General features: G+C 61.4%; 52 protein-coding genes (2 of these 52 running past the window's edge). 24 read left to right on the forward strand and 28 right to left on the reverse strand.

From position 1 onward, the window contains the following. The 4 genes in view from H6F58_RS06320 to mutM are tightly spaced (at most 24 nt apart) and all read left to right on the forward strand, a layout consistent with a single transcriptional unit that may run on beyond the window. Positions 1 to 329, forward strand: the 3' portion of a protein-coding gene (locus tag H6F58_RS06320; protein ID WP_098945547.1) for a DUF177 domain-containing protein. The gene continues 193 nt to the left of window position 1, outside the view; the window shows 329 of its 522 coding nt (coding positions 194–522); the start codon falls outside the window, past its left edge; it ends in the stop codon at positions 327 to 329. Between the two features lie 2 nt (positions 330 to 331). Continuing rightward, entirely contained in the window at positions 332 to 535 is a 204-nt protein-coding gene (gene rpmF, locus H6F58_RS06325; RefSeq protein WP_060701450.1) for a 50S ribosomal protein L32, read from the forward strand. A 24-nt stretch (positions 536 to 559) separates the two neighbouring features. After that, the gene (rnc, locus tag H6F58_RS06330) at positions 560 to 1,237 is read left to right on the forward strand and encodes a ribonuclease III (RefSeq protein WP_060701451.1); all 678 of its coding nucleotides are present in this window, start codon (positions 560 to 562) and stop codon (positions 1,235 to 1,237) included. An 11-nt stretch (positions 1,238 to 1,248) separates the two neighbouring features. Further along, a complete protein-coding gene (gene mutM / locus H6F58_RS06335) occupies positions 1,249 to 2,169 on the forward strand; it encodes a bifunctional DNA-formamidopyrimidine glycosylase/DNA-(apurinic or apyrimidinic site) lyase (protein WP_195181362.1) in 921 nt (306 codons plus the stop codon). A 315-nt stretch (positions 2,170 to 2,484) separates the two neighbouring features. Here the strand turns inward: mutM and H6F58_RS06340 are convergent, their stop codons facing one another. The 8 genes from H6F58_RS06340 to H6F58_RS06375 form a co-directional block, all read right to left on the reverse strand. Continuing rightward, on the reverse strand, positions 2,485 to 2,709 hold the full coding sequence (locus H6F58_RS06340) for a hypothetical protein (protein ID WP_244652392.1): 225 nt from the start codon (positions 2,707 to 2,709) through the stop codon (positions 2,485 to 2,487). Positions 2,710 to 2,827: 118 nt separating this feature from the next. Beyond that, positions 2,828 to 3,289 carry a prevent-host-death protein gene (locus tag H6F58_RS06345; RefSeq protein WP_195181560.1) on the reverse strand — a complete coding sequence of 154 codons (462 nt, stop codon included), beginning with the start codon at positions 3,287 to 3,289 and terminating at the stop codon, positions 2,828 to 2,830. Positions 3,290 to 3,414: 125 nt separating this feature from the next. Continuing rightward, complete coding sequence (locus H6F58_RS06350) at positions 3,415 to 3,897, reverse strand: hypothetical protein (protein ID WP_195181363.1); 483 nt, start codon at positions 3,895 to 3,897, stop codon at positions 3,415 to 3,417. A gap of 317 nt (positions 3,898 to 4,214) precedes the next feature. Continuing rightward, positions 4,215 to 4,634 carry an Imm44 family immunity protein gene (locus tag H6F58_RS06355; RefSeq protein WP_195181364.1) on the reverse strand — a complete coding sequence of 140 codons (420 nt, stop codon included), beginning with the start codon at positions 4,632 to 4,634 and terminating at the stop codon, positions 4,215 to 4,217. Between the two features lie 33 nt (positions 4,635 to 4,667). Next, positions 4,668 to 5,024 (reverse strand): Abi family protein, encoded by a 357-nt coding sequence (locus H6F58_RS06360; RefSeq protein ID WP_348536384.1) that lies wholly within the window; start codon positions 5,022 to 5,024, stop codon positions 4,668 to 4,670. 229 nt (positions 5,025 to 5,253) lie between these two features. After that, positions 5,254 to 5,574, reverse strand: a complete 321-nt coding sequence (locus tag H6F58_RS06365) for a hypothetical protein (RefSeq protein WP_195181365.1) — start codon at positions 5,572 to 5,574, stop codon at positions 5,254 to 5,256. A 74-nt stretch (positions 5,575 to 5,648) separates the two neighbouring features. Continuing rightward, entirely contained in the window at positions 5,649 to 6,491 is an 843-nt protein-coding gene (locus H6F58_RS06370) for a sulfurtransferase (protein ID WP_195181366.1), read from the reverse strand. Between the two features lie 148 nt (positions 6,492 to 6,639). Then, positions 6,640 to 7,455, reverse strand: coding sequence for a serine hydrolase domain-containing protein (locus H6F58_RS06375; protein WP_195181367.1), 816 nt, complete (start codon positions 7,453 to 7,455; stop codon positions 6,640 to 6,642). Positions 7,456 to 7,604: 149 nt separating this feature from the next. On the opposite strand from H6F58_RS06375, the gene smc reads away from it, so the two are divergent. Next, positions 7,605 to 11,174, forward strand: coding sequence for a chromosome segregation protein SMC (gene smc / locus H6F58_RS06380; protein ID WP_195181368.1), 3,570 nt, complete (start codon positions 7,605 to 7,607; stop codon positions 11,172 to 11,174). A 100-nt stretch (positions 11,175 to 11,274) separates the two neighbouring features. Here the strand turns inward: smc and H6F58_RS18135 are convergent, their stop codons facing one another. Further along, entirely contained in the window at positions 11,275 to 12,876 is a 1,602-nt protein-coding gene (locus H6F58_RS18135; protein ID WP_195181369.1) for a tetratricopeptide repeat protein, read from the reverse strand. 346 nt (positions 12,877 to 13,222) lie between these two features. Here H6F58_RS18135 and H6F58_RS06390 point away from each other — a divergent pair, with 346 nt between their 5' ends. Next, the gene (locus H6F58_RS06390; RefSeq protein WP_060701460.1) at positions 13,223 to 14,683 is read left to right on the forward strand and encodes a glycosyltransferase; all 1,461 of its coding nucleotides are present in this window, start codon (positions 13,223 to 13,225) and stop codon (positions 14,681 to 14,683) included. A 101-nt stretch (positions 14,684 to 14,784) separates the two neighbouring features. On the opposite strand, the gene H6F58_RS06395 is transcribed toward H6F58_RS06390, so the two are convergent. Then, a complete protein-coding gene (locus tag H6F58_RS06395) occupies positions 14,785 to 16,053 on the reverse strand; it encodes an MFS transporter (RefSeq protein WP_171919662.1) in 1,269 nt (422 codons plus the stop codon). A gap of 329 nt (positions 16,054 to 16,382) precedes the next feature. Between H6F58_RS06395 and H6F58_RS06400 the strand changes: the two genes are divergently transcribed. After that, positions 16,383 to 17,606, forward strand: a complete 1,224-nt coding sequence (locus H6F58_RS06400; RefSeq protein ID WP_146275013.1) for a polysaccharide pyruvyl transferase family protein — start codon at positions 16,383 to 16,385, stop codon at positions 17,604 to 17,606. Positions 17,607 to 17,698: 92 nt separating this feature from the next. Here H6F58_RS06400 and H6F58_RS06405 read toward each other — a convergent pair whose 3' ends face one another. Then, positions 17,699 to 18,628 (reverse strand): GT-D fold domain-containing glycosyltransferase, encoded by a 930-nt coding sequence (locus tag H6F58_RS06405; RefSeq protein WP_186468052.1) that lies wholly within the window; start codon positions 18,626 to 18,628, stop codon positions 17,699 to 17,701. Positions 18,629 to 19,103: 475 nt separating this feature from the next. On the opposite strand from H6F58_RS06405, the gene ftsY reads away from it, so the two are divergent. Next, positions 19,104 to 20,285, forward strand: a complete 1,182-nt coding sequence (gene ftsY / locus H6F58_RS06410; protein ID WP_146275015.1) for a signal recognition particle-docking protein FtsY — start codon at positions 19,104 to 19,106, stop codon at positions 20,283 to 20,285. A gap of 361 nt (positions 20,286 to 20,646) precedes the next feature. Beyond that, on the forward strand, positions 20,647 to 22,785 hold the full coding sequence (locus H6F58_RS06415; protein ID WP_146275016.1) for an acyltransferase family protein: 2,139 nt from the start codon (positions 20,647 to 20,649) through the stop codon (positions 22,783 to 22,785). Positions 22,786 to 22,849: 64 nt separating this feature from the next. On the opposite strand, the gene H6F58_RS06420 is transcribed toward H6F58_RS06415, so the two are convergent. Then, entirely contained in the window at positions 22,850 to 23,518 is a 669-nt protein-coding gene (locus tag H6F58_RS06420) for a DNA-3-methyladenine glycosylase (protein WP_348536379.1), read from the reverse strand. Between the two features lie 277 nt (positions 23,519 to 23,795). On the opposite strand from H6F58_RS06420, the gene H6F58_RS06425 reads away from it, so the two are divergent. Together H6F58_RS06425 and H6F58_RS06430 are read left to right on the forward strand one after the other, a co-directional pair. Continuing rightward, complete coding sequence (locus tag H6F58_RS06425) at positions 23,796 to 25,016, forward strand: ammonium transporter (protein ID WP_060703365.1); 1,221 nt, start codon at positions 23,796 to 23,798, stop codon at positions 25,014 to 25,016. Between the two features lie 140 nt (positions 25,017 to 25,156). Beyond that, positions 25,157 to 27,349, forward strand: a complete 2,193-nt coding sequence (locus H6F58_RS06430; RefSeq protein WP_244652396.1) for a catalase — start codon at positions 25,157 to 25,159, stop codon at positions 27,347 to 27,349. Between the two features lie 214 nt (positions 27,350 to 27,563). Here H6F58_RS06430 and H6F58_RS06435 read toward each other — a convergent pair whose 3' ends face one another. From H6F58_RS06435 to H6F58_RS18150, 5 genes are all read right to left on the reverse strand, one after another. Then, on the reverse strand, positions 27,564 to 27,755 hold the full coding sequence (locus tag H6F58_RS06435) for a CsbD family protein (protein WP_060701468.1): 192 nt from the start codon (positions 27,753 to 27,755) through the stop codon (positions 27,564 to 27,566). A 536-nt stretch (positions 27,756 to 28,291) separates the two neighbouring features. Next, positions 28,292 to 28,822 (reverse strand): hypothetical protein, encoded by a 531-nt coding sequence (locus H6F58_RS06440; RefSeq protein ID WP_146275018.1) that lies wholly within the window; start codon positions 28,820 to 28,822, stop codon positions 28,292 to 28,294. Positions 28,823 to 29,229: 407 nt separating this feature from the next. Then, positions 29,230 to 29,625 carry a hypothetical protein gene (locus tag H6F58_RS18140; RefSeq protein WP_186468053.1) on the reverse strand — a complete coding sequence of 132 codons (396 nt, stop codon included), beginning with the start codon at positions 29,623 to 29,625 and terminating at the stop codon, positions 29,230 to 29,232. Positions 29,626 to 29,755: 130 nt separating this feature from the next. Then, on the reverse strand, positions 29,756 to 30,103 hold the full coding sequence (locus H6F58_RS18145) for a hypothetical protein (RefSeq protein WP_244652397.1): 348 nt from the start codon (positions 30,101 to 30,103) through the stop codon (positions 29,756 to 29,758). Positions 30,104 to 30,246: 143 nt separating this feature from the next. Next, entirely contained in the window at positions 30,247 to 30,867 is a 621-nt protein-coding gene (locus H6F58_RS18150; protein WP_244652398.1) for a hypothetical protein, read from the reverse strand. 16 nt (positions 30,868 to 30,883) lie between these two features. Here H6F58_RS18150 and H6F58_RS18155 point away from each other — a divergent pair, with 16 nt between their 5' ends. The 4 genes from H6F58_RS18155 (at position 30,884) to H6F58_RS06460 (ending at position 35,511) form a co-directional block, all read left to right on the forward strand. After that, positions 30,884 to 31,273, forward strand: a complete 390-nt coding sequence (locus tag H6F58_RS18155; RefSeq protein WP_244652399.1) for a hypothetical protein — start codon at positions 30,884 to 30,886, stop codon at positions 31,271 to 31,273. 170 nt (positions 31,274 to 31,443) lie between these two features. Next, positions 31,444 to 33,009, forward strand: a complete 1,566-nt coding sequence (gene ffh / locus H6F58_RS06450; protein ID WP_060701474.1) for a signal recognition particle protein — start codon at positions 31,444 to 31,446, stop codon at positions 33,007 to 33,009. Beyond that, complete coding sequence (locus H6F58_RS06455; RefSeq protein ID WP_146275021.1) at positions 32,996 to 34,225, forward strand: hypothetical protein; 1,230 nt, start codon at positions 32,996 to 32,998, stop codon at positions 34,223 to 34,225. Before ffh ends, H6F58_RS06455 begins: the two co-directional genes overlap by 14 nt. Positions 34,226 to 34,317: 92 nt before the next feature. After that, positions 34,318 to 35,511, forward strand: coding sequence for a hypothetical protein (locus H6F58_RS06460; RefSeq protein ID WP_146275022.1), 1,194 nt, complete (start codon positions 34,318 to 34,320; stop codon positions 35,509 to 35,511). A gap of 111 nt (positions 35,512 to 35,622) precedes the next feature. On the opposite strand, the gene H6F58_RS06465 is transcribed toward H6F58_RS06460, so the two are convergent. Beyond that, entirely contained in the window at positions 35,623 to 37,320 is a 1,698-nt protein-coding gene (locus H6F58_RS06465) for an AMP-binding protein (RefSeq protein WP_195181372.1), read from the reverse strand. Between the two features lie 231 nt (positions 37,321 to 37,551). Between H6F58_RS06465 and H6F58_RS06470 the strand changes: the two genes are divergently transcribed. Then, complete coding sequence (locus H6F58_RS06470; protein ID WP_195181373.1) at positions 37,552 to 38,352, forward strand: IclR family transcriptional regulator; 801 nt, start codon at positions 37,552 to 37,554, stop codon at positions 38,350 to 38,352. 32 nt (positions 38,353 to 38,384) lie between these two features. On the opposite strand, the gene H6F58_RS06475 is transcribed toward H6F58_RS06470, so the two are convergent. The 4 genes from H6F58_RS06475 to H6F58_RS06490 all read right to left on the reverse strand — a co-directional run bounded on the left by H6F58_RS06475 (position 38,385) and on the right by H6F58_RS06490 (position 43,954). Then, the gene (locus H6F58_RS06475) at positions 38,385 to 39,347 is read right to left on the reverse strand and encodes a hydroxymethylglutaryl-CoA lyase (RefSeq protein WP_195181374.1); all 963 of its coding nucleotides are present in this window, start codon (positions 39,345 to 39,347) and stop codon (positions 38,385 to 38,387) included. Then, entirely contained in the window at positions 39,344 to 40,603 is a 1,260-nt protein-coding gene (locus H6F58_RS06480) for a CaiB/BaiF CoA-transferase family protein (protein WP_195181375.1), read from the reverse strand. The genes H6F58_RS06475 and H6F58_RS06480 overlap by 4 nt, the downstream gene beginning before the upstream one ends. A 29-nt stretch (positions 40,604 to 40,632) precedes the next feature. After that, positions 40,633 to 42,051, reverse strand: a complete 1,419-nt coding sequence (locus H6F58_RS06485) for an SLC13 family permease (protein WP_195181376.1) — start codon at positions 42,049 to 42,051, stop codon at positions 40,633 to 40,635. A 196-nt stretch (positions 42,052 to 42,247) separates the two neighbouring features. After that, positions 42,248 to 43,954, reverse strand: a complete 1,707-nt coding sequence (locus H6F58_RS06490) for an AMP-binding protein (RefSeq protein WP_195181377.1) — start codon at positions 43,952 to 43,954, stop codon at positions 42,248 to 42,250. Between the two features lie 147 nt (positions 43,955 to 44,101). On the opposite strand from H6F58_RS06490, the gene H6F58_RS06495 reads away from it, so the two are divergent. Together H6F58_RS06495 and H6F58_RS06500 are read left to right on the forward strand one after the other, a co-directional pair. After that, entirely contained in the window at positions 44,102 to 44,962 is an 861-nt protein-coding gene (locus H6F58_RS06495) for a carbohydrate kinase family protein (protein WP_195181378.1), read from the forward strand. A 127-nt stretch (positions 44,963 to 45,089) separates the two neighbouring features. Continuing rightward, the gene (locus H6F58_RS06500) at positions 45,090 to 45,959 is read left to right on the forward strand and encodes a VOC family protein (RefSeq protein WP_195181379.1); all 870 of its coding nucleotides are present in this window, start codon (positions 45,090 to 45,092) and stop codon (positions 45,957 to 45,959) included. 184 nt (positions 45,960 to 46,143) lie between these two features. Here H6F58_RS06500 and H6F58_RS06505 read toward each other — a convergent pair whose 3' ends face one another. Continuing rightward, a complete protein-coding gene (locus H6F58_RS06505) occupies positions 46,144 to 46,281 on the reverse strand; it encodes a hypothetical protein (protein WP_195181380.1) in 138 nt (45 codons plus the stop codon). Here H6F58_RS06505 and H6F58_RS18160 point away from each other — a divergent pair. Next, positions 46,272 to 46,523 carry a hypothetical protein gene (locus H6F58_RS18160; protein ID WP_244652400.1) on the forward strand — a complete coding sequence of 84 codons (252 nt, stop codon included), beginning with the start codon at positions 46,272 to 46,274 and terminating at the stop codon, positions 46,521 to 46,523. The two genes, H6F58_RS06505 and H6F58_RS18160, sit on opposite strands and share 10 nt — an antisense overlap. 150 nt (positions 46,524 to 46,673) lie before the next feature. On the opposite strand, the gene H6F58_RS06515 is transcribed toward H6F58_RS18160, so the two are convergent. Further along, entirely contained in the window at positions 46,674 to 47,675 is a 1,002-nt protein-coding gene (locus H6F58_RS06515; protein ID WP_195181381.1) for an iron-siderophore ABC transporter substrate-binding protein, read from the reverse strand. Positions 47,676 to 47,777: 102 nt separating this feature from the next. Here H6F58_RS06515 and H6F58_RS06520 point away from each other — a divergent pair, with 102 nt between their 5' ends. The 5 genes from H6F58_RS06520 to H6F58_RS06540 all read left to right on the forward strand — a co-directional run bounded on the left by H6F58_RS06520 (position 47,778) and on the right by H6F58_RS06540 (position 52,675). After that, positions 47,778 to 48,851: an iron ABC transporter permease gene (locus tag H6F58_RS06520; RefSeq protein ID WP_195181382.1), complete on the forward strand. Its 1,074-nt coding sequence runs from the start codon at positions 47,778 to 47,780 to the stop codon at positions 48,849 to 48,851. Continuing rightward, positions 48,848 to 49,912 (forward strand): iron ABC transporter permease, encoded by a 1,065-nt coding sequence (locus H6F58_RS06525; RefSeq protein ID WP_244652402.1) that lies wholly within the window; start codon positions 48,848 to 48,850, stop codon positions 49,910 to 49,912. Before H6F58_RS06520 ends, H6F58_RS06525 begins: the two co-directional genes overlap by 4 nt. Before the next feature lie 78 nt (positions 49,913 to 49,990). Continuing rightward, positions 49,991 to 51,760, forward strand: coding sequence for a hypothetical protein (locus tag H6F58_RS06530; RefSeq protein ID WP_195181383.1), 1,770 nt, complete (start codon positions 49,991 to 49,993; stop codon positions 51,758 to 51,760). A gap of 339 nt (positions 51,761 to 52,099) precedes the next feature. Continuing rightward, positions 52,100 to 52,279, forward strand: coding sequence for a hypothetical protein (locus H6F58_RS06535; RefSeq protein ID WP_195181384.1), 180 nt, complete (start codon positions 52,100 to 52,102; stop codon positions 52,277 to 52,279). A 69-nt stretch (positions 52,280 to 52,348) separates the two neighbouring features. After that, positions 52,349 to 52,675, forward strand: a complete 327-nt coding sequence (locus tag H6F58_RS06540) for a hypothetical protein (RefSeq protein WP_060701489.1) — start codon at positions 52,349 to 52,351, stop codon at positions 52,673 to 52,675. Positions 52,676 to 53,288: 613 nt separating this feature from the next. Here H6F58_RS06540 and H6F58_RS06545 read toward each other — a convergent pair. From H6F58_RS06545 to efeU, 4 genes are all read right to left on the reverse strand, one after another. After that, positions 53,289 to 54,284: a nucleotide-binding protein gene (locus H6F58_RS06545; protein ID WP_195181385.1), complete on the reverse strand. Its 996-nt coding sequence runs from the start codon at positions 54,282 to 54,284 to the stop codon at positions 53,289 to 53,291. Positions 54,285 to 54,620: 336 nt separating this feature from the next. Beyond that, positions 54,621 to 55,946, reverse strand: a complete 1,326-nt coding sequence (efeB, locus tag H6F58_RS06550; RefSeq protein ID WP_075972447.1) for an iron uptake transporter deferrochelatase/peroxidase subunit — start codon at positions 55,944 to 55,946, stop codon at positions 54,621 to 54,623. Between the two features lie 38 nt (positions 55,947 to 55,984). Then, positions 55,985 to 57,136: an iron uptake system protein EfeO gene (efeO, locus tag H6F58_RS06555; RefSeq protein ID WP_195181386.1), complete on the reverse strand. Its 1,152-nt coding sequence runs from the start codon at positions 57,134 to 57,136 to the stop codon at positions 55,985 to 55,987. Positions 57,137 to 57,214: 78 nt separating this feature from the next. Then, positions 57,215 to 57,671, reverse strand: partial view of an iron uptake transporter permease EfeU gene (efeU, locus tag H6F58_RS06560; RefSeq protein ID WP_171919177.1) — the 3' portion only. Its footprint extends 383 nt past the window's final position; only the last 457 of its 840 coding nucleotides appear in the window; the start codon falls outside the window, past its right edge; the stop codon is at positions 57,215 to 57,217.

Raw genomic sequence — 57,671 nt, forward strand, 5'->3', positions numbered from 1 at the left:
ACGAGGCTGATATTCAGGAGCTCTTCTACTATGAAGAGAGCGAAGAATTCGAAGACGATGATGATGTGGATCAGTATTGGGTAATCGGTGACTTGATTGACATCGATCCGGTATTACGGAGCGCAGTGGTTACCGCCCTGCCGTTCCAGCCGGTTTGCCGGGAAGATTGCTTGGGGCTCTGCAATGAATGCGGAATCAACCTCAACGAAGACCCTGAGCATCACCATGAGATTCTGGATCCACGTTGGGCAGCGCTAGCGCAGCTGTCCGACAATGTCGCAGAGGATGCGGCAACAAATAAAACGTCAGACAAGAGAGAAGAGAAGTAGTCGTGGCTGTTCCAAAGCGGAAGATGTCCCGTGCGAATACTCGTGCCCGCCGTTCTCAGTGGAAGGCTACCGCACCGAGCTTGGTGAAGACCGTTGAAAACGGTCGCGTAACCTACAGCCTGCCTCACCAGGCTAAGGTTGTCACCGACTCGGCTGGTACCGAATTGTTCCTTGAGTACAAGGGTCGCAAGGTCGCAGACGTCTAAGACATGTCTTCTAAAGAAGAACTTATGAAACGTCTCGGAATCGATATTGATTCCGAGACGTTTCGTCTTGCATTCACCCATCGCTCGTATTCATACGAGAACGGTGGCATTCCAACGAACGAACGCCTTGAATTCCTCGGCGACTCGATCCTTGGCTTCTGCGTTGCGGAATACCTCTACGCAAAATTCCCGGATCTGCCCGAAGGCGATCTCGCAAAGCGCCGTGCTGCCATTGTCAGCACCCGTGCCCTGGCGATGATCGCTCGCGATCTGGAAGTCGGAGAGCACTTGCTGCTTGGACGCGGGGAAGCCCAATCCAACGGTGCCAACAAGTCCTCCATTTTGGCTGACACCATGGAGTCGATTCTTGGTGCCACCTACCTGGTACAGGGGATGGACGCCGCACGAGCCTTTGTGCTGCGCTTTGTCACCCCGCTGCTAGAGGATCCCCGGCTGATTGGAGCCACAACCGACTGGAAGACTGTTATCCAGGAAGTCGTTGCCTCCCGCAAACTTGGCGAGCTTCGTTACCAGGTCACCGGATCCGGCCCGGACCACGCCCGCACCTACATTGCTGTACTGCAAATTGGCGACGAGGGATACGGGCAGGGACATGGTCCCTCGAAAAAAGAAGCTGAGCAGGAAGCTGCCCACCAAACGTGGTTGCAGTTCAATCCTGGCGAGCAAGTACCCAAAAGCTAAGCGCCACCCAGATGCCTGAACTGCCAGAAGTGGAAGTAGTCCGTCGAGGGCTGGAAAAATGGGTGCGCACGCGAAGGATCGAAGCCGTGCAGGTGCTGGATCCGCGTTCGGTCAGACGGCACCTTGATGGTCCGCTCGATTTCGAGCAAACTTTGACAGGCTGCACCATCTCCTCGGTGGTGCGCCGAGGAAAATTTCTCTGGCTAGGACTCGATGGGCTGGATGTGCCGTCGGTCCTCGTCGCGCACCTGGGGATGAGCGGCCAACTACTAGTTGAGCAACCAGAAGCGGCAGACGAAAAACACCTCAAAGTCAGGTTGTCTCTGGGGGAGCACCTGGATTATCCAGATGAACTCAGATTTGTTGATCAACGGATATTCGGCGGGATGTTCCTCTCGCCGCTGGTAGCAACCTCCGACGGGCTGCCGGCCGGGCTGGGGTCCCCAGAACCTGCCATACCCCAGGCTGCCGCGCACATTGCCCGCGATGTCCTTGACCCGAATCGCAGCGCCGAGGACCTCTATCTTGCCCTGCGCCGCCGTACTACCGACCTCAAGCGCGCCATCCTGGACCAGGCAGTCATTTCCGGGGTGGGCAACATCTACGCTGATGAGGCGCTATGGCAGGCCAAGCTGTCGGGATCCCGGAAAACTGCCACGATCAGGCGTCCTGAAGTACAACGGCTCAACGATGCCCTGATCGATGTCATGACCCGCGCGCTGGCGGCCGGCGGCACCAGCTTTGATTCCTTGTACGTGAATGTCAACGGAGCCAGCGGCTATTTTGCCCGCTCGCTCAACGCGTACGGGCGCGAGGGCAAAGCCTGCCTGCGCTGCGCCGACAACGGGGTGGCCTCGGTGATCCGCCGGGACGCGTTCATGGGGCGTTCGTCCTATACCTGCCCGGTGTGCCAGCCACGTCCGCGGCGCTGATCAGGATCCGATTTAGATGTGGCGGCGTATGCGGAGCGGCAATCAGAGCGCGTAGAAGTGGACCTTTTCGTGGTCTCTCGTCGCGCCGATATCGATAACTCGTATCGCATGCTTGAGAACATCAGAGCGGTGCCATCCGTGATGAGAAGCAGGGTTGGCACCGCGAGCATTTTATGTCGGTGGCGGCGTGGACTGCGGCGGCCCGAGGCGGATTCCCCGATCGCCGAAGAACGCGTCGATTTCGCGCTGGGGCCTGCCTGTCACGTCTTCTGAGAGCAGTCGCATCACCCGCGGGGTGAACTATCCGATGCCGGGCTACTTTGTCTCGTGGGGATGAGCAGTATGGACCTGTTCCAGGAAGACAGTGCCAGCGTCAACGTAGAACCATACCCGAGCTGTGCCCTTGAGTGTGGGTTTATGCTGCCAGCGCTCGCATGTTCGGTCGCCCCGAGTGATCACGCCCAGCGATCCTTCGAGCGGGTAGTTGCTCGGGGTTCTCATCAAGGGGGTGCGAGTCAGGAAATCCCAGGTCTCGCTCATGGGTTCCTGATCGTAGCTACGAGGTCTCGCCAGCCCTTTTCTGACTGATTCGTGGCGAACTTCAACACGTATTCCGACTTCTTCGCAGGACGTGGGACAAGGGTCTGCTTAGCCATGGTCAGGGGCGCTCGACTACAGTGTCGTCGTCTTCGTCAAGCCATTCGACCGGCTCAGAGCCCAGGCCCGCAGCGATTGCCGTAGCGGTCTCGCGCCAGCTGGTGAGTTTCGTGATCGCCAGGTGAGGCTGCTGCGTCTCGAAGGACGCTCGAGCGGCGTCGATGAGGTCCCGGGCGCACTGCTCGCGGTCCTGGGCGCTCAGTGCGTACATCCACGGGTACCGGCTGGCCATGCGCTCGCTCAGGAGGCCATCCTCGAGCGTCACCGTGATGAGCGTGCCGGCGATGTTCAGGAGCTCGGCGCGGGCGTCGGCCTCGCGTTGAGACATGAGCACGAGGGACTCGCCGTCGCGGCGGGTCACTGTGACGGGGTGCTCCTCGGCCTCGGCGAAGACCTCGGCCGAGTGCTTGCTTAAATCCGATGAGCGTCGGGTGGTCGTGGAAGAATCAGCTGCGATCGCCATGATTCCATGATATTCGGAACGTGTTCGGAAGTATGGTGCACGGCGTGCGCAATGATTGCAATAGTACGCGTCCATGGCGATTCCACCGATCGGCAAGCGACGTGTACTTCACCGCATGGACGCCGTCAGATGTCGAGGCTGGCGAGCGCAGAACGGAACAGCTCGGTCTTGTCCTTGCCGTTCTTGAACGCTTTGCCGGTCCGCAAGCGAGGACCCGTTTCGTGCTCGGTGCTCAGATCTTCTGTCTCTGCACGATTGAACTCGCGAGCCCACTCAAGTTCGAAGGTCTCGCGGTTGAAGCGCAGGCAGACCGCGAGCTCGAAATCGAGCTGGTCGTTTCTGAACTGAAAATGACGTTGAGCCCCGGTGGGAAGCATGCGGGTCTTCACTTGAATTCTTCGGTTTTCCTTGTCGATGAGATCGTACGATGCGGTGCCCTGGACTGCCAGAGTGCAGCCATAGACCAGCTTCGTGAGGCGTTCGCCCAGTTCACCGGCCAGGCTGCCTGCTGTGCGGGAGATTCCGCGTCGGGTAAATTCCGCCCGAGCCATTGTTTCCAACCGCAGGAGTTGGCCGGTGGGCAGCTGCTGGAGTTCTTCCGGGGTCATGAGCCTGATTCTACGAGGTCCAAGAACTGCATGAGAAAACGTCGATCGAAGGCGGCTATTTCCTCTACATGCCGAGGATCCTACCTGCCGTGACTGCTTCGCCAGTCATCAAAAGGACCTTGGGCCTCAGGCCGCGGGCGATCTACGAGGCGAGCGAATTCGCCTTGCTGGAAAGCTTCGCCGAGCATTGCACTGGCCAAGGCATAGGTGGTGTGGGCGAGCGCGGGCCGGTCTGGGGCTGTTCTTCGCGATCAATTCCCATACCGGGATTGATGACCTGGCCCGCGTGCACCGTGGCAGCAGGGGAGCACCTGCCTTCAGCGCGTCCAACCGTGCTCGACCGCGATGGCCTCGACGTCGTGCTCGAAGGAGTCGATGTCGAAGTCTGCAATCTTCTTCTTCCGCATGATGTCGAACGAGCGGCGAGCGACATCGTAGAGCAGCCGGCGCAATTCCTGCTCGTCGCCGTTCTTGCGCGCGCTGCGCCACGATTCGTGATCGGCAAAAAGCCGCAGGTCGAGTTCGTTCTTGGCGCGTTTATAGAGCATGCGCTCCGTGCCGCGAGGATAATCCTTTTCATCGCGCTGGAAGACGAAGAGCAGGAACCAATTGTCCAGCCCGCTGCCGTAGTCGCGTTCAGCGAGCCGGTCTGTGAGAATGCTGGACATTGGCACGTAGTACTTCGGGGCGTCTTTTCCCTCGCCGAATGCCTGGATTCCGGTAAAGAACACTCTCATGCGCTGCTTCTAATCTAGTGAGTGGGGCGGCCTTCATTTTCTCATGGCAAACCAGGCCGTAGTAAATAGCGGCCCTTCAATGATTTCCTCCGCGTCCGGTTGGTGCAGGCCGCGGTATTGAAACGAGAGTTGCCCCAGGTCTAAGAGCTCTGTGAGCGCCCAGATTGGCACACGGTCGTCGTATTGCTCACGGAAATGCTCGACGAACTGCTCGTCAGAGCTGGCTTTCCTTTCGCTGGCGGGCTGGAGCCACTGTATATGCCTGATCGGCGCAGGCCCCCTGGCATCAATATTGTCGGTGGCGAAGGCCTCTGTGAAGCTGCGAGCGTCGCTAAAGGAAAAGGGAGACTTCCTGCCGAGCACGTATCCGATCCTCATGCGTACCGCGATCTCGAAACGCTCGACTCAGTCCAGGACCAGCATGCGCAATTGCCGGTCGAAATCGACAATATCCTCTGCATTCCGTAGTGCTGTGCCCGGCCAGCCGATCGATCTGTTCGTCGATAGTCAGCCACGGCTTTGCCTATTCCGGCATGGTGAAGCTGGGAAAGAAAATCAGCCCGCGCCTGACGGCAACATCAGCTGGGCAGGGTGATATTCAGTTGCACTCTGCTCAAGCTCAACCGAACAGCGGCTGCTGATGTTGCAGGTGTTGCGTCTCAAGGAGTTGCGAATCCAAGTATTTTGCCGCTCGGCCCGCGAAGTCCACGGCGAGGTGCATGAGCACGCTATTGGCGCTCAGCCCGAATAAGCCGAGCAAGATCACAAGGGCCACGATGGACCATGCTGAACCGGTCACCAAGGCCAACGTGAGCAAAATGTTCGTGGTGGCCGCCGTAGTCGCGATCGCCACCAGGTTCCGTTGGGCGTGGACAAACCTGCCGCCGGTGAGGAGTCCGGCACAGGAGCCGAGCTTGAATCCGTTGGGCACCTCAGACATCGGGACCGGCTTCCGCGCTCCGCAGGCGCGCCAGCTGGCGCACCTGCGGAGCCTGTCTGATGCGGGGCGCGAATCTACCGGTGCCCGATTACTGATGGAAGCTCAGCATTCCGGCTCCAGGCGCTCCAGCTTCCTGGATAGAGCCTGCCCTGTCCGAGCCCGGCGTATTCCATCGCCAACAGGTTGTGGCAGGCTGTCACCCCGGCCCCGCAGTAGCTGACCACGCCGGAGGCGTCGACAATGCCCTCGGCCGCGAACCTGTCGCGAATTTCCTGGGGCGGCTTGATCATTCCGTCGGCCTCGAGGTGTTCCCGGCATGGAACATTGATCGCATCGGGGATATGCCCTCGGCGAGGGTCGGCTTCGGGAACCTTGCCCAGCCGCGGGTCGGTTTCGGGTTCCTCGCCGCGGTACCGGTTATTCGGCCGGGCATCGATCAGCACGGCTTCCGAAAGAGCTGCCACGTCCCGGGTGGACAGCAGGGAACCTGCAGGCCACAGTCGGGGAGGGAAAACAACGGGCCTCGGATGAACCAGCGAGGAGTCCAGAGTGCCTGGATAAGCTTGGATGCCGCCGGATACCACGGCGGCAGGAACCTCGAGCAGCCGCAGCATCCATGCCAAGCGCGCAGCGATGACCCCGCCCGCGTCATCGTAGGCGGCCACCGGCCTGGAACCGTCAATCCCGGCTCGGGACATGGCCCGGGCGAAATCCTCCGGCGCCGGGAAGGGGCCTCTGCCGGAGTCCTCGGTGATTTCTCCGGTGAGGTCGGCATCGAGATCGACAAATACCGCACCGGGCACATGACCCGTGCGGTAGGCATCAAAACCCGGGCGGTCCCAGTACCAGCGGGCATCAACAATGACGATTTCTTGGAGATGATTTTTGCACCATTGCCAGCTGACAAACGGTTCCATGCGGCCTCACAAATGGCGATAGGACTACGGAAAGTACTGCTTGTTGTCCATATTCGACCCAATTCATGTATCCTGCCAAGTCATGTCCACCATGTGGTGACTGAAGGCTTTTCGAATTCAATAGGGGAAAGGCCATCCTTGAATCGCGTCAGGACAACTGCGAAGCCAGGACCTGCTCATTGAAGGGCTCCCAGGCGTCCACCGCCCACTGGCCGAAATTCTTATCCGTCAGCGTCACGCATGCCAAACGATGCTCCGGGTCGACCCACAGGAACGTGCCGGATTGGCCAAAGTGCCCGAAGGTGCTGGCCGGATGGTCTTTGCCGGTCCAGTGTGGATTCTTGGTGGAACGAATTTCAAAGCCCAGGCCCCAGTCGTTGGGATTCTGCCGCCCGTAACCGGGCAGGATGCCGGCCAGGTTTTCAAAATGAACCCTGGTGGCATCGTCCAGTGTTTCCCGGGCAACGATGGTGGGGTTGAGCAATTCGGCGGCGAACTTGGCCAGGTCCGCGGCCGTGGACCGGCCATCCTTGGCGCAGCTGCCCGCGATCTTGGTGCTGGCCATGCCCAGCGGCGCAAAAACCGCCTCTTGGGCGTAGTCGGCCATGCTGATCGAGGTCTGCGCCTCAAGGTGCGCGGCAAGCTTCTCGAAACCGGTATTGGAGTAGCCGCGCTTGGCACCCGGTGCAAAGCGGATGGTCTCGGAATCAAAGTCGTAGCCGGCGGTATGGGCCAGCAGATGGTGAACCGTGGACCCTTCAGGGCCGGCGGGATCGTCGAGGCTGATCGCTCCTTCTTCCAGGGCTACCAGGAAGGTATAGGCGCTGAGCAGCTTGGTGACCGATGCCAGAGAATACACGCGGTCCACGTCACCGTGCTGGTCGACCACGCCACCGTGGCCATCAATGACAACGGAAACTGCGTTCGCGGAAGGCCACTGGTCAATCTGGCTCAGAATGCTCATGGAATGATCTATCCCTCGATATTTCTTGATGGTATGTGCGAGCAGAATCAGAAAAACCCGAGCGCGCTTCGCTAGAATTGCGTGAAGGATTGAGTGCTACTGCCCAAACCAACCTTAGCGATCCGACCCAGACTTAGGAACTTCACGCCGTGCATCTAAAGACTCTTACCGTTCGCGGATTCAAGTCTTTCGCGTCGGCAACAACGTTCGAGTTCGAACCCGGCGTCACCGCGGTGGTTGGCCCCAACGGCTCCGGCAAATCCAATGTCGTTGATGCGCTCGCCTGGGTGATGGGGGAGCAGGGGGCCAAGACGCTTCGTGGCGGGAAGATGGAAGACGTCATCTTCGCCGGCACGTCCGGACGCCCGCCTTTGGGCCGTGCCCACGTTTCGCTGACCATCGACAACGCCGATGGACAGCTTCCCATTGACTATGCGGAAGTGACCATCTCCCGCACGCTGTTCCGCGCCGGCGGTTCGGAATACGCCATCAACGGGAACTCCTGCCGCCTGCTTGATATCCAAGAACTGCTCTCGGATTCAGGGCTTGGCCGGGAAATGCACGTCATCGTCGGCCAGGGGCAGCTGGACCGCATCCTGCACGCTACCGCCGAAGACCGCCGGGGATTCATCGAAGAGGCCGCCGGGGTGCTCAAGCACCGTCGCAGGAAAGAAAAAACCCTGCGCAAGCTGCAGGCCATGCAGGGCAACCTCGACCGTCTTGAAGACCTCAATGCCGAGGTCCGCCGCCAGCTGGCCCCCTTGGGACGGCAAGCAAAGATCGCGCGCCGCGCCCAGAGCGTGCAGCACGATGTGCGTGATGCCAAGTCGCGTTTGCTCGCTGATGACCTGGTGACCCTCAATAACCGGCTTGCCCAGGACATCGATGACGAGTCCAAGGTCCAGGCGCAGCAGCAAGAAGCCTCGGATCGGCTTGAACGGGTCAAAAGGCATATCGCAGAACTCAGCGCCCAGGTGGAAAATGTCACCCCGCGCTTGGGGCAAATGCAAGATACCTGGGTGGCACTGAGCACCCAGGCCGAACGGTTCCGCTCCTTGGCCGCCTTGGCCCGCGAACGCAGCAAACTGCTGGAAAGCAATGAAACCCACTTTGATTCCAGCCGTGATCCTGAACGGCTCGAATCCCAGGCCGAGCGCCTGGGCGAAGAACTCGAAGAGCTTGAAATGGCACTGGAAGACCGCCACGAAATCCTCGCCGAAGCCGTGGAGGCCAAGGAAGAGGCTGAAGAACAGTCCCGGGCAGAGCAGCAGCGCATGGCGGCCATGCTCCGTGCCGCGGCAGACCGCCGCGAAGGGATCTCCCGGCTGGCCTCGCAAGTCGCCTCGGCGCGCAGCCGGGTGGACGTGACCCGGGCAGAGATTTTCCGGCTGCAGGAAAGCGTTCAATCCTTTGACTCGGACCTGCAACTCGATCAGCGTTCCCATGATGAAGTCTCTGCCGAGCTGGAAACCCAGCTTGCCGGCGAAACGGAGCTGAACGAGGAATTTGAGCTGGCGGACAAGGAATACTCCGCACTGGCCCAAGCCCAGCAGGCCGACACCCAACGGGAACGCGAACTATCGGTGCGCGTCTCCGGCCTGCGCTCAAGGCTTGAAGCGCTGAAGCTCAACACCAAGCCCGATGACCAGTCCTCGCACCTGCTGCAGTCGGCCTCGACTGCGCTGCTCGGGCGCCTTGGCGAGCTGATGACCGTGAACCCCGGCTACGAGCAAGCCGTCGCAGCGATCCTCCGGGACAACGCGGAATCGCTCGTGGCAGTTGATGCCCAGTCGGCAGCCGGCCTGCTTGAGCAGCTCCAGTCCGAGGAGTCCAGCGCCGTCTTCCTGCACGCGGATATCGGCCAAACTGCCACGCCATCGCCAAAGCTGGACAACGCTATTAGCGTCCGCGAAGTCGTCAGTTCAGAGAACAAGGTCTCCGCCCTGCTGGACCAGCTGTTCGAGGGCCACTACGTCGTTGAAGAACTCGGCCAAGCACGCAGCGTGCTGGCTGAATATCCACAGGCGAAGGTAACCACCTTGGACGGGACCACGTTCTCGTCCCTGCGCAGCTCCGTGGGTGATGCCGCTGGAGCGTCGCTGATTGCCCAACAGGCCATGGTGGAGCAAACCGAGGCCGAACTGAACGAATGCCAGGGCGAACTCGGGGTGGTCGAGGAGCGCATTGCCGCGCGTGCACCGCAGCTTTCCGTCGCCGGGCAGCAACGGGAAGACGCGCTCTCGGCGCTGACCGAATCTGATGCCACCATCGATGAGCTCAGTTCATATCTGGCGCGACTGGGACAAAAGCTGCGCAGCGCGCAGGCTGACAAGCTCCAGCTCATCGAGCGCCTGGAAACCTCGAACGAGAAGCTGGAAATCGAGCAGGAATCCCTTGAAGAGATCACCGAGCGCATGGAGCTTGCCTCCACGGACCAGGAAGAAGAAACCATCGATGACGCAGCGCGTGCCGCGCTCGCCGATGCCGCCGCTGCCGCGCGCCAGCAGGAACTAGAAGCCCGCCTGGCGTTGCGCAGCAGCGAGGAGCGGGTCTCGGCGCTGCGCTCGCGGATCGAGGGGCTTCGCCGTACCGCAGCTGCCGAACGCAACCACCGCGAAGTCGCAGCCCGCCGGGCCGAACAGCGCAAGGCGCAGGCTGCCAATGCGAGCCGAGTCGAACAGGCCGCCGAACGGGTTTTGCGCTTCATTGAAGTCTCGGTGTCCATGGCCGGGCAGGAACGCGAAGAACTCGCTTCCAAAAAAGCCGAAATCGACCAGATGCTCGGCAACCAGCGCACCGAGGCCGAGCAGCTCAGCGCCGAACTGGCCAGGCTAGCCGACGCGGTGCACCGTGATGAGATGGCCCGCGCCGAATTGCGCCTGCGCATCGAAAACCTGGAAACCAAGGCCCTGGAAGAACTGGGATTCACTCCCGATCACCTGATTGCCAACTATGGCCCGGATCAACTGATCCCTGAAGCCATCGATGAAGATGATAAATGGGGGAGCCTGCGCCAAAATGTCGACGAAGACGGCAACCCCATTGGAACCAAGCCCTTTGACCGCGTTGAACAGGAAAAGCGCCTGAAGAAAGCGGAGCGGGACCTATCGGCCTTGGGCAAGGTCAATCCGCTCGCGCTCGAGGAATTTGCGGCTCTCGAAGAACGGCACAAGTTCCTCTCGGGCCAGCTTGAAGACCTGAAGAAGTCCCGGGGAGACCTTGAACAGATCATTGCCGATGTGGATGCCCACGTGGAGCGGGTCTTCACCGAGGCTTATAACGACACCGCGGTTCAGTTCAAGCGGATCTTTGACCGGCTGTTCCCCGGCGGCGAGGGCCAACTCGTGCTCACCGATCCAGAACACATGCTGACCACGGGCATCGAAGTGGAAGCGCGTCCCGCCGGGAAGAAGATCAAGCGCCTGTCGCTGCTCTCCGGTGGCGAGCGGTCATTGACGGCAGTGGCTCTGCTCGTTGCGATCTTCAAGGCGCGCCCTTCGCCCTTCTATGTCATGGACGAGGTCGAGGCGGCACTTGATGACATGAACCTGGGACGTCTGATCACGATTTTCGAGGAGCTTCGCGAGTCCTCACAGCTGATCGTCATTACCCACCAGAAGAAGACCATGGAAGTGGCCGACGCGCTTTATGGCGTTACCATGCGCGGCGACGGTGTCACCACGGTCATCAGCCAGAAGATGGAACGAACCCTGACCTAGCGGGGACACCGCTCCTCGCGCCCAGCCATCAAATGGCCAAGGGGGAGGAGAGCTCCTGCAGGGAATAGAGCATTACGGATACAGGCGAACTGCCCCGCGCCTACTGGCTGGCGCTGGCCAGATGGCGCCGTGCGATGGCCGACTGCACAGCTGCCAAGCGTTCCTGGGCTCGCAGCCATTGCGGGTCCAGTCGAACGGCTTCACCCATGGCGGCTTCCGCTCCGGAGAGGTCACCGGCCTTGATCAGGCATTCGCCCAAGCGCAGGTGCGAGGCTGGCTTGTCCGGTGAAATGCGGCAGGCCTGTTCCATGGCGTTGGCCGCTTGCTGGTAGTCCTTTTGCCCGGCAAAGGCGTAGCTGAGGCGTACGTGGTAGTGCGAATTCCCGGGGGCCAGATCGATGGCCTGTTGCATCGAGACTTGAGCAGGGCGGTAGTCCTGTGCTTTCAGCTGCCATTCACCCAGGCGAAGACGGTATTCCGGTTTCTCGGGTGCCATCGCGACGGCGTGCTGCATTGCATCAATGGCATCGGACCAGCGGTTCTGGTCTGCGTACGCATAGCTCAAGCGGACGTGTGCCGCCGGTTGTTTGGCATTGATCTGCAGGGAGCGGCTAATGGAGGCTTCTGCCTCCTTTGATCTGCCTGCTTTCAGCAGCAGCTCGCCTAGGCGCAAGCGGGCATCTGCTTTTGACGGCGCCGCTTTGACTGCCTGGCGAATGGCCCGGATGGCATCGGACAGGTTCCCGTGTTTTTCGTGAATCCGGCTGAGGCGCGCATGTGCACGGGCCAATGACGGATCAATGGCTATGGCCCTTTGAAATGCCAATTTGGCTTCGTCGAATTCGCCGGCGGCGAGCAGCATTTCGCCCAGCCGATAGGGCAGCCGCGCGATTTTTGGATTCATGGACTCAGCGGTGCGCATGGCCTTGATGGCGGCGGCACTATTTCCTTGCCGGGAAAACTCGGCAGCCTGCTTTTCGTGCGGATAGTGCGTGAGCTCCGTATTGGTTCTCACCACGTTATAGAAGTTGTCCAGATCGAATTCGCCGTGGGCAATCTCGCTGACGAGGCGCTTGAGCTTGTAGGTGTCATTCAAGAAGAACGAAACCGGATGCCCTCCATATTCCAATGGAACCAGTGTTCCCTTGGTCATGCGCTCGATGCCATGGGCATGTTCCACGTCTACCGTATCCGGGCAATAGAAGACGTAGCCTTGGGCGTCCTTGCAGTCTCCTGAGCGGATGTAATTGTGCTTGAAGTCAAAAAGATGTCCTTCGTCGCCCCATCGATCGTCCTTGATCTCGCCGTCAGCGGCGATATCGTACAGCGGTGAAAGGGCAATGAACGTTTTAGCGCCAAGTTTCGTTGCGAGGCTGATGGCGGCCATGCCACCCATGCTCCCGCCGTAGGTGATTAAAGTGGTCCCCGTGGCATGTTCCTTGATGATGTCGACGACTTGTTCGATTTCATCTGTTTGGTACCAGTGGTTTCTGCTGCGCTTAACCAGGAATTCATTCAATCCGAGTTGTGCAAAGATGCCACGTCCGTAGCCGCCCTCGAAGGGGCTGGGCTCAACGGCGTCGATGTACTTGTTCCTCGCCTCGAAAGTGACGATTGATATGGGAAAACCGCCGTCGTGATAGTCGAGGGCAAGGTCGCGGCCGACAAACAGCTCTTCGTGGAAAACGGAATTCTTTAGCACGGGTAAACCCTAGCTTCGCGACGATGGCGGGTTCAATACATTACCGAGGCGCCGTGTCGCTTTCCATCGAGGTGAAGTGGTCCATGGTGGCCGGCACGTGAGAGTTCGCGATCTTCAATCGACATGATTAGAGTGGTCAATGCCCAATCGGAACTATCGTTATGAATTTGTAACATTACTAATCAGGTTGCAAATAGCACCTTCCCAATGGTCGCTTCTAGTGTCGCTTCTCTGTATATAATTAGGGTAGACATACATCGAACCCGGAAGGGTTCTGGAATTTGGGAAATTGATGGCTCTGTTTAGAAGGCGCAGTAAAGCTTCAAGTGGCAACGTTTCGCATGCGGTGTCCCCGCCGGATCAGGGCGAGCCCGCAGCGCCAGTGATCCCCGCGGCGCGCGCCAAGGCCACGGCTCCGCAAATTTCCGGTGATCCCGAAACGGTGGCAGAGGCCGCTGAGCCGCAACCGGCCGGAGTTTTTGTCAGCGTCATCATTCCTGTTTACAACTCAATGCCCTACTTGACTGAATTGCTCAACTCCCTGGAACTGCAGGACTTGGACAAGAGCCTTTACGAGGTCATTGCAGTCAACGACGGATCCACTGATTTTGGCGGGGAGATCCTGGATGTCTATGCCAAGCGCAACGACAACTTCACCGTCGTGCATCAGGAAAACAGCGGGTGGCCGGGCAAACCGCGCAATGTCGGAACTGCACTGGCCAAGGGCGAGTATGTTTTCTATGCGGATTCTGATGACACCTTGGGAACCGAAGCGCTGCGCCGCATGCGCGACTTCGCCTTGGAGCATGATGTAGATGTCCTCGCCCCAAAACTCGTGCCCGTTGGCGGTCGAGTGATCCGCACTTCACTGTTCTCTTCAACCCAGATCGATGTGCCACTCGAACAGATCTTTGCGACTTTGATGCCGCAGAAGCTCATTCGCCGCCAGATGATCCTCGATCACGACCTGCGCTTTGCGGAGGAAAAAGTCCGTCTCGAAGATGGAATGGTGCTGGCAGGATGCTACCTGCATGCCAAGCGCGTGAGCGTCCTTGGCGATTACGACTACTATTACATTCGTGAACGCGGGGACGGGAACAACATCAGTGCCCAGCCTTTTGAGCCAATGGGCTACGTCGAATCCATGACGCACATCAGCAATACGATCCGCGCCAACACCCTTGACGATCCAGAGCTGGGCCGCCGCCTGATTGCAGGCCTATTCAAGCGCAAGGGCTTGAAGTTCTTCGCCGGAGAGCGGTTCTTGAAATACCGTGAAGCCCGCGCCAAGCTGTGGACGGCGGCATTCGGCCCATACGTCCAGGAGTTCCTGGCCGAGCGCACCGGCGAAGTGCTCAGCGAGCACGATGCTGCCAAGGCCGCGGCAATTATTGCCGGGGACTACGAGGAACTGAAGCGGCTGGCGGCGAAGGATGATGACGTTGCTGGGCGCCCGGAGCTGATCAAGGCCACCAGCAAGAGCGATCATTTTGAATTGCGCTTCTCCAGCCCTGCCATCGGGCCGGCTCCTCGTGGAGTATATGTTGACGAACGCGAAACCGATCGTCGTCTTCAGTTCCCCATCGTTGAGCAAGACTCCGGGCAGTACATTGCCAAGATTTCCTACGCAACGTTGGGCGCCAGCTTCAAGGGCAAAGCAGACATACACGTCAATTACGACCATGCAGAAACCCGGCGTATTCGCATGCCGGCCAACGTCAAGGAAACAACACATGCCGGTGCCATTGTGTTCCGGACAGTCACCGGTGCGTTGAGCATCGATCTGCGCAAGGCGAAGCTCGCCTGAACGCGCACAAGAAAATGATGGAGTGGATGCCATAGTTGGCATCCACTCCATCATTTTAAAACCAGGTTCCGGCGCCGAGCGGTGCTGCGGGCCGCCGGTGACTAGCGCGGGTTCTTGGGAGCCGGGGATTCCTCGTCCAACGCCACAGGGCGGATCGTGCGGGGAACCAGGGACCAGCCAATCAAGCCCACCAGGGCAACCAGGGCCGAGATTCCAAAGGCAATTTCATAGTTCAGCGTGTCAGCCAGGAAGCCTGCAAGCAGCGGGCCGATAATCGCTCCGAAATCCTGGCACATCTGGAAACCGGCCAAAGCCTTGCCGCCGTTGCGTCCGGTGCCGATGACATCGGAAACCGACGCCTGCTGCGCCGGCCCGAGGATGCCGCCGCCGAAACCGGCGAAAATCGAGCAAATGACAAACCCGGCCCCCGAGGTGAAAATCCCCATGGATCCGATGGACAGCAGCAAGAGGGCCAAGCCAATCATGACTGGCATCTTGCGGCCCACCTTATCGGTCAGCTTCCCGGAGAATAGCAGTGCGCAGCCATTGCCAATGGCAAACAACGCCATCGACAATCCGGCAATCGTGGTGCCCAAGCCCTGACCGAAAACGGATAAGGCAAAGAGCGGAATCATGCTGTTGCGGATGCCGAAGGCCAGCCATCCGTAGCTGAAACCGGAGAACAGCGCCGCGCGATAGGCGGGGGAGCTCAGCGCCTCCCGGGTCGTGACCACTTCGATGGCTTGGCGGGTCGTGGCAGAATCCTCGGCATCCCGATCCAGGTCGCGGCGGCGGCCCAGCGCGAAGTAGACCACGGCTGCAGCGATCACCAGGGCGGTGCCGTAAATGAAGAACGGCAGGCGCATGCCCAGCGGCGCCAAGAAGCTTCCGAGCACCGGACCGGCCACGTTGCCCAGCAAGAAGGCGCCGGCGTACAGCCCGGAAATGCGGCCGCGGGACTCTTCGGGTGAAAGCCGCGCAATCAAGGCCATCGCGGAAATGGTGAACATGGTGGATCCGAAGCCGCCGAGTCCGCGAGCGATCAGCAACTGGGTGTAATCCTGGACAATTCCGCACAACAGCGTCGAGACGGCCACCAGCAAGACACCTGTGACATAAATGCGCGGTTCCCCGAGCTTGCCCACCAACGCACCGGCCACCGGAGCGAAAATCAAACGGGTAAAGGCAAAGATGCTCACGATAACACTGGCCGCGGCCGCGCCGACATCAAAACTCACTGCATACTGCGGCAGGATCGGGGCGATGAGCCCAAATCCCAGAGCGATAATGAAGGCCGCCACCAGAAGGACGCCAATTTCGCGGGGGATCGGCGCGCGTGAAGCCGCTGTGCGGTTGAAAAACTTGATCATTGCCGATGGCCTGGGGCTAAACAGGCCTTCCAGCCTTTCTACGGGACAGATAAGGGCGATAGGGCCAAACTAAGTCTATGTCTTCCTGGTCTTTCATATTTTGGCTACATGATGATGGCTCGGTATGGATACCCCCTAGGCTGGACCAGTCCATTCACCTGTCAGTTCACAATGGGCCGGGATATTGAGCAAAGTCGGCACGCGTATGATTGGCTAGAGTGAAATTCGGGCATGCATCCCTCAGGCGAGACGAGGCCCTGTCTTATACCGCGTGATGAAGCTACGACCAATTCGCTGGTATTCGAAGTCGAACTACATGGAGGAAGAACTTGGCAGAGCTGGCCAACGCCCATCATTGTGCTATTGCCGAATTGGCTAATGACCCCATCGGCAGCGCAATTTTTACGAAGTTGTCCAGTGACGACACGGAGATTCGTGCCGCGGTACCTGTCCTGGGGTCGACCGTTGCAGTCCGATGCGTGCCTTCGAGCGAGGGATATATTGTCGGATGCGTCGGAACTAATGCCGCTGCCCTCCAATGGCTTAACGACGTGCTGATTACGCAGGCATCGGTGGAATTCGATGTGCATGGCAATCCAATGCATGCGCTAGCCACCCGCGTGCCAACCGGAAATGTCCCGGCAGAGATGATCCGCGCGGGACAAAAATTATTGGCATTGCGCAGGCAAGAGGAAGTTGGGGATTTCGACCCGGGAACCCACATTCCCATGCATTGGTACTCGGCCAAACTCAACTTTGGCGACTGGGTGGGTCCACAAATGGTCCAGGCATACTCGGGTCGCCAACCAATTCAGTTCAACCGCCCCGGAACCAATGCCCGCGCCTTGTTCAGCGTTGGTTCGATTGCAGGCAAGATCAACCGGCACAATGTTGATGTTTGGGGCAGTGGCTTGATGCGTCCATTGACGATCAAGGAAGTTGAAGTGCGCAAGCGGCTCAAAGGGATTAAGGTCCACGCAGTGCGCGGCAAGCTGACCCGTCGCGAGCTGCAAGATTCACTCGGTTGGGAAGTTCCCGAGGTCTATGGCGACCCAGCGCTACTTTTGCCAGATGTAATCCCGCCCCAGGACCAAGGTCATGGCCAAGTCGCAGTCGTTCCGCACTACGTTCATTTGCCAAGAATTGACCACAATGCTGTGAGCGGACGAGTGGTAGATGTGCGCAATGATGTCAAGACGGTCGTCGAGGAGATCGCCGGGGCCCAAGCTGTGGTGTCCAGCTCCTTGCATGGTTTGATTGTTGCCCAGGCATATGGCGTGCCCTGGGTATGGCTTGACGTCATTGACCACCAGCTGGGGGGCAAGGACTTCAAGTTCGAGGACTTCTTCAGCTGTCTGGACCGCGAGGCCGTAAGCCGGATACAGGTCAGCGCAAGCGAGCTCGCAAGTATCGATCTAGCGGCACTGGGAGCCAAAGCGACGCTGCCGGCGCTTCAGATTGACTTGTCCCTGCTACGCGACGCGTTTCCGATCGATCCTGTGTCTGGCCCGCTACACGAAGATTTTCGTGCCCGTGTAGAAGTACTGCGCTAGCCCGGAATTGCTCATCGACAAAGCCCACCTGGTCAGATGCGGAAGTGTCTGGCAGGTGCTTTGTCTATTGCCGCAAGGCTTGCCGCCTGACGCTACGAATTTTTCTCGCCATCAGTAGTCACTGCGGTGGCTTCGGGGCGCGGCGCGCCCTTGAAGACATTCTCATAGCTGTTTGAGAGATGGCCGATATCCAGCGCTCGTTTTCCGGCCCCAGCAAGGCGATGGGCAAGGATCCCTCCGGCGGGCCCTAAGGCGATGAGCACGAGTTCACAGTCGCTGTCGGCAACGAGAGCTTGAACGCGATCCAAATCGTCGTACGCTCCCACTGGTTTCGAATAAATGAACTCGTGGCTCGCAAGGTTGTCGAACAGCTCAGGAATCAGATCAAATCGTGACCCTTCACCGGTCACGATAGCCACCTTTTTGCCATCCCATACTTGACGCCACAGATCAACGGCACGCTGTCCCAAGGTCGAGAAGGCTTGGGGGCGAGTAACGTGGGCGCAGGCGTAGGCGCGGTCAGAAGCTGTAAGCTGCACTAAGCGCGGCCATAGTTCCTGATACACGCCGGACCAATGTGCATCACGGAACAGCTGGGGAAAACCAACTGCCAAATTGGCATCATTACTGGTGAAAACATTCCGAAGGTCTTCTTGGAGTTCGGGGGAGTTCTTCTGAAATCGAAGATTGAAATCATTGAGCAGCATGAGCCGGAACTCGCCGTCACCGAAACGGGACATGGACACATCCGTTGTGGCTAGCAGTTCCAGAGTTTCCAGCAGCGTTTTGACTTGATTGCGGTGGAACTTTGATACGTCCTGCATGACTTCAGAGGTTGCCGCAAGCCGGATAGTTTCGAGCTCCCGTCGATGTGTCTTCAGCTCATTGTGAATCTGGCGCAGCAGGGTCTTCTGATCCGGGTCGGCAGTAATCGGCGGGTCCAGCGTTACTGCGATTGGCTTGCTATTGACTACTTTGACGCTGAAAATTCTGTTGGCGACTTTTCGAATGCGATCTAACATGCGGAAATCCTCTTTCACTTCAGCTCTTGTTGAGCTTATCATTCTCCTCTTGCGTCATTTCCACTTCAATTGGCGCTGCAGACACATATACAGCAGGTTCTGACTAGGAAAATCATCAACGGGGTCAATCAGTGATCCCGGATCAACCCGCAGGCTTTGAAAGGATAATCGTCGAACAGTGGGCCGTATTTGAAGCCGCTGATCCAGCGTGGCGCGCTCGTGCTTCATATCGTCCAATGGCGACATCATTTCGATGATAATCTGCGGGCCTGCCGGGCAGGACCAGCTTGTCGGGCCCGTGCTCCAAGGAGGGGCTCCTTGCTTGACGATTTGCAGCCGAGATTCAGCAGCAGCGGCACTGCCAGTGGGCCTCGCCGGTCGAGCTCCAAGAAATATCGAGAAACAAGGTTCTTCTTGTATGGTGCAGTACGGGGCATCGTCCCCAAAGGCGAGGAGGTGTGAGACGATTTAACGCGTGTCTGATTCGCTTACATTAACCATCATCATTGTCGCGGTTGTTGCCGTGGTGGGCATTGGCGTCATTGCCTTTGTCACCAAGGGCCGCAAGCCCAAGACTCCATATACTTCCGAGCGCGATGCTGACGACCTGCCAGCCGGTCAAGCCGCGGAAGGCACGACCGAGGCCGTTGCTGACGCCGCCGGTGCAACCGATGCGGCCGTCGCCGTTGAAGAGCCCGTCGTACCGGCAACGCCGCAGCTCGATGTTCCCGAACCGGTCCAGGGCAGATTGGCGCGACTGCGTGCCCGCCTGACCAAGTCCAACAACATGTTCTCCAAGGGACTGCTGGCACTGCTCAGCCAGGACACCATTGACGAGGATGTCTGGGAAGAAATCGAAGAGAATCTGCTGATGGCAGACCTCGGCACCGAACCAGCCATGGAGCTCGTCGATGCCCTGCGCGAACGCGTGAAGATCGAAGGCAGCAAGGATCCTGCCCGCGTGAAGGCCATGCTCCGCGAGGAACTGCTCAAGCTCGTGGATCCAAGCCTGGACCGCAGCTACCTGCCTGAGCCGCACCCGGATCGTCCAAGCATCATCATGGTCGTGGGCGTCAACGGCGTTGGCAAAACCACCACCATCGGAAAAATGGCCCGTGTCCTCGTCGCCGAGGACAAGGACGTGCTGTTGGGCGCCGCGGACACCTTCCGCGCTGCAGCCGCGGAGCAGCTGGCCACCTGGGGCGACCGCGTGGGTGTCCCAACAGTACGCTCCGACATCGACGGTGCCGACCCTGCCTCGGTGGCATTCGAAGCAGTTTCTGCCGGCATCGACCAGGAAGTCGACATCGTCATGATCGACACCGCTGGCCGTTTGCAGAACAAGGTCGGTTTGATGGACGAGCTGGGAAAGATCAAGCGCGTCGTCGAAAAGAAGGCCACCATTGACGAGGTGCTGCTCGTCTTGGATGCCACCACCGGCCAGAATGGCCTGCAGCAGGCCAAGGTCTTCTCGGAGGTGGTCAACGTGACCGGCATCGTGCTGACCAAGCTCGACGGCACCGCCAAGGGCGGCATTGTTGTCGCGATCCAGCGGCAGCTGGGCGTACCAGTGAAGCTGGTTGGCCTGGGCGAGGGCCCGGATGATCTGGCGCCGTTCAGCCCAGAGGATTTCGTGGACGCTTTGCTCGAAGGGTAGTAGGCAACGACAGGCCGGGTGGGCCCCGCTATGGCGGTCCCACCCGGCCTGTTTATGCGCCAAATTCGATGCGCCACGCCGATGCCGATCAGTTGATGAAAATCTGGACCGGCAGGGACATTGCCGGCCTGAACGCTCCGTTGCGCCTTGTCAATGCCAAAAATGATACGTATAGCCGCAGCCAGGGCATCCAAGCAGCCGCTTGTGGATGCCCAGGATTCCCAGAAACATGCCAGTTACCTTCGGTAGAAATGAAGGCTGGAAGTTTAACGTGAAATTACTACACCTGAACACCAGATGACGTTCGCACGACCAATTGTCTGGATCGTTCGGTCTCCACCCGCAAAGGATCTCTTAGGACGTGTTGTCGAACCAAGACCTGCCCTTGCCCATTCAACGCGACCCGAGGCCCAGGGCCTTCCGCGCTGACATCCAGGGACTTCGCGCCATTGCCGTTGGCATTGTGGTGCTCTATCATTTCTGGGGACATTACCTTCCAGGTGGATTCGTCGGCGTTGACGTCTTCTTTGTCATCTCGGGATTCCTGATCACCTCGCACCTCATTTCCAAACCGCCAAAGAATGTGGCAGATGTCGGGCGTTTCTGGATGCGCCGAGTCAAGCGGCTTATCCCGGCGTCCTTCGTCGTGATTCTTTGCAGCGTCGTGGGAATTTGGCTCATAGCCCCCACTACGGTGTGGCAAGACTGGGGCTTGCAGGCCATAGCTGCGACCTTTTATTTCCAGAATTGGTTCCTCGCCCTCACCAAGGTCGATTATCTGGCCGAAGGCGATGCCGTAAGCCCGTTCCAGCATTTCTGGTCGCTGTCCGCAGAAGAGCAGTTTTACTTCGTGTGGCCAATCCTGATTGGCGCTCTGGTCATTGTGGCGCTGCGGTTCCAGCGGAAGCCTGGGACCATGGCGCTAGCTGGAGTAGGCACAGTCTTTGCTGTGTCCCTGGGGTATTCCATCTACGCCACGGCCACGGATCCGGGCAGCGCTTATTTCTCCACCTTCACCCGTGCGTGGGAGTTCTCCGCCGGGGCGCTGGTAGCTGCCTTGGGAACCAAGATCCACGCAGCGAAGAAGGACTGGGTCAGCCTGGTAGGCGCATGGGGAGGCGTATTGGCCCTCGCCTTCAGCGCGCTGGCCTTCAGCGGCGAGATGCCGTTCCCCGGCTATATTGCCGCCGTCCCGGTATTGGGCACGGCCCTGCTGCTGCTTTCGCATTCCACGCACAAGTATTCGCCCAACATCTTCCTGAACACCAGGATTTTCCAATTCTTCGGTGACAACTCTTATGCGATCTACCTTTGGCACTGGCCGCTGCTGATCCTCATGCCGTACCTGGTCGATGACTTTGGATGGCCGCAGAAGATCATCGCCTTGGCCCTGACCTTGGTTCTTGCTGTCCTGACGCAGAAGCTGGTGGAAGTCCGTTTCCGGAAATTCATCGATACTTCCGCCCTCCTCTCCGCCCCGCGCTTCTTGGCAGCTGGAAGCCTGGTCCTCGCCCTTGTGGCAGGCAGCTTCTATCTGACCAGCACACGCATCATCCGGAATGCAGAAAATGTCGACGCCGCCCTTGCGTCGGTGCAAAAAGAACTGGGCGAGGACTGCTTCGGGCCAGAAGGCTTGTCGGATAGTTGTGATGATCCGCAGACGCTTCAAACCTCCTACGAGAGCGCTGCGCCTGCGCCTGTCGTTGCGAAAGAAGACAAGCCGCGGGTTTATGCGGACGACTGCTTCTCGGGCGCGGGGACAGATTTCGCGACTCGCCCCGTATGCAACTACGGACATGGGAAAATCAAGGTGGCACTGGTGGGCAATTCCCATGCGGGACAGTGGTTCCCTGCCATTGACAAGGTCGCCAAGGCACATGGCTGGAGCCTGGATACCTATCTGGCCAGCCGGTGTGCAGTACTCGATGCCCCGCAGGAGTTCGAGTCGGAAGAAGACGTTCAAGGCTGTAATGACTATGCCCGCTGGGCTACGAAGCAGTTTGAAAAAGAGGACTACGACCTGATCATCAGCTCCAACAGATTCGCCCAGCCTCTTGCGGGACGTACCTTGGCGGAGAGCGAGGCTCCGGGGCGCGATGCCTATGAAGAAATGCTCCAGGACTGGAGCGATACCGGGGCAGAGGTCGCGGTGATCCGAGACACTCCGTGGCCCGGGTCAACAGTAGGGAATATTCCGGACTGCGTGGCAGCGAATTCCTCGGACTACAAGGATTGCTCCGCAGCTGCTGACGAATGGATTCCCATGGACCCGCAGGCCGAAGCGGTCAAGGCGCTGGATGATCCGGACGTCGTGAACATCGACATGAATGATCAGCTGTGCGATGACACCACGTGCTATCCAGTTGTCGGAGGCGTCATGGCCTATTGGGACCACTCTCATTTGAGCGAGACCTATGTGCAAATGCTGGCCAAGACCGTCGACTCCCGCCTGCAGAAAGCCATTGATTCGAAAGAACTCTTTCCTGGATCCTCCAGCTGATACTGCAAGTTAATAGCAAAACAGAGCTGGCGCTGAACCATTCCTGGTTCAGCGCCAGCTCTGTTTATCCACGTGGCTTTGCTGGGGGTACCGGAGCGTCCCTCCCTGGACGGAAGGCAGAAACCGTCGGGTCGCCTTTCAGCCAGAATCGCCAAGGATAAGCAGGCCCACCGGCGACTCCTGCCACCCCGACACGAGGTCCTCTGGCAATATCACTCTCTGCCACTCCGCTTTGGACAATATGAAATGGCTCAGCCAGCAAATCCAAGCCGTCATGAGATTCACGAGTAATACCCATAGCCGCCGCGAGATTGCCAGGGCCGCGGGCCAACTGAGCATCCTTGACGTAATTCGATGCAGAGCGCGTACTCTGCTTGGCATGTCTTCGTTCCCGCGCCAGGTCGAGCCCCTGGACAATCTGTCCTGAACGTATCAAAACACCGGAAGCCACGTGTTCCCGTGAGCACACCAGATTCAACGCGAAGTGCATCCCATAGGTGAAATACACATAGGCGTGGCCCGGTGGCAGGAACATCGAGGCGTTGCGAGCGGTCTTCCGATCCTTGGAATGGCTACCCGGATCGTAGGGGCCGGTGGACCCGACCCCCAGATAGGCTTCGGTCTCCGTGATCCGCAGGCCTACCAGTCCCTGCGGAGAATCGACGCTGAGGATCGAGCCCAGCAGGCGAGGGGCCACGCTGAGCGCATCAGGCATGAAGAAGGATCGGTCCACGACCCCAGTATGCCAGCGCGTCCCCTTCCAGGCTTTTTCGCCCTGCATTCACACGGACACCGGCCATTCGTGAAGGCTTTGAAACATGCCGGAAACCGGTACGAGAACCAAACGTTACCCCCAAGCGCTCTTGGATACATTCTTGAAATGCGGCAGCGAGGGAACCGAAACATCGTTAGCGAAGAATAGTTTCAACACCGGGCCAATAACACCGCAAACTGCAGCAGGGCCCGACTCGCCACCGATACACCAAACACCTTGAGGGGAAGTGATCCAGATGGAGTTGGACGTAGCCAGCTTATGGATCCTGATAGCAGCCGCACTCGTACTGATGATGACGCCGGCACTGGGACTTTTCTACGGCGGCATGACGCGCGCTACCGGCGTCGTGAACATGATGCTGATGAGCTTCTCCGCCGCAGCAATCACCGCCGTTGTCTGGGTGCTATGGGGGTACTCGTTCTCCGCCGGTGAGCCAACCATCGCCGGAATCATCGGAAATCCAATCAGCGATTTCGCCATGCACAACACCGAACAGGCAGACCTGCTTTCGGCAGGATTCGCCGGCACCTTCGCCATGATTTCGGTGGCCATCATCTCCGGCGCCATCGCCGACCGCGCACGCTTCGCCCCATGGCTGTTCTTCATCCCGCTGTGGGTCACCCTGGTCTATGCGCCGGTTGCCTTCTGGGTATGGGGCGGAGGCCTGCTGTCCGCAGACGGCTTCCTCGGCAAGCTCTTTGGCGAAGCCATCGACTTCGCCGGTGGCGCTGTGGTCCACACCAACGCCGGTATCGCGGCTCTGGTGCTTGCGCTCAAGCTCGGCCAGCGCCATAACTTCCACGACCGCCCGCAGCCGCACAACACCCCGCTGGTCATGCTTGGTGCAGGACTCCTGTGGTTCGGCTGGTTCGGCTTCAACGCCGGCGCAGCGACCACCGTGGAACAGGCCGGCTTGATCTGGGTCAACACTCTGGCCGCGCCAGGCGCCGCAGTGCTTGGCTGGATCCTTGTTGAGAAGCTGCGCGGCGAGCGTGCAAGCTCGGTAGGCGTAGCATCCGGTCTCGTCGCCGGCCTGGTAGCCATCACCCCTTCTTGTGCAGACGTAGCACCATGGGCCGCACTGCTGCTGGGTGTCCTGGCCGGTGCCGGTGCAGCCTGGGCAGTGAACCTGAAGTGGAAGCTCGGCTACGACGACTCGCTTGACGTAGTGGGCGTCCACCTGGTCGCCGGCATCATCGGCACCCTCTTCCTTGGATTCTTTGCACTGCCAAACGAGGAAAGCGCAGGCGGCCTGTTCTACGGCGGCGGTCTCGCACAGCTCTTCGCACAGTTCATGACGCTTCTCGTGGTCATCGTCTTCTCCGCCGGCATGACGTGGATTATCGCCACGGTCATCGGCAAGTTCAGCCCATGGCGTGTATCGGCCGATATCGAAATCGCCGGTATCGACGAAGCTGAGCACAACGAGGCCGGATACCAGCTGGCATCCAAGTAAAGGGGTGGGAGCTGAAAAATAACAAATACATCATCAAGGGGTAGGACACGATTTCGGTGTCCAGGAAACCGCCGGTGGGCCATGCAGCCACCGGCGGTTTCCGCTTTTAACCGGCGTATCCAGGGGCAGATGTGTAAACCATGGGAATCGCTGGAACGGCTGGAGACCGCGAGCCGATGGCCTCTAGCGTGGAGAGCATCCAGCCAGTATTCCCGAGAAGCCAGGAGAACGCCATGGCCAATGAGCCGAAGCATCCAACTGATCAAGGGCAGCAGCCGGAATCGGTGCCGGGCCAGGACAGCGACATCCTGACCACATCGCAAGGTGCGCCGGTCAGCGATACCGACCATTCCCTGAAGACCGGCGAACGCGGTCCGACCTTGCTGCAAGACCACCACCTGCGCGAAAAGATCATGCACTTCGACCATGAACGCATTCCAGAACGCGTGGTCCATGCCCGCGGTGCCGGTGCCCATGGCTTCTTCACCAGCTATGGCAACGCCGAGGAGCTGACCCGCGCCGACTTCCTGAAACCCGGACGCACCACCCGCGTTTTCGTGCGGTTCTCCACCGTGGTCGGCTCCCGCGGTTCCATGGATACCGCCCGCGATACCCGCGGCTTCGCCACGAAGTTCTACACGGACGAGGGGATCTTCGACCTGGTGGGGAACAACATGCCGGTGTTCTTCATCCAGGACGGAATCAAATTCCCCGACCTGGTGCACGCTGCCAAGCCGCATCCCGATCGGGAAATCCCGCAGGCGCAATCGGCCCACGATACCTTCTGGGATTTCGTCTCGCTGCACACCCCGGCCCAGGCGCATGTGATGTGGCAAATGAGCGACCGGGCCATCCCGCGCTCCTACCGGATGATGGAAGGCTTTGGCGTGCACACCTTCCGCATGGTCAACGCGCTGGGCAGGTCTTCCCTGGTGAAGTTCCATTGGAAGCCGAAGCTCGGCGTCCATTCGCTGGTTTGGGAGGAATCGCAGTTGGCCGGCGGCGCAGATGCGGATTTCCACCGCCGCGATCTGGCCGAGGCGATTGATGCCGGCGCTTTGCCCGAATGGGAACTGGGTGTGCAGATCTTCGAGGATGACGGCACCTCGAGCTTCGAGGGGATCGACCTGCTGGATCCCACGAAGTTCGTCCCCGAGGAACTGGCTCCAGTCCAGCCGCTGGGCAAGATGGTGCTCGACCGCAATCCGGAGAACTACTTCGCGCAGACCGAGCAGGTCGCCTTCCATCCCGGGCACCTGGTGCCGGGCATCGACATTACGGATGATCCGTTGCTGCAGGCGCGGCTCTTCTCCTACCTGGACACCCAGCTCACGCGCCTGGGCGGCCCGAACTTCGCGCAGATCCCTGTCAACCAGCCGCAGGCACCGGTCAACGACATGTTCCGCGATGGGCTGCACCAGCACCGGGTGCCCGAGGGAATAGCTCCCTATAAGCCGAACTCGCTGGACGGCGGCTGTCCCTACATGGCGCAGCTCGGATCCGGGCAGCTGCCGCCACTGGAGTTCCCGCAGCCAATCGATGCCGGTAGGAAAGAACGCTCCGAACCGGCCAGCTTCTCGGATCACTACAGCCAGGCCCGCTTGTTCTACCTCAGCCTTTCGGGCGTTGAGCGGGCGCACGTCCAACAGTCCTACACCTTTGAGCTGGGCAAATGCACCGATGTCCAGGTGCGCCAGCGGCAGGTGGATTGCCTGGCCAACATCGACACCGGGCTGGCCGCCGGCGTGGCCAGGGCTCTGGGCCTGCCGGCACCGGCGGCACAGGAGCTTGGCGAACCTGAGCGAAGCCCCGCGCTATCCCAGATCGGCAAGAGCTGGCCGGTGGATGGGCGCAAGATCGGGGTCGTGTTCGACCGGGAAAACCACGATGATGTGCTGGCCATTCGTTCGGCGCTGAGCGAGCGCGGCATGGCCCCAATGCTGGTTTCGGCCAGGGGCGGAGAAATCGCTGGAGGAGTGGCAATCGACCGGACCTACCTGACGGCGCGGTCCATTGAATTCGACGCGCTGGTGCTGGTCGGGCCGCTGCCACCGGCCCCGGATGCCGAGGCTCCGCTGGATGCCAAGGCCGGGGATGCTGCCAGCGATGGGGATCTGGTCGATCCGCGGGCGGGTTTGCTGATCAACGAGGCCTACCGCCATTGCAAGGCCATCATCTGCCTGCCGGGAGAGTCCTCCGGCCTGCTCCGTGCCGTGGGCCTGCCAGATGAGGCTCCGGGAGTCAGCGTGGTCGAGGTCTCCGCGGTGGCCGACAGCGCCGCGCGGCTGCTATCCACGCATCGTGCGTGGGAACGGTTCCCGGCTGCGCGCTAGGCTCCGATTGCCGGGAACCGGGTTGCTGCAGCTTGCCTGCCTCCATCGAGGAATCCTGGATGTTCCGGCTAGGCTATTCAACCGCTGAATGACCGCGCATCGGTCGTGCTGTCTTGCAGGATGAGAACAGGGGATAGCGCCCGTGAAAACTCGCTGAACACAAAGTTGCGTCCCATGGAAATCATTCCATGGGACGCAACTGGGTCAGCGAATCTTAGGAGAGATCATCCTTGATGTCCTTGGCAGCATCCTTGACATGTTCCCCAGCCTGCTTGGCCTTGGCTGCGGCTTGGTCCTTGGCGCCTTCGGCCTGCAGACGCTCGTTGTCGGTGGCATCTCCCAAGGCTTCCTTGGCCTTTCCAGATGCTTCCTGGGCCTTGTTCTTGATCTTGTCTCCAATACCCATGGTTCCTGCTTTCTGAATTGATCTGATACTGACAATTTGAACTATAGAACGGATCTCGCCACGGGTTATTTTGGCTGAACGATTGCTGAGTGGTTGCATGGCGCAGCATATGAATCTCGTCCCGGATTTGGCGGGGTGACCCTTCAACGCAGTGGAAACTGCCGGCGGAGCATCTGTGTCGCCGCGAGGATCCCGGATGGCGCGCACACCGCTGGATCTGGCCAATGCACTCTGCCTTGCCTCGGAGCAGGCCGCCGTGGCCTGGCCCAGCTCCGGGCGGGCAATCCTGCGAAATCTTCGCCGCCTAGCAGTAATGCAACCAGGAAGCAACCGCGGTTGCGACCGGGGGCAGAAAATTTGATTACAACCACCGAGGGCGGCTGCTTATGCTGGTCCAGTTCCTGATCCCAGGAGGGGAACAGGCTGGTGGCGGAGCCAGCGCAGGACAGGGCAAACAGGCCGAGACGAACCCCCACGCGCCGGTTTCCCTTCCTGCCAGGCAGCGGGATCTGCGCAGGCCGCAGTTCAACGGTCCCTCAGCGGCTGTGCCCATCGCCATCATGATGTTCTTGCGGGGCAAAGCGATCGGCCCAGGTCTCGTCGCTCAATGCCACGAGCTGCTTGATCTGCGAATCGGCCCGGCGTGAAAGATCCTGCAGCAGTGCCCGATCCAGGCGCTGCTCGTGGGGGAGCATGAGCAGCAGCGTCTGCCACATGCGCAGCTTGGCATTGAGCAATCCGGTGAGAACATCCAGTTGGACCTGTGCAGCGGCTTGCGTGTGCTGCCGCAACGGGTTGAACGGGTTGGCCTTCCCGGCAAGCCGGGCCACAGGAGCCAGGAGCTTTCCGATTGGGCGCGGGCTGCAGCCGAGCGTGGCCATGATCTTCTTCAGGTCCTCTTGGTCCGCTTTCACTTGCTGGTGCAGGGATTCAAAGCGTTCTTCGAAGGCAGTTCCGGCCCAAGTGCCGTGTGCAGCCTTGAAATGATCAAGCCCGGATTCGGAGCCCAGCAGATGCCGGTCGAGGTAGCGATGCAAAGTGTCCTGGTCGATCGTCGATGGCGCCATGGCTTTGATTCTCCATTTGGTACGGGGGGAATTTCTTGTTCGCTTCGAAACCCTAGGGCACCGCCGCGACGCAACCAATCCGCGTCTAGGGATCTGCAGGTGGCGTCCAGCTAGCAACGGTGGCCTTGCCTGGGCCTGTTGTTCTTCGGATCTAAGCAGTTAAATGGGCCAGCTTGCCCAGGCTGCCGAATTTATCCGTCGTGCACAGCAGATGCCCGCAAAGCTTGGAAACCAAGAGTTGGCATCGCGGAGGTTTTTATGAGTCAAGACGAACTATGGTCATTGCATGCTTCTGGGACTATCCTGAGAGCCTGTTGTTGATTTGCGGTTTTGGGGGACTGGCAAGTTATGAAGCGACGTCATCACGATTTGGATATTTCTGTGCCTTCACAGGCACCGGCAACCACTCATGGATTTGCATATTTTGCTTTGGGGATCGCAGCGGTTGTGGGACTGAGCAGCGCGACGGCATGGCCAGTTCCGCCGCCAGTTCGCGTGGCCTCCAGCGACTTGGCCATTGAACAATTGGCTATCGCACCGCCGGGCCTCGTGCTGGTGATGGCACCCGAGTCGCAGGAGCCACTGCTCGGCGTGGTCGGCACGCTCAGCTCGGTTCCGAAGGGCGCTGCGATTGGGCAGGCCGACTCCCGATCAGCCCACGGTGCCATCCACCCGCAATCTATAGCCAACCAGCCCGCTGCGGCAGCGCAGGCGCAGCCGGCGTATCGGGCAGCCGCAAGCAACGCGCTGATCAGGCCAAACCTGTTGTCTTTCCAGCTCATGCGTCCTGTGTCTACGAGCATGATTTCCAGCCCCTTCGGCTGGCGCGGAAATCCGACAGGTCCTGGCCGGCAAATCCACATCGGCCAGGACTATCCCATAGCTTGCGGCTCGCCGGTGAGAGCTAGCGAGGACGGTATTGTTGTGGTCGCTTCATGGGCTGGCCATTCGGGAAATCGCGTCACCATTGACCACGGCAATCGGATCCAGACCGGATACAGCCACAATTCCCTGATCCTCGTTGGTGAAGGGCAAAGGGTAAGCCAAGGCCAAGTCATTGCGTTGGCGGGCACCACCGGCAATTCCACTGGCTGCCACGTCCACTTCGAGGTCATTGTCGATGGCCAGTGGCAGAACCCGAGCAAATATCTGGCCATGGGCCCAGGGCAATTCGCTTCGATGTTTCTCCCGGATGCTCCAGCGGTGGCGGCCAGCCGATTCCTCGCCGGCCAAAGTCCCCAGCGTCCACCAGCTCGCAGCTTGCAGGCTGCAGCGCAGCATCCCGCAAAAGCACCGCTGCACGAAGCGAAGCACGCAGCAAAGAAGCCGGTTCGCGCCCAGGGATCATCAAGCTCGAAGCCCGCGGCATCGCCGGCCGCGAAGCACCGGACGGACAAGGCGAAAACCACGGCTCCAAAGGTTCTTCAGCCGCGGCGCACGGCGCCAACCAAGCAGGCCGAGAAGCCACGCCCGGCAGGCACGCCGCCAGTAACGCCAACAAGGCCTGTATCACCGAGCGCTTCGCCGTCGCCGACGGAGCGCGCACAGACAATTACACCGGTGCCCACGCCAAAACCGAGCACGGCCAAGCCCACCGCATCTCCGAGCCTCGACGCGACATCCAGCCCGACTGCCACGCCCACCGCTTCGGCAAGTGCAAAGCCGTCGCTGGCTCCAGAACCGACGCAAGAATCCAAGCCGAGCATCGCGCCTTCGCCATCGCCGTCGGTACAGCCATCATCATCGCCTGAATCGCCGAAACCCACACCGAGCACATCGTCCAGCGTGCCGCCCACCGATGCCAGCCAGGCACCCATCGCTGATTCCCAGCCAACCGAAGGATCAGCAGGGGAGCCATCGCCTGAGCCGACAACCGCTTTGGAAGTGAACCTCAAAGTTCCGGAGAAGGCGCCAACAGCGAACGTGCCCAAGGCCGAGTTGTCATCCAAGGCCCCAGCCAAGAAAACTCCTCCGGCAACCAAAGTGACCGCCGCGAAGGCCATGGAATCCGAGGCGCCGGCCCGCCCTGCTGTGCAGGAAGCCAAGCCTGCTACGAAGCCCGTGAACAGGAAACCTGCTCAAGCGGCCACCGCCGCGCCGGCAAAGAAGCCAATGGCCAAGGCGGCTGCCTCCTCATCCAACGCGCCAAGTGCCAAGGCCAAGGCGCCGGTCGCTAAGGCCAAGGTGCCGGTCGCTAAAGCCAACGCACCAGTTGCCCAGGCCAAGGCACCAGTAGCTAAGCCCAAAGCCCCGGCGGCTAAGCCCAAGGCTCCTATTGCCAAGGCCCAGGTGCCGGTAGCGAAGGCCGCCCCGGCTCCGATCCCGCCCAAGAAGCTTGTGGCAGCTGTGCCGCCGGCCAGGCAGGCCGCCAGCAAGGCCTCGCCGAAGCCAGCCTCCGCAGAACCACGCAGTGCAGCCGTGGCCGCCAAGCCGGAAGCGAGCGCTCCGTAGCAACTGCCAGCTGCGCGCCCGTCGCCCATGACACCCCTTGGCTACGGGCGCGCACCGCGAAGTGATATGGAACTGGTTAGATCGTGCCGTGATTCTTGATATTCTTATAAGTCGAGTCCTGTGCGTTTTTGACGCGCACCACAAGACCTATCGAAAGAAGTGCCCGGCACGTGTTTAATTCACTTTCCGATCGCCTGACAGCAACCTTCAAGAACCTGCGCGGCAAGGGCCGCCTGACTGAAGCAGACATCGACGGTACAGTCCGCGAAATCCGCCGTGCCCTGCTCGACGCTGACGTTGCCGTCTCGGTGGTCCGCGCCTTCGTGGCCCAGGTGAAAGAACGCGCACTGGGTGCCGAGGTTTCCGAGTCCCTGAACCCGGGCCAGCAGGTCGTCAAGATTGTCAATGAGGAGCTTGTTGGCATCCTCGGTGGCGAAACCCGCCGCCTGAACCTGGCCAAGAACCCTCCAACGGTGATCATGCTCGCCGGTTTGCAGGGTGCCGGCAAGACCACCCTGGCCGGAAAGCTGGCCAAGCACCTGAAGTCCGAGGGCCACACCCCGATGCTTGTGGCCTGCGACCTGCAGCGCCCCAATGCAGTCAAGCAGCTGCAGATCAACGGTGAGCGTGCCGGCGTTCCGGTCTACGCGCCGCACCCGGGCGTCTCCTCGGAGTTCGACACCCCGACCGGCGACCCGGTCGCCGTTGCCCGCGACGGCATCGCCGAAGCCAAGTCCAAGCTGCACGACGTGGTGATCGTCGATACCGCCGGCCGCCTGGGCGTGGACACCGAGATGATGGCCCAGGCCGCGAACATCCGCGCCGCCATCAACCCGGACGAAGTGCTCTTTGTCATCGATGCCATGATCGGCCAGGACGCGGTCAACACCGCCCAGGCCTTCCATGAGGGCGTCGACTTCACCGGCGTGGTGCTCTCCAAGCTCGATGGCGATGCCCGCGGTGGCGCCGCCCTGTCGGTAGCCTCGGTGACCGGCAAGCCGGTCATGTTCGCCTCCACCGGCGAGAACCTGGACGATTTCGAGATCTTCCACCCGGACCGCATGGCTTCGCGCATCCTGGACATGGGCGACGTCATGACGCTCATCGAGCAGGCCGAGAAGAACTGGGACAAGGGCGAAGCCGAGCGCATGGCGAAGAAGTTCGCCGACCAGGAAGACTTCACCCTGGACGACTTCCTCGCCCAGATGGCCCAGATCAAGAAGATGGGCTCGATGAAGAAGCTGCTGGGCATGATGCCCGGCGCGCAGATTTCCCGCCAGCAGCTGGAGCAGTTCGACGAGCGCCAGATCGACCGCGTGGAAGCCATCGTCCGCTCGATGACCCCGCATGAGCGTGTCGCGCCGAAGATCATCAACGGCTCGCGCCGCGCGCGTATCGCCAAGGGTTCGGGTGTCTCGGTCTCCGAGGTCAACCAGATGCTCGAGCGCTTCACCGAAGCACAGAAGATGATGAAGAAGATGGCCGCTGGCGGCGGCATCCCGGGCATGCCAGGGGCAGGCAAGGGCGCTGCCCGCAAGGCGAAGGCCAAGGGCAAGGGCAAGAAGCAGCAGAAGTTCGGCAACCCGGCCAAGGCCGCGCAGGCCGAACTGGAGGCCAAGAACAAGAAGTCTTCGGCACCAGCCGGGGCCTCCTTCGGACAGGGCGCCAACCAGGACTTCGATCCATCGAGCCTGAACTTGCCAGCCGGCTTCGAAAAGTACCTTGGCAACAAGTAGTCACGAGTCCTTGCAGGGCGGCGACCAGGCGCAAACGCTGGTCGCCGCCCTGACTCTTATCTTCGAAGAACCGAACGCCGGGCAGGCCGAAGCCAAGGTCCGGGAGCTGCTGGCCGCTCGTGAGGTCATCTCTGTGGTCTCCATCCCGGTGCCTTGGAATGGACTGTCCATTATCGAGATCAGCATCGCGGTAAATCCCGAAGGCCTGTTGTTTTTGGCCAACGCGGGAGGCAGCCTGAGGCTGGGCCAGCAGGTCGAGGATTTCGCACTGGCGTTGAAGCTGGGCACCGGTGCGCTATATGTCGACCAGGACGACATCGAGGTGCAAAGCGGGGAACCCATCGACGATCCGCGGCTGGAGGCCATGCCTTCGGGGCGTTCCCTGGTCATCGGCGCGCTGAACGAGCCGGACATGGGGATGTGGGCGTCCGCGAGCAAAACCAGCTGGCAGCTTTTGCCGCCGGAGCCCGGGGCCGCAGCCGTGGCCGTGCACGAAGGCTTTTTGGTGGGCGGTGTTATTTCGTCGAGCCAGCATCCGGCGATTATGCTCAGCCGCACCGGCGCGCGATTCACCGCGAACTTCTGGTTCCGCAAGCAGGCGGTTAAGCTCGGTGGGCTTCCAGCCTGGGTTCATATCTGGCCAGTCGCGGCCAGCCCCGCTTTCTGGCCGGCGGAACAAAGTCCCGCCAGAAGGGAATTGGACTGGTTGATAGCCAACCAGGACAGCATCGATGAGCAGGAGCTTGATGAGCTCGCTGGGCTATCGGTGGGCGCCCAAGAGATCGAAAGGCTCAAGCAGGTACTGGTCGGCACCGGCAGCCTGGAATCGGTGGAGCGGGTGCTGGAAGCCTTTGGGCACGAACCGGCGCTGGCCCGCTACCTGGAGGATGCAGTTCTTCCCGAGGGCGCGCGGCAGATCGAGCCGGTGGGCATGGCAAAGGCCGTGGGCCGAGCCATGATTGCCGAATCCCGAAAGATCAATGCCCGGCCGCGGTGGTACAACGCGTCGTCGTGGAAGCCTGTGGCGCAGCTGGTGCTAGGCCTTGCGGAGGCATTGGTGTTCTCGCTGATGCTGGCAGGAACCAATTGGCAAGAGCCTTGGATGCCGCTCTGGGCCATCGTGCTGCTACTGGTGCTTGGCTATGCGGATGCTGCCGGGAACACGGCCTTCGGCGCGCTGCGCTGGTGGCGTTCCCGGGGCCGACGCTACCGCTAGCGTTGGCCCGTACGTTCTCTTCCATGTGGGTACCGGTTACCGCCTATGATTGACATATTGCCATCTTCAATTGACCAAAGGGGCTACTCTTCGTGGATTCAACCGAGTTCAACTACCTCAACCTAGAGTTCATTTTCATGGGCGACAAGCCAGACGCTGCCGAAGTCGTGCGCACCGCATTGGCCGACCGCCGATTGCTGGGATTCGTTGGGGGAGCCGTCGAGCGAGAGAACTCCACCGAGGTACTCGCCGAGGTTGCAACTGTCAGCGAAGCCCGGGATGCGGTGCTCTACCGCATCGATGCCAAGGGCAAATTGCGCGAAGGTTCCCGGGTCACCAAGCTGGTGCACGAATTGAAGAACTCGACCGAGGCCGACTACGTGCTGGTTGACGGAGATGAGATCGACGGGCCAACCCCCGATGATGACATTCTCGGGGACCTTGGGGCTACCAATGAGCTGCTTCACGGGGCAACGCTGAAGGCCTCGGAACTGGTGCTCGCCGCCGGCTTCGACGATAACCAGATCAGCGTATGGAACACTGATTCCGGACTCATGGCAATGCCGACCCAGCCGGTCTTCTCGCCTGGAATCGCCCGCTCCAACCGCCCATTCCTGTCGCTGGCCCGCACCGGCAATGTCATCACGGCCACCGTTGAAGCCAAGCGCCCGCGGCGCGAGCTCTACGGCCCGTCGCTGATGATGGTTCTGGATCTGGAACGCCAGGTCATTCTCGAGCCCGAGACGGATTCTCCAGCCGAGCAGCGCCTCAGGGAACTTGATGCGCTGCTCTTGGGCATCGATGAGCAGACGGTGCAGCTGCTGGATGAACTGGTCTCCGACCCATTGGCACGAGACGAGGCTTTGGGACTGCTGCAGCGTCCGGTTGATTTGGCGGGCATGAAGCGCTTTGTCGCTTTGCTGGGCTTCGACCCGCGAAGCGTAGACTACCTGACCGGCCGCCCGATTCCGGAGGACCGCCGTGTCATTTCCACCGGCGGGCCTTTCCGGAGCTTGCGCGCCGCCTTGAGCGAGCAGGAACGCGAAGCCACCGGGCTCAAGCGGGTGCTCTTCCGTGCAGGGTGGAACCCGCAGGCCTTGATCGGCTCCGGTGCTTTGGTCTTGGCCTCTGGGCTGGGTGTTCATGCGGTATTGGCCAAGAGCGAGAAGTTCGCATGGCTTCCCAAGCCAGCCCGCCAGCTGCTGATGCTCGCTTGGTACGCTGACGGAGCGTTCTATCTGGGCAAGGGAATTGTTGATGCCGCGAAGGCCAAAAGAGATTTTTGAGCCATAACCGGCAGATTTTCATAGGGCACCGGCGGGGAGCAGCTCGATTGAGCTGTCCCCGCCGGTGCTTTATTGCGTTGAATGCACCCAAGCATCGCAAGCTGCGATATTTCAGTCCTGGAAGTCGGTATCGCGGAATTCATGGGGCGGGATCTTGCCGGCCGCATGCTGTTCTTCTTCGGCCAGGCGCAATTCAACCCGGCGGATCTTCCCGGATATGGTCTTGGGCAGATCCGAGAATTCCAAGCGGCGAATCCGCTTGTACGGGGCCAAATGCTCACGGCAGAACCCGAGGATAGCTTTCGCGGTGGCAGCGCTGGGCTCATAACCGGAAGCCAGGATGACAAAGGCCTTGGGCACCGAGAGCTTCAGCGGATCCGGTGAAGGGACGACAGCAACTTCGGCCACGGCGGGATGCTGCAGAGCCACGGACTCCAGTTCAAATGGGCTGAGCTTGTAATCGCTGGATTTGAAGACATCGTCCGCCCGCCCGATGTAGGTCAGGATCCCTTCCTCATCGCGTTCGGCAATATCCCCGGTGTGGTAGAGCCCGTCGCGCATTGCTTCGCCGGTCTTCTCCTGATCATCAAAATAGCCCTTCATCAGGCCCACCGGACGTGGATCCAGGCGCAGGCAGATTTCGCCAACCTCGGCCAGCTGGCCGGTGGTTGGATTGCGCAGTTCGACATCATATCCAGGCATCGGGCGCCCCATGGCACCCACCTTGAGCGGTTCCCCGGGGGAATTGGCGATTTGCACGGTGGTTTCGGTCTGCCCATAGCCGTCGCGGATCACTTGGCCCCACGCGTTGCGCACCTGGTCGATGACTTCGGAGTTCAGCGGTTCGCCGGCCGAAACCAGTTTGCGCGGAGGATTTTCCAGTATGGCAAGATCCGCCTGGATCAAATAGCGCCAGACGGTCGGCGGCGCGCAGAAGCTCGTGACGTTTTCCTTCTCCATCTGGCCCATCAGCGTCACCGGGTCGAAGCGGTCATAGTTGAAGACAAAGACGGTGGCTTCGGCGATCCACGGGCCGAAGAAATTCGACCAGGCGTGCTTGCCCCATCCGGGGGAGGCGACGTTCAAATGAACGTCGCCGGGTTCCAGCCCAATCCAGAACATGGTTGCCAGATGGCCTACCGGATACGAGGTATGGGTGTGCTGCACGAGCTTGGGCTGGGAGGTGGTTCCGGAGGTGAAATACAGCAGCAAGTTCTCGTCGGCACGAGTTGGGGCATCCAGCGAGAACTCGATGGGTGCGCGATGCGAATCCTCGAAATGCAAGGTTCCAGCCTCGGGGACTCCGCCCACCTGCACGATGGTGCGGGTCCCGGGAACTGAGTGGAGCTTTTCCAGTTGGCCGTGACCGGCGATGACCCATGAAGCGTTGCCGCGTTCGAACCGGTCAGCCAGATCCTCGCTGGTGGCCTGGGTGGTCGTAGGGATGATCACGGCGCCCAGCTTCATGCCGGCCAGCATCGTTTCCCACAGCGCCACCTCGTTGCCGAGCATCACAATGATCGCCTCGCCGCGCCGCAGCCCGTGATCGCTCAGCCAGCGGGCCACCTGGGTGGAGCGCGCGGAGAGCTCGGACCAGCTATATCGGGCGGTGCTGCCATCTGGTTCAGCCAGGATCAGCGCGGGTTCGCTGGCGCGCTGCGGATCCTGCGCGATGGCGTCGAACCAGTCATAGGCGAAGTTGAAGTCGGTGAACTCCGGCCAGGCGAACTCGGCCCGGGCCCTGTGGTAGTCATCGCGGGCGTCCAAAAGCAGGTCGCGTGCGGCTCGGAACTTCTCGGTATTGCTCATCGCAGTCCTTTGCGTCGGGGCGACATCGCCAGCAGCCGTCATTGTTCGTTGCCACTCAATATACGGTAGCGATCAGCAGGACGAGGCGCCGCCTGACCGTGTGCATGAGGCGGGGTCCAGAGGCCTTGTTTCCCCTTGATGCCTACCTGGTCAATCCAGCAGTGCGGCCCTCGATGCGCGGTGGGAGAAAGAATTGGACGGTAATGGCTGTGATGGTCTAGCGTCTGAAATATGCCAAAGGAACGAGGTCCCGCCAAGAAACAGAATCCGCTTCTTGTGCTGGGAAAAATCAGCGCCATCCTTGATTCCTTTTCCTTGCGCCAGCCGGTTCTGACCCTCGCTGATTTACGCGAGGCCACCTCCATGCCGGCCTCCACGGTCCAGCGGCTGGTGGCCAACCTGGTGGAGCAGGGCTTCTTGGACCGCGAGGGGGATGGCTATCGCATTGGCATGAAGATGGCCTACTGGGCTGCGCCTGCCACGCGCGGCAAGGAAGTGCTCGACGTGATCAGCCCGCTGCTCGCAGAACTCCGGGATGGCACCGGGGAAACGGCCTGCCTTTTCCGTGCTGAAGCGGTGTACCGGGTCTGCGTTGGCATCGCCGAAACCCGCCACGTCCTGCGCAGGGAAATGCATCTGGGGGAGCTGGCGCCGCTGCATGCCGGCTCTGCCGGCCGTGTGCTGCTGGCCTGGAAGCCGGAGCTGATGCAGCGACTGGTTGAGGGCTCGCTGGAGTCCCTGACCTCCTCGACGATTACCGGCCTTGACGACTTGCAGGCGGCTGTGGAGGCGACCCGCGCTGATGGTTTTGCCATCACCATCGGAGAGCGTGAAAGCGGCGCCTCCGGCTTGTCGGCACCGGTTTTCGACTCGGCGGCCCGATTGGTGGCTGCCGTGACCATTAGCGGACCGACCCTGCGCATGCCGCAAGCGGTCTGCGAGAGCTGGGTTGAGCCTTTGCTGGAAACGGCTGAGCGGATGACCCGCTTGATAGGCGGGCGTTTCCCCGGGGAAACCCACCGCCCCGCATAGCGGCGAGGCGATGGGCTGATCGTTCGAGGTGCCTAGGAACGGGCGCTGTCCATGGCGCTGGGCCCCGAGGGGATCACCCATTCGAAGGCCTTGGCCTTGGACCGGGCTCCCTGAGCCGACTTCGACCGGTTTGGCTCGCCCAGCTGGGCCAGCAGCGCTTCGGAAAGCTGCACCAGTTCGCCAAAGCGTTCCGGGGTCAGCCACTGGGGACGGGTAGCGAAGAGGATATCCTCGCTCGACGTATTGCCGCTGGCTCCTGGAGCGAAGGGGCAGCCGCCCAGTCCGCCCAATGCGCCGTCCACCACATCGGCCCCGGCCGCGATGGCAGCCAAGGTATTGGCCACTCCCAGCCCCCAGGTGTCGTGGCCGTGGAAGACGATGCGCCGCTGCGGCGAATTTGCGCGCACATTGCTGATCAGCGAGGCCACCTGGGCGGGGACTGCCTGGCCCAAGGTGTCGCAGATGACGATGTCGCAGGTTCCTTCGGCCCGGGGGTCATTGGCGATCTCCAGCACCCGCGACTCGGGAACCTGGCCGTCAAAGGGGCAGGTGAATGAGGTGGCCAGGCACAGCTGGATTCTGCCGTTGACCGCCTGCGCGTACCTGATGGCCTCGGGCAGGGCCTCCAGGCTCGCTTCTGTGCTGCGCGAGATGTTGGCCTGGTTATGCGCGTCGGATACCGAGAGGCAGTACTGGAAGTTGGTGATGCCCGCCTTGGCCGCCTTGGCGACATGTCCGGGCGTGGCCACCCAGATCCAGCAGTGGGCCAATTCCTCCGCGGTCAGCGCCTCGGCCACCGCCAGGGTATTGGCCATCGGCGGGACCAGGTCGGCGCGGGCCATCGAGCCCAGCTCGATTTCCTGGACGCCCAGGCGCAGCAGTTCCCGGACGGTCGCGATTTTCTGCTCGGTGTCCAGCAGCTTTCCGGTCAGCTGCAGGCCGTCGCGCAGGGTGACGTCGCGCAGGGTCGCTGCCGGGGTGAAGGAGTAGCTCATGCTTGGCTCGTTTCGCTGTTGGTGGCGTTGATGATTTCTTCTGGGCTGTAGCCCAGCAGGGTGCCCAGGATTTCTCCGGTATGCTCGCCCAGGTCCGGGCCGAGGCTGCGGATGGGCAGGGAGGCGGATCCCACCACCGGCACTATTCCGGGGAACCCAACCTCGGGCAGGATTTCCTCGCCGGTGGATACGCTGAAGTTCTGGATCATGTTCCGGGCTTGGTACTGCGGCTCCTTCACGATGTCCTCGGCGGTGTAGATGGGACCGGCCGGCACTCCGGCGGCGTCGAGGATTTCCAACGCCTCCTTGGAGTCCACAGTGCTGCTCCATGCGCCGATGGCCTCGTCGAGCATTTCGCGTTGTTCCCACCGTTGGGCGTTGGATTTCAAGGATGCATCGCTGGCCAGGTCGGGGCGCCCGATGGCTTCCATGTACCGGCGGTAGATTCCATCGCCATTTCCGGCCACGACGATGCTCGCTCCGTCGGCACAGAGATAGGCGTTGGAGGGAGCGATGCCTTCCATGCGCCCGCCGGTGCGGGTGCGCGATTCACCATAGGCGCCCTGGTCGGGGATGAGCGATTCCATCATGGAGAACATGGCCTCGTGCAATGCCACGTCGATGATCCGGTGATCCAGCGGCAGCGGCTTTCCAGGGGCGCTCTTGCGGTCGCGTTCAAAGAGCGCCATCACTGCCCCGAAGGCGGCATAGAGCCCGGCAATGGAGTCTCCGATGGATACGCCCACGCGCACCGGCGCCCGGTCCGGGTCGCCGACCAGGTTGCGGAATCCGCTGAAGGCTTCGGCCACCGCGGCAAAGCCGGGGCGTTCGGCCAGCGGGCCGGTTTGGCCGAAGGCGGAGATCCGGGTGATCACCAGATTCGGGTTGGCGGCGCTGAGCTGCTCGGGGCCCAGGCCCCATTTTTCCAGGGTGCCGGGCCGGAAATTCTCCAGCAATACATCGCATTCACGCACCAGGTCGAGCACGGCGGCCCGTCCGGCATCGCTGCGCAGATCAAGCACCACCGATTTCTTGTTCCGGTTGATGGTGCGGTAGAGCATCGACACGCTGCCCTTTTTCAACCTCCAGTTGCGCAGTTCGTCGCCGGTTTCGGGGCGTTCGACCTTGATGACTTCGGCACCGAAGTCCGCCAGCAGGCGCCCTGCGGTGGGTGCGGCAATGTAGTTGCCCAGTTCCAGAACGCGGATGCCTTCTAGCGGGGCGATAGCCGGGGTGTTGGCCTCTAAGCGGCTCATGGATAGCTCCTTGGGTCAGCTGGCTGGAATTAGATGAAGATGCTCATGACCAGGACAAGTCCCAGTGCGATCACCGATGCGACGGAGACGCCGACGGTCACGGACTTCAGGGCGCCCCGGACGGTTTGGCCCAGCAGGGATTGCAGGAGCCAGAAGGTGTTGGAGGTGACGTGGATCATGAACAGCGAGCCTGCCCCGGCGGCCAGCGCGATGAGCACCGGATCCAGTCCCAGGGCCGGCGCGATCGGGGCGAGCATGCCGGCGGCGGTGATGGCCGAGAGGGTGACCGAGCCTACCGCGATGTGCAGGACCGCGGCGATGACCCAGACGACGACCAGGGGAGCGACGGCGCTGGCGCTGAAGAATCCGCCGAGGATATCGCCCAGGCCGGCGGCGGCCACGGTGGCAGCCAGCGAACCGCCGGCACCGGTGAGCAGCAGGATCTGGCCGCTTTCCTTGAAGCCGGTGGTGATGGCTTCCTCGACGCCCTGCTGGCCGATGGCGCCGCGTCCCACAATGGTGGTGCCGATCAGTCCGATGAGCAGCGCGACCACCGGGTTGCCGACCAGCTCGAGCACGGAATTGTGGATCTCCGCAATTTGGGTCACCGCGCCGATGGCGATCAGCAGCAGCGACAGCAGCAGTGGCGCAAAAAGGAGCAGCAGCGAAGTTTCCCTCTTGCGCTCCTGGTCCACGGCGAGCTTCACGGCGCTGGCCTGTTCATCCTCGTTGGGCAGGGGAGTCCGGGACATCTGCCCGGGGCCAGATGGGTTGGCCTGCGGGAAGTCGTCTTCTTCGAAGACATGCTGCTCGTCGCGTTCGGGCTTCCAGAACCCGCGGCGGAAGACGAAGGACATCACCATGGTGGCCAGCAGGACCGTGGGCACTACCAGCAGCAGCCCGCAGATCAGCATGGTGCCCAGCGGCACGCCGAGCACGCCGGCCACGGCCAGCGAGCCGACGCCGGGAACCATGAAGATGATGCCGCACTCCAGCGAGATGGCCATTGCGGTGGCCAGGCGGGCGGTGCCCATGGGGCCGATCTTTGGCGCCATGCGCCGTGCCAGCGGGGCGGAAATCACCAGCAGCACGTCGACAAAGATCGACTGCAGCACGGTGCTCATGGCTACCGCCATGGAATACGGCAGGTATTTCGGGCCAAAGACGCTGAGCAGTTTTTCCACCAGGCGCCGGATCGCTCCGGCCTGGTTCAGGATCGACCCCATGAGCACGCCGAAGGCGATGAGCAGGCCGACTTCCACCATGATGTCGCCGAAGCCCTGGGTGATGGTTTCGATGGTCTTGGTGATTCCCAGCTGGGTGCTCAGCCCCAGATACAGGGAGCCGAGAATCAGGCCGATGACGGGATTGACCTTGAATTTCACGATCAGCAGCACCGTGGCGAGCACAGCCACGGCGGTGTTTATCAGAATCGCTGTATCTGACATGGGGTTCCGATCTTCATTGAATACGGGGGCAAAGTGAGCTGGGTCACGAATCTCTGATTCATAGTATGGGTCGTAACTCACAATGTAAACTTCGTGTCATGCTCGAGTCACACGTCCATTGGCTCCTGTTCGTTAAACGAAAACGGGTCCCGCAGCCTATGGCTGCGGGACCCGCCGGGACGCGGAATTTCCGAGGCTAGGATTTCAGCGAAGGGAAATCGGTGTCCTTGTATTCGGTGCCGGCCGGATCGCCGCCCTGGAAGCGGCGCTCTTCGGCCTGGCGCAATTCCACGCGGCGAATCTTGCCCGAGATGGTCTTGGGCAGCTGGGCGAACTCGATGCGCCGCACCCGCTTGAAGGCCGACAGGTGCTCGCGGCAGTGGGCAAGGATCGACTCGGCAAGCTCGGGACCGGGCTGCGCGCTGCTGGTTGGAACAATGTAGGCCTTCGGCACGCTCAAGCGCAGTTCATCCGGCGCCGGGACAACTGCCGCCTCGGCGACCCCGGGGTGCTCGATCAGCACCGACTCCAGCTCGAACGGGCTGATCTTGTAGTCGCTGGACTTGAAGACGTCGTCCGCGCGCCCGACATAGGTCAGCACCCCGCGCTCATCGCGTTCGGCGATATCCCCGGTGTGGTAGACGCCGTCGCTGAACACCTCGGCAGTCTTCTCCGGGTTTTCGAAATACCCCTTCATCAGCCCCAGCGGGCGCGGTTCGGTCATCAGGCAGATTTCGCCCACGTCGCCAACTTCGCCCGTGGCCGGGTCGCGCAGGACGATGCTGTAGCCGGGCATTGCGCGGCCCATGGCGCCGATGGTGATCCGCTCGCCCGGAGGATTGGCGATCTGCACCGTGGTTTCGGTTTGGCCAAAGCCGTCGCGGATGACCTGTCCCCAGAACTTGTGCACCTGGTCGATGACTTCCGCATTCAGCGGCTCGCCGGCCGAGACCAGTTTTTGCGGCGCCGTCTTCAAGGCGCCCAGATCCGCCTGGATCAGCAGGCGCCACACGGTGGGCGGCGCGCAGAAGCTGGTGACCTTTTCGGCATCCATCTGGTTCATCAGCGCGATCGGGTCAAAGCGGTCGTAGTTATAGAGGAAAACGGTCGCTTCGGCGATCCAAGGCGCAAACAGGTTGGACCACGCATGTTTTGCCCAGCCCGGCGAAGCGACATTCAGGTGCACATCCCCGGGTTCCAGCCCGATCCAGAACATGGTGCTCAAATGGCCCACCGGGTAGGACGTATGGGTGTGCTCAACCAGCTTGGCCTTGGAGGTGGTGCCAGAGGTGAAGTAGCGCAAGAGCGTTTCATCTGCGCGCGTGGGGGAGCCGAGCTGGAAACTGGCCTCGGCCTGGTGGGACTGGGCGAAGTCGAGAATTCCCTCTGGGACGCTGCCGCCGATCTGGATCAGCGTGTAGTCCCCGGGCACGGTGTCGAACTTCTGGATCTCGGCCTCATTGGTGATCACCCATTGGATGTGCCCGCGATCGATCCGGTCGGCCAGATCCGTGGGCGTCAGCTGCGTGGTGCACGGGACCAGGATGGCGCCGAGCTTGATCCCGGCGAGCATCGACTCCCAGAGCTCAACCTGGTTGCCGAGCATGACGGCAATGGAATCCGAGCGGTTCACGCCCTGGTCGGAAAGCCAGCGTGCCAATTGGGTGGAGCGCTCGGAGAGCTCGGCCCAGGTGCGCCTGATTGAGCCGCCATCGCGTTCGGTGATGATCAGCGCCGGGGTATCAGCCCGCTGCGGATCCTTGGCCACCTGGTCGAACCAGTCGAAGCCGAAATTGAACTCGCTGAACTGGGGCCAGCGGAACTCGGCCCGCGCCTGTGCGTAATCGTTGCGCAATTCCAGGAGTCGATCGCGGGCAGCTCTGAATTCATCGGTAACGCTCACAACTAACCTTCCCTCGCGTGGACAATGACGCCCCGTCGATAAAGTGAGGCGTATCACTTGCCAATATACTTGGAAGTCCAAGGGTTTGGAAGCGTTGTTACCCGCCGAAGTCTTGAATCACCTGAGGCTGGGGGATTGAATAAGTACATGAGCCAGCAGCCCAAGGTGCTTGTCTGTGGTCCATCCAGCTGGAATCAGCTGGTTGAGCTCGACCACCTGCCCGAACCCCGCCCCCAGCAACTCTTCGCGCGCGGCGCATGGCGCACCGTCGGCGGCACCTCTGCGGGCAAGGCACTGCACTTGAGTTCGCTGGATATTGCCACCGAGCTCTTTACCCAGGTGGCCGGCGATGAATCCGGGCAGGTGCTGCGGCGTGCGCTCCTGGGCGCTGGCATCAACCTGCAGGTGGTGCCCAGCGCGAGCACCGAGCAGCATATTAACCTCATGGCTGGCGGCCAGCGGATATCGGTCTATCTTGCCGCCCCATCGGCTCCCGCGGATGCGGATGTCGATGCCGTTTGCGCCGCGGTGCGCGAATCCGATCTGGCGGTCATTGACCTGAGCGAGTTGGGGCTGCGGGTCATTGAGCGACTACGGGAGCCGGCCGTGCCGCTATGGGTCGACCTGCATGACTTTGATGGCTTTTCCTCGTTCCATCAGCCCTTCCTGGGTGCGGCTTCTGTGGTTTTCATGAACGATGATGCCACCAGCGACCCGTGGGAGCTGCTGGCAGGTTGCCTGCGCCGTGGCCCCAGCCTGGCTATTTGCACGCTGGGGGAGCAGGGTGCGGTGGCCATGGATCACCAGGGCCGGCGTTGGGAAGTGGCCGCGCCAAAGGTCGAGGTGGTCGACACCAATGGCGCCGGAGATGCCTTCATGGCGGGATTCTTGGCTGCCCGCCTGCGCGGCGCGCCAGTGCAGGCGTCGATGGAGGCGGCTGCCAGCAGTGCGGCGGTAGCACTCTCGAGCAGGCATCTGCACCCGAAGCTCGCCCAGTTGCCAGCCTAGTGCCGGGGTGCACCCGATGCGTTCAAAGGCGTGACCGCCGGAACACGGGAATTTACTTGAAGCATCAAGTAAATCGGAGTAGGGTTATAGCCAACAGGAAGTCCTGATTGGAAAGAAGGCGCAGGAGATGACCATGCTCAAAGAAGACAAGCTCGCCGCAACCACCCACATGAACGCCGTGCAGTTGAAGGTCGGCGATATGAAGGTCATGAGCGCGTACTACCAGCAGGCCCTGGGGTTGGCGGTTTTGGAGGAAACCGCGGAAGGGACCCGGCTGGGTCGTGGCACACGGGAATTAGTCAACCTGCGCTATGCCCCCGGGCTCAAGCTTCCGGCGCGCAGCGAAGCGGGCCTGTTCCATACGGCATTGCTCTTCAACAGCCAAGCCGACCTGGCCGCTACCGTGCTTTCGGCAGCGCAGTTCGATCAGGGAAAATTTGTCGGAAGCTCGGATCATCTGGTCTCCGAGGCCTTCTACTTCACCGACCCCGAGGGCAACGGCATCGAGTTGTACTTCGACCGGCCCCGCGACACGTGGACCTGGAACAACGGCGAGGTGCGCATGGACACCATCTATCTTGATCCGAACAACTACCTCGAAACGCACCTGAGCGAGCAGGCCGTGTCCTCCTTGCAATCGGCTGGCGCCGAAGTTGGCCACGTCCACCTGCAGGTTGGCGATGTGGGCACCGCGCGGCAGTTCTACGTCAACACCCTCGGCTTTGATCAAACCACCGCATTGGGCAACCAGGCGCTCTTCGTTTCCGCCGGCGGCTACCACCACCATATGGCGATGAATGTCTGGAATTCCCGCGGCGCAGGCCCGCGCAAGGACACCCTGGGCCTGGGCGAAGTGCTTATCAACGTTCCCACCACCGAGGAAATCGGCAAGCTGGCACAGCGCTTGGGCTTCGCCAACATCGCCCACCACCACACGGGAGCCGAACTGCGCTTCAAGGATCCGTGGAACAACCAGCTGCGCGTCACCGTCGCCTAGCCGGGCATCGCGCCGAAGGGAATCAGCCAGCGGCAGCCGAGGCGTCCAGATGTTCTGAAATCACCCCGGCGGTCAACGGCTGTGTCTCCAATGGCCGGAACTGGCCATGCTCACGGCCGCGCAGCACCTGCGCCGCAAACAGGTCCGGGGACCTGGCATCGCATCGCGTCAGATCCTTGGGAGTCTACTCGCACCACGCCGAGGGCTGCAGCGCTTGCACCGTTTCGGGCTCAAAGCGATGGCGGTTCACCCATGCCGGGACGCCGCCCACCATCGTATAGGGCTCCAGATCCTTGGCAACCACCGAGTTCGATGCGATCACCGCGCCACCACCTGCGGCTGATCCGGCGCGCGGTTGAACGTCACCACGAACGCCCGGCGCGCTGGGTGCACACGGTGGTCATGCCGCCGAATTCGCGTTCGAGCTTCTACATCACCATCCAGGCGTCTAGATGTTCGCTGGCCGCTGCCACGGGCCGATCCTTAGGCTGGACTCAATATGCGGTGCTGGCCACGGCCCGATCCCCGGCCGGGGACCGCGCTGGCCGCAGCCACCGAGTCTAGCCGCGCGCCGATGCCGGGCCAGGGCCTTGCGCGCATTGTTCCGCGAGCTGCCAGCGGCTTCGGTGCCCCGGCATGGCTCGCGCACCACCGCAAAAGCCCCTTGGCACGGTCCGCGGACGAATCGGGGCCAAAGGGCGCGCGCCCGGAGGGCTACGGCAGCTGCGGATCCACGTCGAAGTGCTCGGCGACCTGGGTGATCACTTCATTTGCGCCCTGGATCGAGACCGAGGACAGGAAGATGGAGTCGTCGACCGGAACCACTTCGCCCTTCAGCTTCTTCCACAGCGGGTTGGAGGTGAACTTCTTCTCCTGGTCGCGCGAGGCATCGCCTTCAGCGCCTTCAGGGGACCAGGTGGACTGGAAAATGACACCCGCGTCGGCCTTGAGGATTTCCTCGGGCGAGAGCGGCACGAAGATGGATTCGGTGGTATCTGGCGAGCCTTCCGGGCGCGGGATGGACATATCCGACATGATCTCGCCGATGAAGGAATCGCTGGAGTACAAGCGGGCGGTGTCTTCCCCGGCAAATCGCACCAGGGAGTAGGTGGCAGCGGCATCCTTGGCGAGGATTTCCTTGCCGACCGCGGCGGCGCGTTCCTCGTAGCCGGCCACGGCCTCCTGCGCTTCCTGCTTCTTGCCCAGTGCTTCGCCGAGCAGGACCACGTTCTCCTTCCAGGTTGGCCCGGTGGATTCGGAGAAGATCGTCGGTGCGATCTTGTTCAGCTGGTCGTACATCGCGCCTTGGCGGACATCGGCGGAAATGATGACATCCGGCTCTGCGGCCAGCAGCTTTTCCAGGTCAGGCTCGGTGGTGGTTCCGATGTTGACCGCCTCGTCGGTGAGCTCGGAGACATCGCCGAGGTATTCCGGGAAGGGGCTGCCCGAGGAGCGGTATTCGGTGTAGGCGACCAATTCGGCGCCCAGCAGCATCGTGGCATCAACATAGGAAGGATCCAGCGCGGCCACGCGCAGCGGGCGCTCAGGCAGTTCGGTCGTGCCGCGGAAGTGCTTGATGGTTGCCGGGAACTGCCCGTCGGCGGCCGAGGCGGCGGTGGCCGAGGGCTCGCTCGTGCTGGCGCCGCCGCAAGAGGTCAGGGCCAAAGCGGCAGCGGCCAGGGCCGCGGTGAGGGGCAGAATTCGTCGAATGTGCATGCGAGTGCTTTCCGTGATGAAGATTTATTGATTGCGGCATTGTGTAATTTTGCACCCGGAGGTTAGGCAAGGGTAAGCTCAATGCGCAGGTTGAACAGTAGCATGGCCCAGGCCATTGCGGTCAACCCCGCACGAGATCAACCCGCATCCCTGCCATATGACAAAGAGCGCCGAGCCATTCCACGAACCACATTGCGCACCGCCAGCCTGCTGGCCCTGGCCCTGGGGCTGTTCGCCGCCGTCGCACTGAGCCTCTGGGTCGGAAGCAGCACGTCCACCCCGGCCGAACTGGGCCACGCCCTGTTTGCGCCCGACGGCTCCGCCAGCGACATCGCCATCCGCGAGATCCGCTGGCCGCGCACCGTCACCGCGCTGGCCGCCGGCGCCGCGCTGGGCATGGCCGGAACGCTCATCCAGGGGCATACCCGGAACCCGATCGCCGAGCCTGGCCTGCTGGGCATCAACCAGGGCGCGGCGCTGGCCATCGTGGCCGTTGCGGTCTTCACCGGCCCGCTGGCCCCGTGGACCCAAGCGGTGCTCGCCTTGGGCGGCGCGCTGCTGGCGGCCCTGGTCGTCTTCGGCATCGGGCGGGTGGACGGGCGGGGCAGCTCGCCGATCACCCTGGTGCTGGTCGGGGCCGCGGTCACCGCCCTGTGCGCGGCGGCGGTCTCGGCAATCGTGCTGCTCAGCGAGGCGGCGCTGGAAACCCTGCGCTTCTGGCAGGTCGGCTCAGTGGTCCAGGGCTACGATTCCTTCCTGGCGCTGTGGCCGCTGCTGGTTCTGGGCAGCGTGCTGGCCCTGGCCAACGCCCGCGGGCTGAACGCGCTGACCCTGGGCGAGGATTCGGCGCGAAGCCTCGGGGTCACCGCCGCGCGCGCCCGCACCCTGGGCCTGGCCGCCATCGTGGCGCTCTCGGGCCTGGCAGTCACCCTGGCCGGGCCGATCGCGTTCCTCGGCCTGCTCGTCCCGCACGTGGCCCGCCGGATTTTCGGCGCAGACTACCGCTGGGTGATACCAGGATCCGCGGCCTGCGGCGCGCTGCTGCTGTGCCTGGCCGATGTGATCGGACGGGTGCTGGCCCGCCCCGGCGAACTGCCCGTCGGCGTAGTGGTCGCACTGATCGGCGCCCCCTTCTTCATCTATGTGGCCCGCCGCCGCAAGGCGGTGTCCGTATGAGCACCCGCCAATCCATCCACCACGCTGCGCCGGCGGCCCGGCGCCGATCGCGGCGCGCCATGTCCACTGCGCTGGGCCTGCTGGCCGTGGCGCTCGGAGCGCTGTGCCTGCACCTGGCCATCGGCGGCACCCCGATCCCGATCCGCGATGTCATCGCCAGCCTGCTGGGCGCGGCCCCCGATCCGCGCACCGAACTGGCGGTGCTCGAATTCCGCCTGCCGCGCACGGTTGCCGCGGTGCTTGCCGGGGTGGCCTTCGGGGTTGCCGGGGCGCTGACCCAAACCGTGGCGCGCAATCCGCTGGCCAGCCCCGACATCCTCGGGGTCACCAACGGGGCCGCCCTGGGCGCGGTCAGCGTGCTGGCGCTGGCCAGCCAGGTCGCCGGCCTGCCCGAATTCTTCCTGCGCCACGGGCTGGTACTCGCGGCCACCGCCGGGGGACTGCTCGTCTCCGCCCTGGTGTTCGCCCTGGTCTGGCACAGTTCCCTGGAGAGCAACCGGCTGGTTCTGGTCGGGCTGGGATTCAGCGGATTGTGCGCCGCGGCCACCTCCTGGATGCTGACCCTGGGCGAGGTCTACAACGCGCAGCAGGCGCTGACCTGGCTGGCCGGAACGGTGAACGCCATCTCCTGGTCGGATCTGCTGCTCGCGCCGGTGGCCATCGTGCTCTGCGTGGCACTGGCCGGGATGCTGCACCAGCAGCGCCAGGTGCTGGCCCTGGATTCCGACACCGCCCGGGCGCTGGGCATGAATCTGGGGCGCGAGAGGGTGCTGATGCTGGGACTGGCGACGCTGCTGGCCATTGCGGGCACCGTCATCGCCGGCCCGCTGGCCTTCGTCGCGCTGGCCAGCGGCCATGCCTCCCGGCTCATCGCGCGCAGCACCATTCCCACGGTGCTGCACAGCGCGCTGATCGGCGCGATCTTCGTGCTGCTGGCCGATCTGGCCGCCGCCCGCAGCTTCCCGGTAGTCCTGCCGGCCGGCGTGGCCACCGCGGTCATCGGCGCGCCCTATCTGATCTTCCTGGTCCTTCGCCAATCCCGGGTGCGCACCGCCAGCTAGCGCGGCGCCGGATCGGCACTTTCCCACAGCCGGAATTATTCTGTGCCCGATCTGTGCTCCGGCGCCCATCATGGGTCCATGGGAACCCACCAGCTGGCCGGCACGCTCACCGCGTTGCGCCACACGATCACCGGGGGCCTGCCGCGCGGGGCGTGCGCGGTGCTCCTGGAAATCATGGCCGCCTGCTGCGCCCTGCTGGGGCAGCTCTCCGAAGCCCTGCGCTCCAGCGAAGACCCGCGCGCCGCCGCCGCCCACGCCCGGCTCATCGAAACCCTCTTCCGCTACACCGTGCGCGAGCAGCTGCAGTGCGCCATCCACCTGGAATCCACCGCCGCCCACCTGCTGGCAGACGACGATCTGGCCGCCGCCTGCGAGGGCGCCACGGACTTCAGCCGTCCGGCCACAGTGCACTCGCAGCGCGCGCACTATCGCGGCACCGCTGATTTCCTTGCCAGCTGGCTGGGGCTGAACTTCCACGAAGCAGATCACCGCGTGTCCGACGCGCATCTGCTCATCGCCCGCCGGGCCATCGACGGCTCCACGATCGCCCCGCGCCTGGCCAAGCTTGCCCAGCTCTACACCGGCTCGCCGGTGCTCGACCCGCGCACCGTGGCCCGCGCCGCCCGCGCCCTGGATAAATTCGAACCGGCGGACACCGCCTTCGAAGGCCTGCCGCTGGATGCCACCGCCACCCACGCCGACGGCCGCACCTTGGAGGAGCACATTGTCGAGCTGTTCCAGGAGCCGGACCTGGCCACCGCCCAGTCCCGCGTTTCCGAGCTGATCGCCGCTGAGCGCCTGGCGCGCAAAACCATCAAGTCCCCGCAGCCCGGCTTCTACCCGCGTGGCACCATCGGGGAATGCGACCGCTACGAGCTCATCGTCGCTGGCGCCCAGCGCGAGGAAATCCGGTCGGTGCTAGGGCAAAGCGATAACCCGCGCACCGATGCCGGCAAATCGGCCCGCGGCACCCAGGGCTCGTCGGCGGCGCAGGAGGATCACGCCGGCGACCGCCCAGCCGACCGCCCAGGCGAGCACCCAGCCGCCCGGGACGACCTGTTCAGCAGCGATGAGCCCATGCCACCCTGGGCCCAGGAACCTGCGGGGCAACCCCCGGAAGACCAGCAAACCAGCTTTCCGCAGGGCGGGGAGCAAGAGCAAAACTTCGCTGACCCGGGCACCGCCGATACCGGTGAGCAAGAGCAAAACTTCGCCGATCCGGGCACCGCCGATACCGGGGAGCAGGAGCCTGGCGATACCGGTCCGCTCGCGGATTTGGAGGTGCCGGTGCCCCAGCGCCGATTGAACGCGTTGATCGCCGCCCTGAAGAACCGTGGATCATCGCGCACCGGAAAAACAGTGGCCCCCAGAATTGCCATTCATATCAAGCTAGGCTCCCTGGCCGACCTGAAAAACCCGGACAACCTCACCTCCATTTCGGAGCACGGCGTCAAGCTGGGGCCGGCGGACACCGGCCAGCTGATCTGCCAAGGTGAAATCTTCCGGGTGATTTTCGGACCCGACGGGCAACCGCTGGATCTGGGCCGATCCGAGCGCTTCTTCACCGAAGCGATGAAGCGCGCCATTTTTGCCCGCGATCGAGGCTGCATTGTCCCGGGCTGCACCGCGGGGCCGGAAATGCTCGAGTACCATCACGACACCTGGTGGGAGCATGGCGGTGGCACTTGCACGCGCAACGGAAGCTGTTTGTGCCGCGCGCACCACCACGCCATTCACGCCAAGCTGCTGACCCTTGTATCGATGGGCGGATTGGCGCACATCATCCTGCCCAAGCACCTGGATCCGCTGCAGCGGCCGCAGCGAAACCGGATCCATCTGGCCGCCTAGCTTGCTGGCCCCAGGCACGCTGTTGCGCCGGTCTACCGGTGCGCCAGATTCACCCGGCGCTGGAACACCTCTTCAAGGGATCCGTACTGGCCGAAGGCGATCAACAAGGATCTGCTGAATCGGTCCCGCGACGGCCGGGAATGTCGATTCCTGGTGGCTTTTCGTCGCGAGTCGGTGTCACAAGGTTCTGTTTTGATAACTTATGACCGCCTGGTAGACCCCTCCTGACTAGTCGAAAAGGCCAAATACCACCCTCCATGAGTGCCCGTGCAAGGGTGGAAAAGTGCCCCTGAGTGTCGGCTCTTGTTGGTCCTCCACCACGAGCAGGACACTAAGAACATGGACGAGAAAGACAAGACACTGGCGAAGTTTGAGCAGCTGGCGAAAGCTCGCAAAATAGTAAACCTGACAGTGCTGGAAACTTCCGGCGTAGATGTTTCGGCGCACGGCCAAATGGGGTGGATCGTAGCGAAAGCAGCAACCAATCCACGTTCGCCCGAAGCCGTCCAAGCACGCTAGCGAGAACACAAAGCCCGGAATAAGGAACGACTGCAACAGGCACTGGCACGGCGCGGAGGAGCGCAGGACATGGCAGACCCAACCAAGGACTTCAAAGACGCTGTGAAGGCGCTCATGCTGGCGAAGAAGCTAACCCGCGCTCAGGCTATCGCTCAGCTCGCACACATGAAACCCGACATGGTGACCAAAGCTGAGAACGCACGACAGGCGAAGCTAGACAACGACCGCAAAGCAGCAGCCGTAGCCAAAGCCAGCGATCCCCGGACTGCACCGGAAAAGATTATGGCCAAAGCTAAAGAGTTCTTCGTGGAAGGCAGCGCAAAGTCGATTCCTGACGGTGTTGTCCTTGCGACCAAGCCCTACCCGGAACAAGGTGATGAAGCACTAGGCGAGTAGGTAGCCGATGACTTTATCCAAGACTGCACGCCGGAGCCGTGACTTGAAACAGTCCGCTAGCGAGTTACAGACAGCCCGAGACAACGCCTACTCAGCTTTGCTTCACCTTTACACCTTCGCCGAGAATCGTGCAGTCCTGTGCGAGAGTGTGGCCGTTGAAGAAGGCAACCAGGCTGTTTCGAGTGGGCTGGAACGGCAAAGCAAACTTGGTTCATGGTGGCCAGGGCATGTGGAAGTGGAAAGTAGCATCCACCACGCGTTACAGACGCACCGGGTTATTGGGCGCAACGCTTGGAGCAAAGTGGAGCTACCGTTCCTAGAACGCAGGGTATCACCGCCGACAGGCGCTGAACGCTTCATCAAATAGGCTTCACGGTTGGTTACGCGCGCTTGGCAGGCCAACCGCGGACACAAACTTGCAGGGAGCGTCTTGCGAGGAGGAGCGGGAATCTCAGCTCCTTCTGAACCAGCTACAAGCTCTCGGGAATGGAAGCCCAAGGCAAAAATTCCTAGGACTGATACCCCTAGGTGGAAGCCAAGAGGCATTGTTCCACTCCGGCAAACTGAGTCACCGCCCGTTTACGTTTCGGGCGGCGGCTCCACCTAAGCGAGATTAGCTGTAAGAACCTGCGTTGGCATCCAAGAAATTGCGGTTTTCATTTAGTGTCACCCCGGCAGCTTTCAGGGAATTAACCAGCATTTTCCGATCGTCCCAAACGTTGTTCAGGTTGATCCAGTTGATACCTTCAATGTCTGAGATGTTCCGGGTTTTCCCCCTGCGCACTAAAACAGTCCGGTTAGCGTCAATGCCCAAGGCCATGCCTGCTTCTAGGATTACATTTGGCCTTGCCTGACCCGTGACCTGCACTTCATCTGGACCGTCGTATGGACCGCTATATTCGGTTTTGAGACGTGCCTCATCATCAGGGGTAAAGATGACAATGACTGCTTGTGCATGATTCAAACCAGACTGAACTATTTGCAGGGTGGTTGGAGCCGAGAGATTAGTTAGATCGCGAGCTTCAGTCCAATCTAGAGGTGACACCTCGATATACCTCAAGAATTGTTCTAGTGTGCTTTTCGTTTCCATGTCTCGCCCGTGCACGATGAACACTTTTCTGGGGTCTTTATTCTGCATTGTCTGCTGTTTCACGGACGTTAGAATATCGCCCCAGGGTTTCTGAGGTTCAGCCCAGGCGTATTTATCCGAAGGCTTAGGCTCGGAAAAATTAGGCTTGGCATGTGTATTCTGGGTGACTAGGTCAATGGAAGGAAGTTTAAAACCCTCCAAGCCAGCTGTGAAGCCCACTTCTAGGAGCTGATTTTTAAGCAGTTTGAATGAGGAGTTCTCTTTCCTTGAGTCTGCTTTAGCGTCATGATAAAAAACCTCATTGAGAATCTGCACTAGTTCCGCATCAGCAAGAGGCTTCCTGGATATTTTCTGAACCATTTCATTAGCTTTTTTAGCTTTGGTGGAATCAGATAAAGCTGAGTTGTCACCGAACCCCATCCAAATGTTGTCCAAGGCATCGTGTGAAATGTAGTCGTTGCTGCCAAGTGCTTGGGCATTTTTCGAGAGCATGTACTGGGTGAAAACTTTTAGGGCCATTCCGTCTTCCTACGGTGCGTCTTGCGTGTTCTTGGTGTAAGTCCAACTGCGTATGTCAGGGAAATGATTTCTCTATAGCCATGATAAACGCGTTGTTCCACTGGGCGTGGTTGGTGTCCTGCCACGGTCGATTGGCAAAAGCGCACTTCGACAGAATGCGGGCCGAAACCGTGGCGCCAACCCTTGTCCAACGGTGAAGAACAAGTTCAAGGCGTTGTTGAACCGGCAGTATCGCCAATGACCCGGAGACTCGCCGAGCCGAGGCTCGGTAACGCGGGCAGGCGCCGCTCAGCCAGCAAAGCCCAGCGGACGCGGGCGCCAATGTAACCCCCTGAGTCAGGAATCGAACAGCTGCTGGCCAAGGTACTGCCCTTGGCTGATGCCGGGCAGGATCGCGTAGAGCCCCGAGGAAGTATGCCGCAGATACTCGCTCATGGCATCCTTGGAGCTCATGGCCTCTTGCAAGGGCACATAATGCGTGCGCGCATCGATGACAAAGGCGATGAAAAACAGCCCGGCATCCAGGCGCCCCAAACCATCCGAGCCATCCACATAGTTGAACCCGCGGCGCAGCATCTGCACGCCGTCGTGTTGGGATGGATGCACAACCGCTACATGCGAATCCGCCGGAATCACCGGCCCGGCAGAACCGGCCATGGCAAAGTCGGGTTCGCTGAATTCATCGCCGCCGGATAACGGGGCACCGGTGGACTTCACGCGTCCGACCACGTTTTCCTGCTCGCGCAACGCCGAGCGATCCCAGGTCTCCACATGCATGCGGATCCGCCGGGTCACCATGTAGCTTCCGCCCGCCATCCACGGCTGATCGGTGGAATCTTTTCCCACCCACACGTGCTGATCGAGCAGCTCCTTGTTATCCGCCAAAAGGTTGGCAGTGCCGTCCTTGAAACCAAAGAGGTTGCGCGGAGTCTGCTGGGCTCTGGTGGTTTTCGAGGTGCGCCCGAAGCCGGTCTGGCTCCAGCGCACCCGGACCGTGCCAAATCCCAACCGTGAAAGATTGCGGATGGCATGCACCGCAACCTGCGGATCATCGGCGCAGGCCTGCACGACGATATCCCCGTCGCTGCGCCCTTCCTCGATCTGGTCCCCGGAAAAGTGGGGGAGTTCGATCAGCGCGTCGGGCAGTTTTCCGTCCAGGCCGAAGCGGGCCTTGCCGTGGTTTCCGATAAACAGGCTGCGCCCGAATCCGATGGTCACGCTCAAGTTGGCGGCGCTCAGATCTGCTGCCTCGCCGGTATCTGACGGCGGTGCGTCGTAGGAGCCGGCCGCCGGATCATCGGCACCCACCTGCTGGCCCTGCGTCATGGCGGCGATGGCATCGGTCCACGAGCGCAGCATCGAGATCAGCGCCTCGCGATCATCGCTGGTCACGTCAAATGCCGCGGTATGCATCCGGTCTTGGGCGGCGGTGGTGATTCCGGCCTGGTGGGCACCGTAAAATTCCACGGTGTCCACCACCGTGGCAGCGTGGCTTCGTCCAGCCAGCCCGGCATGGGCCAGCGCGCCGACGGCCAGGCCGGCAGTTCCTGCCCCGGCGCTGGTGAGCAACAGCCGCCGGGAGAGCCCGCGGCGCGATTCTTTCGCGCCGGTCTGAGCAACAGCTGAAGGCTCGGACGTGGACGTGGAAGGATTTTTGGGCACGATGCGGATCCTTGGGCTAGATGGTGCTGATGCAGGGGCTACTTGATGACAGCGGCGGTCAGCTTTGACAGCGGCTCGGAGAGCGCGTCAACACCGGCCGCCAGTTCCTGCACCTGCTTGGTGCTCAGCTCGTCGTAGTACTTGAAACCGTCGCCGTCGCGGTACTGATCCAGCTGCCCCTGCAATGAGGTGAAGTTCTTCTCAAGCTGGGCATCCAGCTTGTCGTCGGTTCCTTCCAGCAGCGGCTTCAAGTCCTGGTAGGCGATCTTGGCCCCTTCCATATTCGCCTGGAAGTCCCAGAGGTCGGTGTGCGAGAACGTCTCTTCCTCGCCGGTGACCTTGCCGGTGGCAACTTCGTCCAACAACGACTTTGCGCCGTTAGCCAGCTGGTCTGGGGTGAAGCTGAGCTTGAGGGTGCGATCGTAGAGCTTTTGGGTGTTTTCCACCATGCCGTCGGCAATTTCCTGGCGCTGCTTTTCGGTCATCTTGGTGTACTTCTCCGGTGCCCACAAATCCTTCTCGGCGCGGTGCCAGCCTGTGAACTGGTCGCCTTCGGCCAGATCTGCCTCGCGGGCATCCAGGATCGGATCAAGGTCGCCGAAAGACTCTGCCACTGGTTCAATTCGTTCCCAATGCATGCGGGTTGAGGCGTAGAGCTGCTTTGCGGTTTTCTCGTCGCCGGCGGCAAAAGCCTCAGCGAAGTCCTTGGTGCCGCGCAGCAGCTGTTCTGCCTGGTCCTTGACGTAGGCGGTGTACTGGTCTGTTGCGGTTTTTTGCAATGTGGCGCGGTCTGCGGAGACCTGCTGCCCGTCGGCCGCCGCGGTCACGGTGAAGGCCGAGCGGATGCCGTCGCCGACCATTCCCGGCTTGCAGGCGGCAAAGTAGCTGCCTTCCGGTGCCAGCACGACGAGATCCCGGCTGACCCCTGGCCCAACGTTTTCGACTTCTCCCACGATGCGCAGCCCGTCATCGGCCAACAGGTAGAACTCGTTGATCTTGCTTCCCTCGTTCTTCACATTGAACTTCAGCGTCCCGCCGGGCGCGTTGTCGGTGGAAACGGTGCACGAATCGTCGGTGGCCACCACGTTGATGGAGCCGTCGGAGGCGGCTGAGACGTTGTTGTCGGTGCAACCGGAAAGAACCAGGGCGCCGAGCGAGAACAGCGCGGCGGGGGCAAGAAGTTTCTTCATGTGGGTGATTCCTTGGTCGGTGATGAAGCGTGAAGGCGAGTTCACGAGCTTGGGTGTGAAAAATTGCGCTGCCGCGGCTTAGCTGGCCGCAGCTGCTCTGGTTTTGGCCGCACGCGGCGGGGAGGTGGTCTTGCGCAGGTAGAAGAACATCACTGGCACCAGGTAGGCCCACCAGGCGATGGCCGCCAGCCATGGGGTGGCGGGGATGAAGTTGAAGACGCCCTGCAACACCGTGCCCAACCAGCCTGACGGCGGGATTGCGGCGCTGAAATCGTAGGCCAGTGCGTGGATCCCGGGCAGCACTGCGGCTTCCTGCAGATCATGCACCCCGTAGGAGAAGACCCCGGCGGCCACAACCACCAGCAAGGCACCGGTCCAGGTGAAGAACTTGGAGAGCTGAATTTTCACGATGCCGCGGTGGAGCAGCAACCCGATGGCGATGGCGCCAACCAGCCCCAGCACCGCTCCGAGCAGCGGCTGCCAGGTTTCTCCGGTGCTTCGCGCTGCGGCCCAGATGAACAGCGTTGTTTCCAGT

Source organism: Glutamicibacter sp. FBE19, from assembly GCF_015524875.1.
Classification (GTDB): domain Bacteria; phylum Actinomycetota; class Actinomycetes; order Actinomycetales; family Micrococcaceae; genus Glutamicibacter; species Glutamicibacter halophytocola.

What these genes read in the sequence shown, in the direction of transcription:
- rnc (WP_060701451.1), top strand. Translation starts at nt 560, where the DNA reads ATGAAACGTCTCGGAATCGATATTGATTCCGAGACGTTTCGTCTTGCA.
- mutM (WP_195181362.1), top strand. Translation starts at nt 1,249, where the DNA reads ATGCCTGAACTGCCAGAAGTGGAAGTAGTCCGTCGAGGGCTGGAAAAA.
- H6F58_RS06340 (WP_244652392.1), bottom strand. Translation starts at nt 2,709, where the DNA reads ATGAGCGAGACCTGGGATTTCCTGACTCGCACCCCCTTGATGAGAACC.
- H6F58_RS06345 (WP_195181560.1), bottom strand. Translation starts at nt 3,289, where the DNA reads ATGGCGATCGCAGCTGATTCTTCCACGACCACCCGACGCTCATCGGAT.
- H6F58_RS06350 (WP_195181363.1), bottom strand. Translation starts at nt 3,897, where the DNA reads ATGACCCCGGAAGAACTCCAGCAGCTGCCCACCGGCCAACTCCTGCGG.
- H6F58_RS06355 (WP_195181364.1), bottom strand. Translation starts at nt 4,634, where the DNA reads ATGAGAGTGTTCTTTACCGGAATCCAGGCATTCGGCGAGGGAAAAGAC.
- H6F58_RS06365 (WP_195181365.1), bottom strand. Translation starts at nt 5,574, where the DNA reads ATGTCTGAGGTGCCCAACGGATTCAAGCTCGGCTCCTGTGCCGGACTC.
- H6F58_RS06370 (WP_195181366.1), bottom strand. Translation starts at nt 6,491, where the DNA reads ATGGAACCGTTTGTCAGCTGGCAATGGTGCAAAAATCATCTCCAAGAA.
- H6F58_RS06375 (WP_195181367.1), bottom strand. Translation starts at nt 7,455, where the DNA reads ATGAGCATTCTGAGCCAGATTGACCAGTGGCCTTCCGCGAACGCAGTT.
- H6F58_RS06395 (WP_171919662.1), bottom strand. Translation starts at nt 16,053, where the DNA reads ATGATCAAGTTTTTCAACCGCACAGCGGCTTCACGCGCGCCGATCCCC.
- H6F58_RS06405 (WP_186468052.1), bottom strand. Translation starts at nt 18,628, where the DNA reads ATGTTAGATCGCATTCGAAAAGTCGCCAACAGAATTTTCAGCGTCAAA.
- H6F58_RS06425 (WP_060703365.1), top strand. Translation starts at nt 23,796, where the DNA reads ATGGAGTTGGACGTAGCCAGCTTATGGATCCTGATAGCAGCCGCACTC.
- H6F58_RS06430 (WP_244652396.1), top strand. Translation starts at nt 25,157, where the DNA reads ATGGGAATCGCTGGAACGGCTGGAGACCGCGAGCCGATGGCCTCTAGC.
- H6F58_RS06435 (WP_060701468.1), bottom strand. Translation starts at nt 27,755, where the DNA reads ATGGGTATTGGAGACAAGATCAAGAACAAGGCCCAGGAAGCATCTGGA.
- H6F58_RS06440 (WP_146275018.1), bottom strand. Translation starts at nt 28,822, where the DNA reads ATGGCGCCATCGACGATCGACCAGGACACTTTGCATCGCTACCTCGAC.
- H6F58_RS18140 (WP_186468053.1), bottom strand. Translation starts at nt 29,625, where the DNA reads ATGCTCGTAGACACAGGACGCATGAGCTGGAAAGACAACAGGTTTGGC.
- H6F58_RS18145 (WP_244652397.1), bottom strand. Translation starts at nt 30,103, where the DNA reads ATGCTGCGCTGCAGCCTGCAAGCTGCGAGCTGGTGGACGCTGGGGACT.
- H6F58_RS06465 (WP_195181372.1), bottom strand. Translation starts at nt 37,320, where the DNA reads ATGAGCAATACCGAGAAGTTCCGAGCCGCACGCGACCTGCTTTTGGAC.
- H6F58_RS06470 (WP_195181373.1), top strand. Translation starts at nt 37,552, where the DNA reads ATGCCAAAGGAACGAGGTCCCGCCAAGAAACAGAATCCGCTTCTTGTG.
- H6F58_RS06475 (WP_195181374.1), bottom strand. Translation starts at nt 39,347, where the DNA reads ATGAGCTACTCCTTCACCCCGGCAGCGACCCTGCGCGACGTCACCCTG.
- H6F58_RS06480 (WP_195181375.1), bottom strand. Translation starts at nt 40,603, where the DNA reads ATGAGCCGCTTAGAGGCCAACACCCCGGCTATCGCCCCGCTAGAAGGC.
- H6F58_RS06485 (WP_195181376.1), bottom strand. Translation starts at nt 42,051, where the DNA reads ATGTCAGATACAGCGATTCTGATAAACACCGCCGTGGCTGTGCTCGCC.
- H6F58_RS06495 (WP_195181378.1), top strand. Translation starts at nt 44,102, where the DNA reads ATGAGCCAGCAGCCCAAGGTGCTTGTCTGTGGTCCATCCAGCTGGAAT.
- H6F58_RS06500 (WP_195181379.1), top strand. Translation starts at nt 45,090, where the DNA reads ATGACCATGCTCAAAGAAGACAAGCTCGCCGCAACCACCCACATGAAC.
- H6F58_RS18160 (WP_244652400.1), top strand. Translation starts at nt 46,272, where the DNA reads ATGCGATCACCGCGCCACCACCTGCGGCTGATCCGGCGCGCGGTTGAA.
- H6F58_RS06515 (WP_195181381.1), bottom strand. Translation starts at nt 47,675, where the DNA reads ATGCACATTCGACGAATTCTGCCCCTCACCGCGGCCCTGGCCGCTGCC.
- H6F58_RS06520 (WP_195181382.1), top strand. Translation starts at nt 47,778, where the DNA reads ATGGCCCAGGCCATTGCGGTCAACCCCGCACGAGATCAACCCGCATCC.
- H6F58_RS06525 (WP_244652402.1), top strand. Translation starts at nt 48,848, where the DNA reads ATGAGCACCCGCCAATCCATCCACCACGCTGCGCCGGCGGCCCGGCGC.
- H6F58_RS06530 (WP_195181383.1), top strand. Translation starts at nt 49,991, where the DNA reads ATGGGAACCCACCAGCTGGCCGGCACGCTCACCGCGTTGCGCCACACG.
- H6F58_RS06535 (WP_195181384.1), top strand. Translation starts at nt 52,100, where the DNA reads ATGGACGAGAAAGACAAGACACTGGCGAAGTTTGAGCAGCTGGCGAAA.
- H6F58_RS06540 (WP_060701489.1), top strand. Translation starts at nt 52,349, where the DNA reads ATGGCAGACCCAACCAAGGACTTCAAAGACGCTGTGAAGGCGCTCATG.
- H6F58_RS06545 (WP_195181385.1), bottom strand. Translation starts at nt 54,284, where the DNA reads ATGGCCCTAAAAGTTTTCACCCAGTACATGCTCTCGAAAAATGCCCAA.
- efeO (WP_195181386.1), bottom strand. Translation starts at nt 57,136, where the DNA reads ATGAAGAAACTTCTTGCCCCCGCCGCGCTGTTCTCGCTCGGCGCCCTG.